General features: G+C 70.3%; 44 protein-coding genes (2 of these 44 only partly in view). 32 read left to right on the top strand and 12 right to left on the bottom strand.

What is annotated here, in order from left to right; all coding sequences use genetic code 11:
• Together FB547_RS12125 and FB547_RS12120 are read left to right on the top strand one after the other, a co-directional pair.
• Positions 1 to 477: the 3' portion of an MFS transporter gene (locus tag FB547_RS12125; RefSeq protein WP_145742510.1), read on the top strand. It extends 1,008 nt beyond the left edge of the window; 477 of the gene's 1,485 nt are visible here — the last part of the coding sequence; its start codon lies off the left edge, out of view; it ends in the stop codon at positions 475 to 477.
• Between the two features lie 88 nt (positions 478 to 565).
• Positions 566 to 1,276 (top strand): DUF3053 domain-containing protein, encoded by a 711-nt coding sequence (locus FB547_RS12120; RefSeq protein ID WP_145742508.1) that lies wholly within the window; start codon positions 566 to 568, stop codon positions 1,274 to 1,276.
• On the opposite strand, the gene thiL is transcribed toward FB547_RS12120, so the two are convergent.
• Positions 1,277 to 2,236, bottom strand: a complete 960-nt coding sequence (gene thiL, locus FB547_RS12115) for a thiamine-phosphate kinase (RefSeq protein ID WP_145742505.1) — start codon at positions 2,234 to 2,236, stop codon at positions 1,277 to 1,279.
• A gap of 25 nt (positions 2,237 to 2,261) precedes the next feature.
• Positions 2,262 to 2,891, bottom strand: a complete 630-nt coding sequence (locus tag FB547_RS12110) for an isochorismatase family protein (RefSeq protein ID WP_145742503.1) — start codon at positions 2,889 to 2,891, stop codon at positions 2,262 to 2,264.
• A gap of 102 nt (positions 2,892 to 2,993) precedes the next feature.
• On the opposite strand from FB547_RS12110, the gene FB547_RS12105 reads away from it, so the two are divergent.
• Positions 2,994 to 3,971 carry a GlxA family transcriptional regulator gene (locus FB547_RS12105; RefSeq protein ID WP_145742501.1) on the top strand — a complete coding sequence of 326 codons (978 nt, stop codon included), beginning with the start codon at positions 2,994 to 2,996 and terminating at the stop codon, positions 3,969 to 3,971.
• On the opposite strand, the gene FB547_RS12100 is transcribed toward FB547_RS12105, so the two are convergent.
• The 4 genes from FB547_RS12100 to apaG form a co-directional block, all read right to left on the bottom strand.
• Complete coding sequence (locus tag FB547_RS12100) at positions 3,968 to 5,167, bottom strand: YbdK family carboxylate-amine ligase (protein ID WP_145742499.1); 1,200 nt, start codon at positions 5,165 to 5,167, stop codon at positions 3,968 to 3,970. The genes FB547_RS12105 and FB547_RS12100 overlap by 4 nt on opposite strands.
• Positions 5,164 to 6,435: a cation:proton antiporter gene (locus tag FB547_RS12095; RefSeq protein ID WP_124958569.1), complete on the bottom strand. Its 1,272-nt coding sequence runs from the start codon at positions 6,433 to 6,435 to the stop codon at positions 5,164 to 5,166. Before FB547_RS12095 ends, FB547_RS12100 begins: the two co-directional genes overlap by 4 nt.
• A complete protein-coding gene (locus tag FB547_RS12090; RefSeq protein WP_145742497.1) occupies positions 6,432 to 8,402 on the bottom strand; it encodes a site-specific recombinase in 1,971 nt (656 codons plus the stop codon). Before FB547_RS12090 ends, FB547_RS12095 begins: the two co-directional genes overlap by 4 nt.
• Before the next feature lie 224 nt (positions 8,403 to 8,626).
• Complete coding sequence (gene apaG, locus FB547_RS12085) at positions 8,627 to 9,022, bottom strand: Co2+/Mg2+ efflux protein ApaG (protein ID WP_145742496.1); 396 nt, start codon at positions 9,020 to 9,022, stop codon at positions 8,627 to 8,629.
• Between the two features lie 71 nt (positions 9,023 to 9,093).
• Here apaG and rpe point away from each other — a divergent pair, with 71 nt between their 5' ends.
• A complete protein-coding gene (gene rpe / locus FB547_RS12080; protein ID WP_145742494.1) occupies positions 9,094 to 9,792 on the top strand; it encodes a ribulose-phosphate 3-epimerase in 699 nt (232 codons plus the stop codon).
• 9 nt (positions 9,793 to 9,801) lie between these two features.
• Here rpe and FB547_RS12075 read toward each other — a convergent pair whose 3' ends face one another.
• The gene (locus tag FB547_RS12075; RefSeq protein WP_145742492.1) at positions 9,802 to 10,074 is read right to left on the bottom strand and encodes a hypothetical protein; all 273 of its coding nucleotides are present in this window, start codon (positions 10,072 to 10,074) and stop codon (positions 9,802 to 9,804) included.
• A 198-nt stretch (positions 10,075 to 10,272) separates the two neighbouring features.
• On the opposite strand from FB547_RS12075, the gene FB547_RS12070 reads away from it, so the two are divergent.
• The 3 genes from FB547_RS12070 to ligD all read left to right on the top strand — a co-directional run bounded on the left by FB547_RS12070 (position 10,273) and on the right by ligD (position 13,401).
• Positions 10,273 to 11,268 (top strand): succinylglutamate desuccinylase/aspartoacylase family protein, encoded by a 996-nt coding sequence (locus tag FB547_RS12070; RefSeq protein ID WP_145742491.1) that lies wholly within the window; start codon positions 10,273 to 10,275, stop codon positions 11,266 to 11,268.
• A 202-nt stretch (positions 11,269 to 11,470) separates the two neighbouring features.
• Positions 11,471 to 12,496, top strand: a complete 1,026-nt coding sequence (locus FB547_RS12065) for a Ku protein (RefSeq protein WP_145742489.1) — start codon at positions 11,471 to 11,473, stop codon at positions 12,494 to 12,496.
• Entirely contained in the window at positions 12,493 to 13,401 is a 909-nt protein-coding gene (ligD, locus tag FB547_RS12060) for a non-homologous end-joining DNA ligase (protein ID WP_145742487.1), read from the top strand. Before FB547_RS12065 ends, ligD begins: the two co-directional genes overlap by 4 nt.
• A gap of 14 nt (positions 13,402 to 13,415) precedes the next feature.
• Here the strand turns inward: ligD and FB547_RS12055 are convergent, their stop codons facing one another.
• Complete coding sequence (locus FB547_RS12055) at positions 13,416 to 14,234, bottom strand: transglutaminase-like domain-containing protein (RefSeq protein ID WP_145742485.1); 819 nt, start codon at positions 14,232 to 14,234, stop codon at positions 13,416 to 13,418.
• A gap of 334 nt (positions 14,235 to 14,568) precedes the next feature.
• On the opposite strand from FB547_RS12055, the gene FB547_RS33295 reads away from it, so the two are divergent.
• The 7 genes from FB547_RS33295 (at position 14,569) to FB547_RS12025 (ending at position 28,390) form a co-directional block, all read left to right on the top strand.
• A complete protein-coding gene (locus tag FB547_RS33295) occupies positions 14,569 to 14,736 on the top strand; it encodes a hypothetical protein (RefSeq protein ID WP_021005272.1) in 168 nt (55 codons plus the stop codon).
• A complete protein-coding gene (locus FB547_RS12050; RefSeq protein WP_145742483.1) occupies positions 14,733 to 16,919 on the top strand; it encodes a catalase in 2,187 nt (728 codons plus the stop codon). The genes FB547_RS33295 and FB547_RS12050 overlap by 4 nt, the downstream gene beginning before the upstream one ends.
• 150 nt (positions 16,920 to 17,069) lie before the next feature.
• Positions 17,070 to 19,220, top strand: coding sequence for a CHAT domain-containing protein (locus FB547_RS12045; RefSeq protein ID WP_145742482.1), 2,151 nt, complete (start codon positions 17,070 to 17,072; stop codon positions 19,218 to 19,220).
• 19 nt (positions 19,221 to 19,239) lie between these two features.
• Positions 19,240 to 20,952: a ShlB/FhaC/HecB family hemolysin secretion/activation protein gene (locus FB547_RS12040; RefSeq protein WP_145742991.1), complete on the top strand. Its 1,713-nt coding sequence runs from the start codon at positions 19,240 to 19,242 to the stop codon at positions 20,950 to 20,952.
• Positions 20,953 to 20,959: 7 nt separating this feature from the next.
• Entirely contained in the window at positions 20,960 to 26,497 is a 5,538-nt protein-coding gene (locus tag FB547_RS12035; RefSeq protein ID WP_145742481.1) for a filamentous hemagglutinin N-terminal domain-containing protein, read from the top strand.
• Positions 26,498 to 26,511: 14 nt separating this feature from the next.
• Complete coding sequence (locus FB547_RS12030) at positions 26,512 to 27,609, top strand: radical SAM protein (protein ID WP_145742479.1); 1,098 nt, start codon at positions 26,512 to 26,514, stop codon at positions 27,607 to 27,609.
• A 1-nt stretch (position 27,610) separates the two neighbouring features.
• Positions 27,611 to 28,390 (top strand): glycosyltransferase family A protein, encoded by a 780-nt coding sequence (locus tag FB547_RS12025; protein WP_145742477.1) that lies wholly within the window; start codon positions 27,611 to 27,613, stop codon positions 28,388 to 28,390.
• An 18-nt stretch (positions 28,391 to 28,408) separates the two neighbouring features.
• Here FB547_RS12025 and FB547_RS12020 read toward each other — a convergent pair whose 3' ends face one another.
• The 4 genes from FB547_RS12020 to FB547_RS12005 all read right to left on the bottom strand — a co-directional run bounded on the left by FB547_RS12020 (position 28,409) and on the right by FB547_RS12005 (position 34,341).
• Positions 28,409 to 29,203 (bottom strand): hypothetical protein, encoded by a 795-nt coding sequence (locus FB547_RS12020; protein ID WP_145742475.1) that lies wholly within the window; start codon positions 29,201 to 29,203, stop codon positions 28,409 to 28,411.
• A gap of 35 nt (positions 29,204 to 29,238) precedes the next feature.
• On the bottom strand, positions 29,239 to 31,236 hold the full coding sequence (locus FB547_RS12015; protein ID WP_145742473.1) for a hybrid sensor histidine kinase/response regulator: 1,998 nt from the start codon (positions 31,234 to 31,236) through the stop codon (positions 29,239 to 29,241).
• On the bottom strand, positions 31,233 to 32,228 hold the full coding sequence (locus FB547_RS12010; RefSeq protein WP_261380268.1) for an ABC transporter substrate binding protein: 996 nt from the start codon (positions 32,226 to 32,228) through the stop codon (positions 31,233 to 31,235). The genes FB547_RS12015 and FB547_RS12010 overlap by 4 nt, the downstream gene beginning before the upstream one ends.
• Positions 32,229 to 32,451: 223 nt before the next feature.
• The gene (locus FB547_RS12005; protein ID WP_145742471.1) at positions 32,452 to 34,341 is read right to left on the bottom strand and encodes a hybrid sensor histidine kinase/response regulator; all 1,890 of its coding nucleotides are present in this window, start codon (positions 34,339 to 34,341) and stop codon (positions 32,452 to 32,454) included.
• A 255-nt stretch (positions 34,342 to 34,596) separates the two neighbouring features.
• Between FB547_RS12005 and phnD the strand changes: the two genes are divergently transcribed.
• The 18 genes from phnD to FB547_RS11915 all read left to right on the top strand — a co-directional run.
• Complete coding sequence (gene phnD / locus FB547_RS12000; RefSeq protein WP_145742988.1) at positions 34,597 to 35,607, top strand: phosphate/phosphite/phosphonate ABC transporter substrate-binding protein; 1,011 nt, start codon at positions 34,597 to 34,599, stop codon at positions 35,605 to 35,607.
• A 14-nt stretch (positions 35,608 to 35,621) separates the two neighbouring features.
• On the top strand, positions 35,622 to 36,665 hold the full coding sequence (locus tag FB547_RS11995) for a phosphate/phosphite/phosphonate ABC transporter substrate-binding protein (RefSeq protein WP_145742469.1): 1,044 nt from the start codon (positions 35,622 to 35,624) through the stop codon (positions 36,663 to 36,665).
• A gap of 217 nt (positions 36,666 to 36,882) precedes the next feature.
• Positions 36,883 to 37,191 carry a hypothetical protein gene (locus tag FB547_RS11990; protein ID WP_145742468.1) on the top strand — a complete coding sequence of 103 codons (309 nt, stop codon included), beginning with the start codon at positions 36,883 to 36,885 and terminating at the stop codon, positions 37,189 to 37,191.
• A 159-nt stretch (positions 37,192 to 37,350) separates the two neighbouring features.
• Complete coding sequence (gene tssK, locus FB547_RS11985) at positions 37,351 to 38,682, top strand: type VI secretion system baseplate subunit TssK (protein WP_145742466.1); 1,332 nt, start codon at positions 37,351 to 37,353, stop codon at positions 38,680 to 38,682.
• Positions 38,683 to 38,714: 32 nt separating this feature from the next.
• The gene (locus FB547_RS11980; RefSeq protein WP_145742464.1) at positions 38,715 to 40,049 is read left to right on the top strand and encodes a DotU family type VI secretion system protein; all 1,335 of its coding nucleotides are present in this window, start codon (positions 38,715 to 38,717) and stop codon (positions 40,047 to 40,049) included.
• Positions 40,046 to 43,645, top strand: a complete 3,600-nt coding sequence (gene tssM / locus FB547_RS11975; protein WP_145742462.1) for a type VI secretion system membrane subunit TssM — start codon at positions 40,046 to 40,048, stop codon at positions 43,643 to 43,645. Before FB547_RS11980 ends, tssM begins: the two co-directional genes overlap by 4 nt.
• Positions 43,642 to 44,253, top strand: a complete 612-nt coding sequence (tagF, locus tag FB547_RS11970) for a type VI secretion system-associated protein TagF (RefSeq protein ID WP_261380267.1) — start codon at positions 43,642 to 43,644, stop codon at positions 44,251 to 44,253. The genes tssM and tagF overlap by 4 nt, the downstream gene beginning before the upstream one ends.
• Positions 44,254 to 44,884: 631 nt before the next feature.
• The gene (locus tag FB547_RS11965; protein ID WP_145742460.1) at positions 44,885 to 46,804 is read left to right on the top strand and encodes a serine/threonine-protein kinase; all 1,920 of its coding nucleotides are present in this window, start codon (positions 44,885 to 44,887) and stop codon (positions 46,802 to 46,804) included.
• Positions 46,805 to 46,858: 54 nt separating this feature from the next.
• Positions 46,859 to 48,454 (top strand): murein transglycosylase A, encoded by a 1,596-nt coding sequence (locus tag FB547_RS11960; RefSeq protein WP_145742458.1) that lies wholly within the window; start codon positions 46,859 to 46,861, stop codon positions 48,452 to 48,454.
• 141 nt (positions 48,455 to 48,595) lie between these two features.
• The gene (locus FB547_RS11955; RefSeq protein ID WP_145742456.1) at positions 48,596 to 49,345 is read left to right on the top strand and encodes a hypothetical protein; all 750 of its coding nucleotides are present in this window, start codon (positions 48,596 to 48,598) and stop codon (positions 49,343 to 49,345) included.
• A gap of 28 nt (positions 49,346 to 49,373) precedes the next feature.
• Positions 49,374 to 50,555, top strand: a complete 1,182-nt coding sequence (locus FB547_RS11950; RefSeq protein WP_145742454.1) for a hypothetical protein — start codon at positions 49,374 to 49,376, stop codon at positions 50,553 to 50,555.
• 104 nt (positions 50,556 to 50,659) lie between these two features.
• Positions 50,660 to 52,621: a caspase family protein gene (locus FB547_RS11945; RefSeq protein ID WP_261380266.1), complete on the top strand. Its 1,962-nt coding sequence runs from the start codon at positions 50,660 to 50,662 to the stop codon at positions 52,619 to 52,621.
• Positions 52,622 to 52,655: 34 nt separating this feature from the next.
• Entirely contained in the window at positions 52,656 to 53,213 is a 558-nt protein-coding gene (locus FB547_RS11940) for a type VI secretion system tube protein Hcp (protein WP_145742452.1), read from the top strand.
• A gap of 1 nt (position 53,214) precedes the next feature.
• Positions 53,215 to 54,015: a type VI secretion system accessory protein TagJ gene (locus FB547_RS11935; protein ID WP_145742450.1), complete on the top strand. Its 801-nt coding sequence runs from the start codon at positions 53,215 to 53,217 to the stop codon at positions 54,013 to 54,015.
• A 2-nt stretch (positions 54,016 to 54,017) separates the two neighbouring features.
• Positions 54,018 to 54,533 carry a type VI secretion system baseplate subunit TssE gene (gene tssE, locus FB547_RS11930; protein ID WP_145742449.1) on the top strand — a complete coding sequence of 172 codons (516 nt, stop codon included), beginning with the start codon at positions 54,018 to 54,020 and terminating at the stop codon, positions 54,531 to 54,533.
• A gap of 7 nt (positions 54,534 to 54,540) precedes the next feature.
• Positions 54,541 to 56,433 carry a type VI secretion system baseplate subunit TssF gene (gene tssF / locus FB547_RS11925; RefSeq protein WP_145742447.1) on the top strand — a complete coding sequence of 631 codons (1,893 nt, stop codon included), beginning with the start codon at positions 54,541 to 54,543 and terminating at the stop codon, positions 56,431 to 56,433.
• A complete protein-coding gene (tssG, locus tag FB547_RS11920; protein ID WP_261380265.1) occupies positions 56,409 to 57,488 on the top strand; it encodes a type VI secretion system baseplate subunit TssG in 1,080 nt (359 codons plus the stop codon). The genes tssF and tssG overlap by 25 nt, the downstream gene beginning before the upstream one ends.
• Positions 57,485 to 57,671 carry the start of a methyltransferase domain-containing protein gene (locus FB547_RS11915; RefSeq protein ID WP_145742443.1) on the top strand. It continues 1,148 nt past the right edge of the window, so 187 of the gene's 1,335 nt are visible here — the first part of the coding sequence; it begins with the start codon at positions 57,485 to 57,487; its stop codon lies off the right edge, out of view. Before tssG ends, FB547_RS11915 begins: the two co-directional genes overlap by 4 nt.

The following is a 57,671-nucleotide window of genomic DNA, read 5'->3' as shown; positions in this document are numbered from 1 at the left end:
CTGCTGTCGTCGGGGCGCAGCGGCGCGGGCGCCGACCGCATGCTGCGCGCCGGGCCGGTGGCCTGCACGCTGGGGCTGGCCGCGCTCGCGCTGCTGCTGCCGGCGCCCGGACGCTTCGCGCCGGCGCTCGAAATGCTGCTGGCCGCCATTGCGCTGGCGGCCGTGGGGCTGGGCGTGGGCATCGGGTGGCCGCACCTGGTCACGCGCCTGATGTCGCTGGCGCCGGCCGGGCAGGAAGGGCTGGCCTCGGCCTCGATCACCACCGTGCAGCTCTACGGCATGGCCGTGGGCGCGGCGCTGGCGGGGCTGGTGGCCAACGCGGCCGGCCTGGCCGAACCGGGCGGTGCAGAGGGCGCACGCTCGGCCGCCGCCTGGCTGTTCGCGAGCTTCGCATTCGCGCCGGCGCTGGCGGCATGGCTGGTGGCGCGCTTCGTTGCGGCGCGCGGTTCCCTCGACGTGCCCAGGCCATCGCGCTAGGCCTTGCTGCATGCCGTCCGACGTATTTGCCGGAGCTATCGGCCATCGTATGCTCGGCGGCCCATCCAAGCGCGAAAGCCTCTTCATCATGAAAAGAACCCTGGTCCGTTTCAACGCGTTGTGGCTGTGCCTCGCGTTCAGCTTTCTGCTCGCGGCCTGCGGCAACAAGGAGGCCGAGCAACGCACCGCCTTCATCGCCTTCCTGCAGGCCCGGGTGCTCGACAAGCCCGGCCTGCGCGTGCCCACGCCCAATGCCGAGGAGAAGGCCTCCTTCGGCGACTATGCGCAGCACTATGCGGTGATCGCCGACTTCAACGAGGGCATGAACAAGTCGGTCAGCCAGCCGATGGGCCAGGTCATGGCCAAGGGCGCGCTGCGCTCGATCGCCGACCTGGCGTCGCGCCGCGACGACCTCAAGGCCGCCAAGGACGGCCTGCGCGGCCTGCGCACCGCACTCGACCAGGAGCTGGCCAAGGCCGATGCCGCGCATGCGAAGCTCAAGCAGCCCGACGACCTGAAGCAGGTCTACGACAAGGCCTACGAAAAAACCGTGTCGGCGCCGGCCGCCACTTTCAAGGAGGTGTTCCCGGCGCTCGACAAGGTGTTCGACGGCGCGCTCGCGTTGGGCGACTACCTCGAGCAGAACAAGTCGAAGGTCCAGGTCTCGGGCGCGTCCGTGACCGTGAGCGATCCGGCCGTGCAGGCGCAGCTCAACAAGATGCTGCAGGAACTCAATGGCCAGTCGAAGGACATCAACGCCGCCCAAGCCAGGATGCAGGCGATGGTCCGGGGGTCCTGATCAGACGAAGTGGTCGAAGGAGCCGAAGCGCTGCGATACCGGCGTGCCGCCGGCATCCACGATGCGCAGGCCGGCTTCGGCGTCGATGCGGCCGATGCGCGCCACGCGCGTGGCGCTTTCCTTGCCGGCCTGTTCGACCGCCGCGCGTGCGGCGGTCGGCGCGGTGAAGACCAGTTCGTAGTCGTCGCCGCCTGAAAGGGCGCAGGTGCGAAGGATCTCGGTGCCGAGGCCGGAGGCCGCGGCGGCGGCGATCAGGCCGGTGGCCGCGTCGGCATCGAGCGTGGCGCCCACCTTGCTCGACGCGAGGATGTGGCCCAGGTCGCCCACGAGGCCGTCGCTCACGTCCACCGCCGCGGAGGCCGTGCCGCGCAGCGCCTGGCCCAGCGCCACGCGCGGCGTGGGCTGCTCCATGCGCCTGCGCGCCTGCGCGAACACGTCGGCAGGCAGCGCGAGCGTGCCGCGGAACGCTTCGAGCGCCAGCCGCGCATCGCCGAGCGTCCCGCTGACCCAGATGTCGTCGCCGGCGTGCGCGCCCGAGCGCAGCAGCGCCGCGCCGGCCGGCACTTCGCCGAACACGGTGATGCAGATGTTGAGCGGGCCGCGCGTGGTGTCGCCGCCCACCAGCTCGCAGCCGTGTTCGTCGGCCAGTGCGAACAGGCCGCGCGAAAAAGCTTCGAGCCAGGGCTCGTCGACACCGGGCAGCGCGAGCGCGAGCGTGAAGGCCAGCGGCTTCGCGCCGCAGGCCGCCAGGTCGCTGAGGTTCACCGCCAGCGCCTTGTGGCCGAGCCGCGAGGGATCGACGGTCGAGAGAAAGTGCCGGCCCTCGACCAGCATGTCGCAGGACACGGCAAGCTGCATGCCGGGCGCGGGTGCGAGCAAGGCGCAGTCGTCGCCCACGCCGAGCGGGGAGCGCGTGGCGGGGCGCTGGAAGTAGCGTGTGATCAGGTCGAATTCACCCATGGGGTGAGCATAAGCGCTGGAACGCTCAGCCCCGCGCGCGCCGGTTCGACATCACCACGTTGTCCTTCTCGATCGGCTGGCCGGCCTGCAGCGCCGCGATCCAGGCCTCGGTCGTCGTCACGGCCGCGAAGTTGCTGTGGAACACGACGCTGAAGACGCGGTGGATCTCTTCGGCGCTCACGCGGCCGGCCGCATTCTCATAGGGCAGCGCGCCGCTCGCGTCCGACAGGAACTCCACGTTGAGCCCGCGGTGCATGGCCTCGAACACGGTGGACGCATCGCAGTTGTGGGTCATGTAGCCCGCCACGCTGAGCGTGTCGATCTGGTGGCGCGCGATCCAGTCGGCGAAGTCGGTGCCGGTGAAGACGCTCGGGAAGGCCTTGGTCACGAGGTGGTCGTGCGGCCGCCTGGCAATTTCAGGATGCAGCTGGCCGTTGTGCGCATCGGCCTGGAACACCGGCGCGCCCTTGGGTGCGTGGTGCTGCACCACGACCACCGGCGTGCCGGCCGCGCGGGCAGCGTCCATGGCCTGCGCGATCTTCGGCAGCGAGCTTTCGACCGGCGGGTACTCGATGGGCAGTCCGCCGCCTTCGAAGTATTCGTTCTGCACGTCGATCACGACAAGGGCTCGGCGCGGTGCGGGATGGTTGCTCATGGTGGTGGCTCCGTGTTGCAAGTGGTTGGGATGGCGCAATTGTTCGCGCTGGAGCCCCTGGGAGAAAGTGGCCCGAAAGCCATTCATCGATAAAATCGGGCCATGGCCAGAAAAACCGCGGAAACCATCGCCGTCGTCGCCGTCGTCGCCTTCGACGGCATCAGTCCCTTTCACCTGTCCGTGCCGTGCATGGTCTTCGGCGAGGACCGCACCGAGGCGGGCGACCTGCGTTTTCGACTGCAGGTGTGCGGCACCGAGCCGGGCCCGCTGCATACCAATGCGGGCTTCACGCTGGTGGTGCCGCACGGGCTCGAAGCCATCCGGCGCGCGCAGATCGTGATCGTGCCCTCCTGGTGCGACGACGGCCGGCCCGCACCGCCGGCGCTGATCCGCGCGCTGCAGGCGGCGCATCGGCGCGGCGCCATCGTGGTCGGGCTGTGCCTGGGCGCCTTCGTGCTGGCCGAGGCGGGCCTGCTGGACGGCCGGCCGGCCACCACGCACTGGAACCTGGCCGAAGCCTTTGCCAGGCAATATCCGAAGGTCAGGCTGCAGCCCGAGGTGCTGTATGTCGACGATGGCGACGTGCTCACCTCGGCCGGCACGGCCGCGGGCATCGACTGCTGCCTGCACCTGCTGCGCGTGCGCCATGGCGCCGAGGCGGCGAACCGTGCCGCGCGCCGCATGGTCGTGGCGCCGCACCGCCAGGGCGGGCAGGCCCAGTACATCCGCCAGCCGATGCCCGCCGCGGCCGACGGCGACCGGCTTGCGCCGCTGCTCGAATGGCTGGGCCGCCACCTCCAGAGCCCGCATGAGCTCGACAGCCTCGCGCGGCGCGCGCTCATGAGCCGGCGCACCTTCACGCGGCGCTTTCGCGAGGCCACCGGCACCACGGTCGGCCAGTGGCTGCAGAACCAGCGCCTCGCGCTCGCGCAGCGGCTGCTGGAGACCACCGACCGCCCGATCGAACGCGTGGCCGGCGACGTGGGCTTCGGCTCGGCGGTGTCGCTGCGAAAGCACTTCGCGGCGGCGTTCAAGGTGTCGCCCACGGCCTATCGCAGGCAGTTCTCCCAGGGAGCCTAGGCCCCGCCGCGAAAGCGCAGCGCCGCCTGCCGCACCACCTCGGCCAGCAGGCGCTCCTTGCCCTGCTTCTCGCGCAGCCAGCGCGCGTCGTTGCGGTTGGCTTCCACGCTGGTGCGCAGTTCGCCGAGCGCCTGCGTAGCGTTGAGCGCCTCGCTGTGCCATTCGAGCTGCGTCATGGTCATGAGGATGTGGTCGCGCAGCGGCATGTGCTGGCCGCTGGCCGGGTCCACGTACACCGCATCGAGCCCGAAGCGGCAGGCCTGGAAGCGGTTGTAGGTGTAGACGAGGTAGTCGTCCTCGGTCGGCTCGAAGGGCTGCTCCTGCAGGAACCACGCGGCGAGCGACTGCACGTAGCCCGCGAGCGCGGCCGCGCGCTCGACGGTGAGCGGCGTGTCGAACACGCGGATCTCGATGGTGCCGAACTCGGGCTTGGGCCGGATGTCCCAATAAAAGTCTTTCATGCTGCGCACGACGCCTGTGCGGGTCATGCGCTCGAAGTAGGCTTCGAACTCCTTCCAGCTCAAGGTGAAGGGTGCGCGGCCCGAGAGCGGGAACGCGAACACCGAGTTCAGGCGCGCCGAGTCGAACTGCGTGTCCTGCCCCTGCACGAACGGCGACGAGGCCGACAGCGCAATGAAGTGCGGGATGTAGCGCGACATGCGGTGCAGCATCAGCAGCGCCGCATCGGCATCGGGGCAGCCGATGTGCACGTGCTGGCCGAAGATGGTGAACTGCTTGCTCAGGTAGCCGTACAGCTCGGACAGCTCGCGAAAGCGCGGCTTGTCGTAGATGCGCCGCTCGTGCCACTGCTGGAAGGCATGCGTGCCGCCGCCCACCACCGCGATGTTGAGCTTGTCGGCGTTCCTGATGAGCGCCTCGCGGATCGGCGAGAGCTGCGTGATCACGTCCTGCGCCGAATGGCAGATGTCGGTCGAGATCTCGATCATGCTCGAGGTCATCTCGGGCACCACGCTGCCGGGCAGCGGGGTCTGCGCCATCAGCCGCAGCATGTCTTCCGCATAGGGGGCCAGGTCGTAGTCGTGCGTGTTGACGAGCTGCAGCTCGAGCTCCACGCCGAGCGACAGCGCTTCGGAGCGGTTGAAAGGCTCGAGCTTGACCACGCGGCTCGCGGGGTCCGCGGGCAGGGCGGGCGAGCGGAAGTCGTCGCTGTCGGGAAAAGCCATGGCCGCGGTCATCGCTGCGTGTCCTCCGTGGTGCTGAAGGCCTGGGGCGTCCAGGGCACCGAGCTTTCGCCCACCGCGTGGATGGCCACGGTGGCGAGCACGGCGCCCATCACTTCCATCAGGAGAATCGAGGGCAGGGCCACCTGCGTGATCATGGTGCCGAGCAACGGCGACGCGGTGGTGAAGTTCGAGGCGATGAGCAGCGCGATCGACGACAGCGGCGACATCGCGCAGCCGACCCAGAAGGCCTGGTTCCAGCTGGCGCCGCTGCCCGGGTTGGCAATGGCCACGCCGGCGATCTTGGCGAACAGGCGGATGCCGATCACCGCCAGCACCACGCTGGCCACGGGCAGGGTCCAGTCGGCCTGCGCCGCCACGATGGACACCAGCACGAACATCAGCATGGTGAGCAGCGACGAAGCCGTGCCGAGCTGCCGCTGCCAGGCCCAGGGCTTGGGATTCAGCGTCTTGAGCAGCACCCCGCCGATCAGCGCGGCCAGCGGCGCCGAACCGCCGACGTGGGCCGTGAGCGCGCTGGCGGCCGCAATCAGCGCGAGCAGCAGGATCGAGGTGTTCTCGCTCGTGGGGCTCATGAAGCGCAGCGCCGTGCGCAGCGCCAGCGCGAGGATGCCGCCGACCACGAACGACAGGCCCAGCACCACCGCCACCGGATAGAGCTTCTGCAGCAGCGTCTGCGGCGCCCGCTCGATCAGGCCGGCCTGCGCATAGCCGAGCGCCAGCGCATAGAAGGTGTTGAGCGTGGCCAATGTCATGGCGCGCTCGGTTACCGGGCCCGAGGCGCGGGTGTCGATGATCACGCGGCTCAGCACCGCGGGCGAGGCGACGATGGCCATCAGCGCGATCGGGTTGGCCACCGGATCGGGCAGGCCCAGCAGCTGCAGCATCCAGAACACGCCGAAGTAGGTGAGCGTGGCTTCGAGCAGGCTCTGCACCAGCACCATCGGGTTGTGGCGGAACCAGCGCAGCGGCAGCCGGCCGCCGGCCTCGAACAGCACCACGGCCGCGCCGAGCTCCAGCAGGAACAGGCTGATGCCGCGCAGCGGCCAGATCGCGCCCTCGAAGCCGGCCAGGCCGGCCACCGCGCCCACCATCGAATAGCCCACCACCTTGGGCAGGCCCAGGTAGCGCTGCACCAGATGGCCGGAGGCCGCGGCCGCGGCCAGCAGCAGCGACCACAGCACGGTGGGCAGGCCCGCCGAAGGGCGCAGCCACTCGGACCAGAAGCCCAGCAGATCGTTGATGAGATTCGTCAGGTTCATGCAGGTAGAAAAAAGCTGATGGGCCGGCTGCGCCAGCGCGCCCGGATGGCGCTGCGGATGCGTGCACGGTCACCCAGGCTGACGCTGTGCGCACGCAGCGCCAGCCTGAATGCGAAATAGAAACTCACGCTCACATTGAGCGCGCCGATCACCGGGATGGCCGCCACCGCCCACCACAGCGCAGGCTGCTGGAGTACCGCCGTGCCGATGGAGGCCGCGGCGGCCGCGATCTGCCCGGCCGACAGTGTCACGTGGCGCACGTCCAGCCCGAGCCCGAAGAAACCCGCGATTGCGGGCAGCAGGCCGAGCATGAGCCCGAGCGAAATGTTGGAGGCAAAGCCCGATATGTTCGTGCGCATGAAGGTGGCCCACCGGCGGGCGCGGGCGGCACCCAGGAAAGCGCCGATGCGAGGGTTGTAACGCATGGCGGAGTCCAGGCGATGCAGGACAAAGGCGTTTTCTGTCCAGCCCGCGACGATGCTCGCCGCGAACAGCAGCACGCCGGTCATGGCCGCGAAGAGCGCGGTGGGGCCCAGTAGCGAGAGTGATTGCAGCGTGGCCGCGGCGTGCGCTGCGTCCAGCAGCGGCCGGCCGAGCGCGAACTGCACCAGCAGGGCGAGCGCCAGCATCGCGGGCACCACCACCCCCACGTTGCCCAGCACGGCCGCCACCTGCGAACGCACCAGGTTGGCCACTTCGTCGACGAAATCGGCCACCGCGGCATCGGTCTTGATGTCGCGCAGCCGCGCCGCCATGGCGGGCGCCGTCATCGCGGGCTGCTTGGTGGCCAGCGTCAGGTGCAGCAGCTGGATCGCGACGAAGCTCGCGGCGTACATCAGGCCCGACCAGAGTCCGCTCCAGAAAGCCGACAGGGCGAGCGAATAGATGCCGAACTTGAGCAGCACCGTCAGCGCGGTGAGCGCGCCGCCGCCCGCCGCCTTGCGCACCATCTGCAGGTAGCTGGCGCGGTCGCGCGTGATGTAGTGCTCGCCGGTCTCGGCGCTGCGCTCGGTCACCTTGGCCGCCAGCATCGACGAGTTCGACGCGATCAGCGCGCGGATGCTGTTGCGTTCGCCGCCGGCCAGCACCAGGCGGCCCACCAGCCGTGCCACGCTGGGCGCGGGCGTGGCCGACACCAGGCAATCGAGCAGTTCGCGGATGCGCAGCACCCGCTCGCGCAGCTGGCGCAGCCGGAACACCAGGCCGACCGAGATGCCGTTGTCTTCCAGGTGCGCGTAGACCGAGGAGGCGCTGGCACGGCAGGCGTCGAGCCGGTCGCGGAAGGCCACGAACGCAGCCTGCAGCGCGTCTTCGTCGCGAGGGGCGCGGAACATCTGCTCGCGCAGCGCGTCGAGGTCGGACATCAGCGCATGGAAGGCGCGGCTCTCGCTCGCGGCGCTCATGCGCAGCCGCAATTCGGGCGAGAAGCCGGCCGCCACCACCTGGCTGCTGCAGTAGGTGACGGCGTCCATCACGGTGTGGCGCCAGCGCGGGGTGCCGTCGTCGTCGAGCGCGGCGTCGGCCAGCAGAGTGCCAATGCGCGCGAGCTGTACGTCGTCCAGCAGCGCGATCCAGCCCGCATCGAACGCGCCGGGCAGCACCATGCGGAAAAGATCCGAGGCATCGGTGGTCTCGGGCGTGCCGGGCAGGATCTTGCGGCGCAGCCGTTCGGTGAGTTCGCTCACGAAGGCGGTGCGCGGCGCAAAGCCGTAGTCCGCGAGCAGCGCGGTCAGGTCGACCGCCCGCGTGAAGGCGCGCCACCATGCGCGCAGGCGCTCGCGCAATTCGGGACGCGCCTCGACCGCGTCGAGCAGCAGCGACACGCGTCCCACCGCAGCCTGCGGCGAGGCGCGGTCGCCGCGCAGCCAGTCGAAGACGTCGATCAGCCAGATGTGGCGCTGCGCCACGTCCGCCGTCGGATCGAGCCGGGCCAGCAGCCCCTGCAGGTCAAGCGATGCAGCAGCCATTTGATAAAAGAACAAAAAATGTAATCAGACCAGGAACACCGCGGAACCGGCTTTGCCGGGCCGCTGGTGTTGCCCCCGGTAGGGGGTTGGCGAAGCGACACGAAGTGCGCGAAGACTGGGGGCGAGCCAAGTGCACCGCGGAACCGGCTTTGCCGGGCCGCTGGTGTTGCCCCCGGCGAGGGGGAGGGAGAAGCGACACGAAGTGCGCGAAGCCTGGGGGAGTACTAGTGAAGCACCCGTGAAACGGGGGTCCCGCCGATGTCGGCCTCCAGCACGAACATCGGGATCGGCACGTCGAAGCGCTCGCCGTCCTCGGTCACCATGAAGTAGCTGCCGTGCATGGTGCCGCTGGGCGCCTGCAGGCGGCAGCCGCTGGTGTAGCGGAACGATTCGCCCGGCGCCAGCAGCGGCTGCTGGCCGATCACGCCCAGGCCCTTGACCTCCTGCGCATGGCCCGAGGCGTCGTTGATGAGCCAGTGGCGGGCGATGAGCTGGGCGCTGGTCTCGCCCTCGTTGGTCACGGTGACGGTATAGGCGAAGGTGTAGATCTTGTCCTTGGGCGAGGACTGGTCTGCGAGATAGCGCGGTTCGACCTGGATGCGGATGGGGCTGTGCGGCATGCGCGCGATGGTAACTGGAGCCTTCTCTTGCACTGCTTTCCGGGTTTTCCGCCCGCTGCGACAATCGGCGCATGAGCAGCACGCCGTTCCGCATCGCCCCCTCCATTCTCTCGGCCGATTTCGCCCACCTGGGCGACGAACTGACCAAGGTCATCGCCGCCGGCGCCGACTGGATCCATTTCGACGTGATGGACAACCATTACGTGCCGAACCTGACCTTCGGCCCGATGATCTGCAAGGCCCTCAAGCCCTACGCCAAAACGGCCGACGGCGAGGCGGTGCCGATCGACGTGCACCTGATGATCCAGCCGGTCGACGCGCTGGCCGCCTCCTTCGCCGAAGCGGGCGCCGACTACATCAGCTTCCACCCCGACGCCTCGCCGCACGTGAACCGCAGCATCCAGGCCATCAAGGCCGCGGGCTGCAAGGCGGGGCTGGTGTTCAACCCGGGGCTGGGCCTGGAGGCGCTCGACTGGGCCATCGACGACATCGACCTGATCCTGATCATGTCGGTGAACCCCGGCTTCGGCGGGCAGAGCTTCATCGATTCGGCGCTGCGCAAGATCGAACTCGCGCGCAAGCGCATCGAGCAGAGCGGGCGCGACATCCGCCTGGAGGTGGACGGCGGCATCAAGGCCGACAACATCGCGCGCGTGGCTTCCGCCGGCGCCGACACCTTCGTGGCGGGCAGCGCGATCTTCAACGCCAAGGACTACGCGGCGGTGATCTCGTCCATGCGCGACCAACTTGCAGGCGTGGGCCGCAAGTAGGAACTTCGGTCAGCGCTTGACCTTGTCGTTGTAGACGCGATCCGCCACCGGCCCGCGGTCGGTGTCCACGCTGCCGCGCTCGATGTCCTCGTGGCCCTTGCGGCCGACTTCGGGCGGCTGCCCGTCCTGCGCTTCCTGGCTGTCGGAAGACTGGTCGTGCTCGTGCGGCAGGCGCGGCGCCGAATCGCCGCCCTGTTCGATCTTGGTGTTGCCGCCGCCGGCGTCCCGCAGCGGGTCGCTCGGTTCGACCGGATCCTTGGTGCGGGGCTTGCTGCTGTTCATGGCCTTCTGTTCCTTCGCGGTGTCTGTCTGTCTGTCCTGCCTGCATCTGCCGCGAGCCTGCATGGCGCCACGGCCGCGGCCGGTAGGACAGGCCAGGCACGCCCTGTAGGCACGGCACGCCGGGCCGCGCTCGACGCGCCGCTATGAAAGGAGTAGCGGCTTTGCGCGCAGGGGAAGGCCTCCGCAATAATCGCCGGGATGTCCTCCGATTCCCTTGCCGCCGCCGCAACCACCGACAACCTGCGCATCCACACCTTCGCCGCGCTGGAGCCGGGCCCGCGGCTGCTCGTGCTCGGCGGCGTGCATGGCGACGAAACCTGCGGCACCGCGGGCATCGAGCGCGTGCTGGCCGAGCTCGACGGCGGCAGCTTCGGGCTGCGGCGCGGGCAGCTCACGCTGGTACCGGTCGCCAACCCGCTGGCGCGGCGGCGCCTGCAGCGCGAAGGCGAGCGCAACCTCAACCGCCTGTTCAAGCCGAGCGAGGCGCCCGCGGACTACGAAGACCGGGTCACCAACGTGCTGTGCCCCATCATCGCGCGGCACGACGTGCTGCTCGACCTGCATTCCTTCCAGAGCGAGGGCGAGGCCTTCGCGATGATCGGCCCGCGCGACAACACCGGCACGCTCGAGCCCTTTGCGCGCGCCAGCGAGGAAGGGCTGCTGGCGCTGCACCTGGGCACGCCGATCGTGGTGGAGGGCTGGCTCGACATCTACGCCGCCGGGCTCGCGCAGCGCTCCGCCGGCATCGCGGTCGGCGACGATGCGATCGACTTCGGCCGCGGCACCAACGAGTACATCCGCAATTGCGGCGGCTACGGCGTCACGCTCGAATGCGGCCAGCACCGCGACCCGAAGGCGCCCGAGGTGGCTTGGCGCGCCATCCGCCGCGCGCTCGCGCTGCTCGGCATGGCGGCATTGCCCCGGGGCCTGGCGGGCACGCCGCCCGCGCCGCCCCGGCTGCTGCGCCTGGCGAGCGTGACCGACCGGCTGCACGAGGACGACAGCTTCGTGCGCGACTGGGCCACCTTCGATGCGGTGCAGCGCGGCGAACCCATCGGCATGCGCCACGACGGCACGCTGGTGAGCGCGCCGGACGACGGATTCATCGTCTTTCCCAACGCGCTCGCGCTGCCCGGCGCCGAATGGTTCTACTTCGCGCGACCGAGCGAGCGGGTGCTCGGCTCTGTGGCCTGAAGCATCCGCTCCTTCCCCCTCTGGGGGAAGGCTGGGATGGGGGCGGCAGAGCGCCCGGTAGACACGCCGCTTGCCCCCACCCCAACCCTCCCCCGAAAGGGGAGGGAGAAAAATGCCGGTGAGCCCTACGGCAGGCGCCGCCGCGCTCCTACATCGCGCAGCGGCGCGCGGCGCAGAGTCTCGAGGCTGAAGGAGTGTGCCCATGGCAGTCTCGAAAAAAGCCCCCGCGCCGCGCGTCCTGTGGAAGGGCGCGATCAGCTTCGGCCTCGTCCACATCCCGGTGGCGCTGTACTCGGCCACCACCGACCACGGCATCGACTTCGACTGGCTCGACAAGCGCACGATGGACCCGGTCGGCTACAAGCGCATCAACAAGAAGACCGGCAAGGAGATCGCGCGCGAGAACATCGTCAAGGGCATCGAGTACGAAGACGGCGAATACGTGGTGCTGAGCGACAAGGAAATTGCCGACGCCTACCCCAAGACCACGCAGACCATCGAGATCGAGAGCTTCGTGCCCGCCAACGGCATTCCCTTCGTCTATCTCGAGCGCCCCTACTACGTGGCGCCCATCAACCGCGGCACCAAGGTGTATGCGCTGCTGCGCGAAACGCTGCAGCGCACCCAGCGAATCGGCGTGGCGCGCGTGGTGATCCAGACCAAGCAGCACCTGGCCGCGCTCGTGCCCGTGGGCCCGGGGCTGGTGCTGAACCTGCTGCGCTGGGGCGCCGACATCCGGCCCTGGACCGAGCTCCCGCTGCCGTCGGAAGACGCGAAGAAGGCGGGGCTGCGCGAGCACGAGATCAAGATGGCCGAGCAGCTGGTCGAGGACATGAGCGCAGAGTGGGACCCGGACGACTACAAGGACGAGTTCAAGGACGAGATCCTGCGGCTGGTCGACCGCAAGGTGGCGGCGGGCCAGACCGAGACCGTGACCCAGATCGAGCCCGAGGAGGGCCAGGCGCTCGAGAGCCGCGGCGCAAAGATCATCGACCTCACCGAGCTGCTGCAGCGCAGCCTGCGCAAGGGCGGTGGCGCCGGCAAGGCGGCTGCGGCCAGCGAAGACAGCGACGATGAAGAAGAGGCGCCAGCGGCCACCAGGGCCAAGCCCAGGCCCAAGGCCAAGCCCCGGGCTCATGGCAAGACCGCCGCAAAAGGCAGCAGCGGCAGCGCCGCACGCAAGCGCAGCGCGGCCAAGAGCGCCACCACCCGGCGCCGCGCGGCATGAGCGGGCGCATGGCCACGGCGCAGAAGGCGCCGCGCATCACCCACGCGGAGCGCGTGATCGACGCCGCCAGCGGCCTCACCAAGGGCGATCTCGCGGCCTACTACGCGCGTGTTGCGCCGCTGATGCTGCCGCACCTCGAGGGGCGCCCGGTGGCGCTGGTGCGCGCCCCCGACGGCGTGGGCGGCGAGCTGTTCTTCCAGAAGCATGCGCAGCACAGCGACATCGCGGGCATCAGGCTGCTCGATCCTGCGCTCGACCCGGGCCACGACCCGCTGCTGCAGATCGACACCGCCGAGGCGCTGGTCGGCGCGGCGCAGTTCAACACCGTCGAACTCCACACCTGGAACGCCACCTCGCGCGCCATCGGCAAGCCCGACCGCATGACCTTCGACCTCGACCCCGGCGAAGGCATCGACTGGCAGCAGATGCAGGAAGCCGCGCTGCTGGTGCGCGTGCTGCTCGACGAGCTCGGCCTGCCGTCGTTCCTCAAGACCAGCGGCGGCAAGGGGCTGCACGTGGTGGTGCCGCTGCGGCGCCAGTTCGGCTGGGACGAGGTGCGGGGTTTCTCGCGCGCCGTCGTCGAGCACCTGGCGCGCACGGTGCCCGAGCGCTTCGTGGCCAAGAGCGGGCCGCGCAACCGCGTGGGCCGGATCTTCGCGGACTATCTTCGCAACGGCTTCGGCGCCACCACCGTCAGCGCGTGGTCGGCGCGCGCGCGGCCGGGCATGGGCGTGTCGGTGCCGCTGGCGTGGGAGGAGCTGCCCGACCTGGACAGCGCCGCCCACTGGACGGTGGCGAACATCGGCCCGCGCCTGGCCACCGGCAACACGCCCTGGGACGCGATGGAGCGCAGCCGCACCGGCCTTCGCGCTGCCATGGAGATGCTTGGCTTCCTGCCCGCCTGAGCGAAGCCGCGGACCTACTGCGGCACTTCTTCGGTCGTCACTTCGAAGCGCTTGAGCGAGTTGGCGCCGAACACCATGGTGATCGGCACGTCGGCCGCGTCGCGTCCGCGCGCAATCACGATGCGGCCGATGCGCGGCACGTTGTGGCGCGCATCGAAGGTGTACCAGCGCTCGCCCAGGTACACCTCGAACCAGGCGCTGAAGTCCATCGGGGAGGGCACGGGCGGCACGCCGATGTCGCCCAGGTAGCCGGTGGCATAGCGCGCGGGAATGTTCATGCAGCGGCACAGCGTGATCGCCAGGTGGGCGAAGTCGCGGCACACGCCCGTGCGCTCGCGGAACCCCTCGAGCGCGGTGCGCGTGGAGCGCGCGCTCTGGTAGTCGAAGCGCAGGTGCTCGTGCACGAAGTCGCAGATGGACTGCACGCGGTGCCAGCCCGGTGCCACGCTGGAAAAGTTGCTCCAGGCGAACGCGAGCAGTTCGCTGTCGACCTCGCAGTAGCGGCTCGGCAGCAGGAAGGGCAGCGTGGAGACCGGCAGGTCCGCTGCCGTGTGCTCGACGGCGCTGAAATCCACCGGGTCGGCCCAGCCCGGATCGAACACCACCGCATGGTTGCGCAGCCGCACGCTTTGCACGCCCGCGGGAATCCGCACGCGCGCGCAATGGTTGTCGAAGCCGTCCATGTAGTAGTCGGTATGCAGCGGCGGCGTGAGGGTGACGTGCTCGCCGTCCTGCAGGTCCGCCGCGCGCGAGGGGTGGACATGCAGCATGTAGACCAGTGCGGTGGGGGCCGTGACGGCGAGTTCGATGTCGTAACCGATCTTGATCTGCATGTTCTTTCTTTCTTCCCTGAGTGAATGGCTTCGGTCCACGGATGCCCAAGCAGGCTTCGTGCCGCCTGCGTTCGATGGTACGGCTGCGCTTGCGGCGCGGATGCGGGCCGACACGCCGGCCCGCGTAGGCGGCAGCCAGCCGCTGTCGGTGCGCTCCTACCGCGTAGACGCCGCCTCTCCCACAAGCGCGGGCGAGGCGCCACTACGGGTAACAGTGTGAGAAAAACATAACCTTTGGATTCGCTCGCAACTGCCCCCGCGAACCCGCTTTCGTGGCTTCATGGAGGCCGCAGCGCAAGCATCGAGTGTTCAATCTGATCTGCTGGAGCGAATCATGGATCTGTCGTCGCTGTTCGATTCACTCACCGGTGCTTGGGGGGATGAAATCCTGTTCTGGGTGGTGGCCGCCGTGGCGGGCTTCATCTGCCTGATTGCGCTGGTGAACGTGCTGGACCTTTTTATCGACAACGAAGCTGACCCTCCCATGAAAGACCCTCGATGACGCCTCAGAACAAGGCCGCCGCCGGACGCCGCTCGAAGGCCACCGACGGCAGCAATGCCAAGCAGCAGCAGCTCGATGGATTCGCAACCGATCATGCGCCCAATCTGACGACCAACCAGGGTCTTCAGATCCCTGACAACCACAATTCGCTCAAGGCCGGGGTGCGCGGGCCCACGCTGCTCGAAGACTTCATCCTGCGCGAGAAGATCACGCACTTCGACCACGAGCGCATTCCCGAGCGCGCGGTGCATGCGCGCGGCTCGGCGGCGCATGGCTATTTCCAGGTCTACAAGTCGATGTCGCAGTTCACCTGCGCCGACTTCCTGCAGGACCCGGACGCGAAGACGCCCGTTTTCGTGCGCTTTTCCACCGTGGCCGGCTCGCGCGGCTCGGCCGACACGGTGCGCGACGTGCGCGGCTTTGCCGTCAAGTTCTACACCCGCGAGGGCAACTACGACCTCGTGGGCAACAACATCCCGGTGTTCTTCATCCAGGATGCGATGAAGTTCCCCGACCTGATCCACGCCGTGAAGCCCGAGCCGCACCACGAGATGCCGCAGGCCGCCAGCGCGCACGACACCTTCTGGGACTTCGTCTCGCTCATGCCCGAGAGCACCCACATGCTGATGTGGGCGATGAGCGACCGTGCCATTCCGCGCAGCCTGCGCATGATGGAAGGCTTCGGCGTGCACACCTTCCGCTTCGTGAACCTGCGCGGCGAGAGCCACTTCGTGAAGTTCCACTGGAAGCCCAAGCTCGGCATCCACGGCCTCGCATGGGACGAGGCACAGAAGGTCGCGGGCAAGGACCCGGACTTCCACCGCCGCGACCTGTGGGAGGCGATCGAGCAGGGCGACTTTCCCGAGTGGGAGCTCGGCGTGCAGCTGGTGCCGCCCGACAAGGCCGATTCGCTCGGCTTCGACCTGCTCGATCCCACCAAGCTGATCCCCGAGGAGATGGTGCCGGTGCAGCGCATCGGCCGGCTGGTGCTCAACCGCAATCCCGAGAACTTCTTTGCCGAGACCGAGCAGGTGGCCTTCCATCCGGGGCACGTGGTGCCAGGCATCGACTTCAGCAACGATCCGCTGCTGCAGGGGCGCCTGTTCTCCTATACCGACACGCAGATCTCGCGCCTGGGCGGTGCCAATTTCCACGAGCTGCCCATCAACAAGAGCGTGTGCCCGTTCCACAACTTCCAGCGCGACGGCATGCACCGCCAGGCCATCGCGCGCGGCCAGGTGGCCTACGAGCCCAACTCGCTGGGCGACGGCAAGGAGTTCAGGGTCGACGGCGGCAGCGTCGGCTTCCAGCCGCATCCCGACGAACTCGAGTCGCCCAAGGTACGGCGGCGCAGCCCGAGCTTCGACGACCACTTCACGCAGGCGCGGCTGTTCTTCAACAGCCAGAGCGCGGCCGAGAAGGAGCACATCGTTGCGGCCTTCCGCTTCGAGCTCTCCAAGGTCGACGTGCCGGCCATCCGCCAGCGCATGGTCGACAACCTGGCGCACGTCGACGAGAAGCTTGCGCGCCGCGTGGCCGAGCCGCTGGGCATCGGCGCGCCGGACGCCAAGGCGGCCGCGGGCCGCGCGGGCTACCGCGAGCACCGCATGATCCTGCCCATCGAGGAGTCGCCCGCGCTCAGCATGGCCGACAGCGGCGACGGCTCGATCCGCACGCGAAAGATCGCGATCCTCGCGGCCGACGGCATCGACTCCGCCTCGCTCAAGCCGATCCGCGATGCGCTCGAGCAGGCCGGCGGCAAGTGCAAGGTGGTGGGCGCGCGCCTGGGCACCATCGCCAGCGCGTCGAAGCGGCAGATCGACGTCGACATGACCTTTGCCAACGGGCCATCGGTCGTGTTCGATGCCGTGCTGATCCCCGGCGGCGCCCAGGGCGTCGCGTCGCTGGCGGGCATGGGCGATGCGGTGCACTTCGTGCTCGAGGCATACAAGCACTGCAAGGCGATCTGCACCGTGGGCGACGGCGTGCAGCTGCTCTCCACGCTCGGCATCGGTGCCAACGCGCAGCAGGGCGATGCACCGGCGGGCGTCATCGTCGCGGCCACGCCGGTCACCAACCTCGGCGACACCAGCGAGGCGACGCAGATCGCGCAGGCCTTCATTGCCGCGATTGCCAAGCACCGCCACTGGGACCGCGCCAACATCGATGCGATTCCTGCGTGAACAGGTCCTAGTCCGTTCGCGCTAGGCCTTCTTGCGAATAGGCGCGGCAGGGGGCCGCTCCTAGACTTTCCCCACGAGGCCTGAACGGCGCGCACTTCCGCGGCGTCGACCCCCGCAACCGCGGGCACACGGGCCGCGCGCGGGGGTCCAATGACGTGGTTTTCGAGAAGAACGGAACGGGAGCGCTCGGCACGTCGTGCAGGGGCCGCGGGTGCGCTGGGACTGGCAGCCATTCTTCTGCTGGGCCATGGGTCCCTGGCGTCGGCGCAGCAACAGCAGGCGCCGAATGCCGAGGCCGCGGCCGGCCGGGCGGAGCAGGCCCGGCTCGCCGACACCGACACCTTGCTCGCGTTGACCAGCGAGGGCGCGGTGCTCTATGGGCAGGATGCGGTCAAGCTGTCGGGCTACCAGTACTGCAGCCAGGCAGTGGCGCTGGCCGAGGCCGGCGAATTCCGCCAGAGCGTGCGCGCCGCCAGCAAGGCGCTGCACCTGGCCAATGCCACGCGCGATCCGAACCTGCTGGCCATGGCCAACCGCGACCTGGCCATCGTCTACAGCTATTCCGGCCAGCTCGAGAAGGCCGAGGAATTCGCGCGCGAGGCGCTCAAGCATCCGGCGCGCGACCCCAAGCTGGTGGTCGGCCCGGTGCAGAAGGTGATCGGCGATGTGCGCACGCGCCGCGGCGACTACGCGGGCGCCGTGATCAGCTATGACGAGGCGCTGGCCAACAGTTCGCCGCGCTACGCGCCGCTGGTGCAGGCCTCGCTCGTCAATGCGCTGATCGAAGCGGGCGACGCCACCAGGGCGCGCGAGGTGCTAGGGGGCATGGCGCCGCCCCGGGACGCGCCGCTCACGGCGCAGCTCGACCGCACCCGCGCGCGGCTGCTGCTGGCCGAGAACAAGCCGGCCGAGGCGCGCGACCTCTACCGCGCGCTCACCGCGCGGCAGGTCGGCACCGACACCGAGTACTACCGCCTCTGGGCCTGGGACGGCGTGGCGCGCAGCGAGCTCGCGCTCGGCCAGAAGCAGGCCGCGGCCGAGGCCGTGGCGCGCGCGCTGGGCGGCATCGACCAGGTGCGCGCCAGGTTCCGCAGCGAAGAATTCAAGATGGGCCTGTTCTCGGACCTGCAGTCGGTGTTCGAGCGCGGCGTTGCGATCTACAGCGACGCGGGCGATGCGCGGCAGGCCTTCGAGGTGAGCGAGCGCAGCCGTTCGCGCGCGCTGCTCGATGCGGTGCGCGGCCGCGCGAAGATCAACGAGCGCGCCGCGACCACCGTGGACCTGGCCGCGCTGCAGGGCATGCTGGCGCCCGACGAGCGCGTGGTGCAGTTCCATTCGCTGCCCGACCGGCTGCTGGTGTGGGTGGTCGGCCCGGCCGGCATCGAGGCCAGGACGGTGGCGGTGCGCCGCGAGGAGCTCACCGAGCTGGTCGAGGTGTTCCGCAACTCCATCGTGCGCGGCCGCCGCGCGGCCATCACCAATGCCGACAAGCTGGGCGCCGCGCTGCTCGGGCCGCTGGCCCTGGCGCCTGGGCAGCGGCTGATCGTGGTGCCGCACGGGCCGCTGCACTACCTGCCGTTCCAGGCGCTGCGGCTCGACGGACGCTACGTGATCGAGACGCATCCGGTGGCGGTGGCGCCTTCGATCAGCATCGCGGTGCAGCTCGCGCAGCGCTCGCCACGCGTGGGCGCATCGCTCACCGCCTTCGGCAATCCGCGCATCGAGGACAAGTACGACCTGCCCGGCGCCGAGGTCGAGGTGAAGCAGCTCGCGCAGCTGTTCCCGCGCAACGCGGTGTACATGGGCGCCGCGGCCACCAAGACGCAGTTCCGCGACGTGGCTGCGCGCTCGCCGCTGATGCACGTGGCGGCGCATGCCGAGGCCGATGCGGTCGATCCGCTGTACTCGCGCATCCTGCTGGCCAACGAGGGCGGCAAGCAGAATTTCCTGGAGGCGCACGAGATCCTCGGCCTGCCGATGGACGGCACCGCGCTGGTCACGCTGTCGGCCTGCGAGTCGGGGCTCGGGCGCATCGCGCAGGGCGACGAGGTGCTGGGCTTCACGCGCTCCTTTCTCTCGGCCGGCAGCTCGAGCCTGATCGCATCGCTGTGGCCGGTGTCGGACGACGCGACCGCGGTGCTCATGAGCACCCTCTATGGCGAGCTGGCCAAGGGCCGCGACATCCAGAAGGCGATGCAGGCCGGGCAGCTGGCGGTGCTGAAGGATCCCAAGATGTCCCACCCCTTCTTCTGGGCGCCGTTCAACCTGATCGGCAACTGGCGTCTCACGGTGGGGAGCTGACATGAAAAGAACAACCGGGATGCGCGCCATCCAACGCTCCACGCCGGTCGCCCTTGCCGCCACCGCCCTGGTGAGCGCCACGCTGCTTGTTGCCGTCCAGCGCGCACATGCAGCAGAACCCGATGCCAACGCGCTGCTGCCAACCAAGGACCCCTGCGGCAGCTGCGACCGCCCGCTCGCGCAGGCCACCGGCACCGTGGCACCGCAAAGCCTGCCCGCGCCGCCGCAAGCTCCCGCCGCCAAGTTCAAGCTCAACGACCTGCGGCTCAACGGTGTCAAGGCACTGAGCAACGAGGAACTGCAGAGCATCACCGCGCCCTACATCGGGCGCGACGTCACGCTCGGCGATCTCGAAAGCCTGGCGCAGGCCATCACCGCGCGCTACAAGGAGCGCGGCTACTTCCTCGCGCAGGCCGTGGTGCCCGTGCAGACCGTGCGCGACGGCATCGTCGAGATCAGCGTCATCGAAGGCCGGCTCGGCAAGGTCGAGGTGATCGTTGCACCCGATGCGCCCGTCGGCGAGGCGCGCGTGCGCGGATTCCTTGCGCCATTGCAGCCCGGGGAGGCCGTGAACGCGCCGGCCTACGAGCGCTCGATGCTGCTGCTGTCGGACCAGCCCGGCATCAAGGTCTCGTCCGCGCTGCAGGAAGGCACGCAACCGGGCACCACCGACCTGTCGGTGGAAGTGGCGGCGGCGCCGCGCTGGGCCTTCGCGGCCGAGGCCGACAACCACGGCACCAAGGAATCCGGCCGCTACCGCCTCGGCGGCACGATGCGCTGGGCGAGCCCCTTCGGCATCGGCGACAACCTGGACGTGCGCGCCATGGTCTCCAACGGCAATGCGCTGCAGTTCGGCCGCGTCGCCTACGAGGCGCCGATCGGCAGCAGCGGCCTGCGCGCCGGCGTCGGGCTGGCACGCGTCAACTACGAGCTGGGCGGCGAGTTTTCGGAGCTGGGCGCCCAGGGCAAGGCCGACGTGTTCGACGTCTCGCTGAGCTATCCGCTGATCCGCCAGCGCCAGCACAACCTCTTCCTGCGGCTGTCGGCCGACAGCAAGAAGCTCACCGACGAGTACACGGCGGTCGACTTCTCGGCGCGCAAGCGGGTGCGCGGCTTCGGCCTGGGCTGGACCTGGGAGCGCCGCGACGACTGGCTGGGCGGCGGCTACTGGGCGAGCACCGGCAATCTCTATCACGGCCGGCTCTCGATCCGCGATGCCGACAGCCTGCAGACCGACCAGGGCCCGGGCGGCCACCGCACCGAAGGCGGCTTCACCAAGGCCACCTTCCAGCTCTCGCGCCTGCAGGCGGTGCTGCCCCGGCACTCGCTGTACCTGGCGCTGGGCGGGCAGTGGGCCAGCAAGAACCTCGACGCCTCGGAAAAGCTCTCGCTGGGCGGCGCGCGTGCCGTGCGCGCCTACCCCTCGGGCGAACTGCTGGTGGACCAGGGCGTGATCGGCACCGTGGAATGGCGCTGGTCGTTCGACGCCGAGTTCACGCCCTTCGTGTTCTACGACGCGGCGCGCGGCCGCCCGACGAAGAACCCGACGATCTTCGATGCCGGCTCCCATTCGCGCAGCTTGCGCGGCGCGGGCATCGGCCTGAGCTGGACGCGGCCCGGCAACTTCACCATCAACGCCACGCTGGCCTGGCGCGCCGGCACCGACCCGGCGCGCACCGACGGCGGCGGGCGCAACCCGCGGCTGTACGTGCAGGCGCAAAAGACCTTCTGAGGGCAGCATGAGAAACCATGATCTTTCCGCGAAAGCCCTGCCGCGGCACTGGCGCGTGCGGCCGCTCGTGCTGTCGCTGGCCTGCATGGGCATGGTGCCGGCCTGGGCGCAGCTCAACCTGCCGACGGGCTTTCCGCAGAGCGGCAATGTGGTGTTCGGCAATGTGAGCGTCGCGCCCAATGGCACGGCGGCCATGCAGAGGCTCAACCAGAGCACGATGAACGCCATCGTCAACTGGAATGCGTTTTCGCTGGCCGGCGGCAAGACGCTGGACATCAACCAGCAGATGGGCGCCGCGAGCGTGATGCTCAACCGCGTGGTGGGCACCGGCGGAGTGATCGAGCAGTCGGTCATCAACGGCACGCTGTCGGCCAACGGGCACGTGTTCGTGGTCAATCCCTCGGGCGTTCTCTTCGGCAGCACCGCCCAGGTGAACGTCGGCGGGCTGGTGGCGTCCACGCTGGACATCAGCGACAGCCAGATCGCCAAGGAGGGCAGCGTGGTGGGCAAGGGCAGCCAACTGCTGTTCGGCGGCGGCCTCAACGATGCCAACAGCATTGCCCGCGTGACGGTCCAGCCCGGTGCGGTCATCAGCGTGGGCGAGGGCGGCACGCTCGGGCTGATCGGCGCGCTGGTGCGCAACGAAGGCGAGATCAACGTGGCGCGCGGTTCGGCGGGCCTCGTGTCGGGCGCCCGGGTGACGCTGGACTTCGAGGGCGACGGGCTGACGAAGTTCACGGTGCCGGTCGAAGGCGGGCTCATGAACACGTCGGTGGCCAGCGTTCAGGCGACCGATCCCACCACCAAGGCGCTGGTGATGAACACCGGCACCATCACGGCCGACGGCGGGCGCGTGGTGCTGGTGGGCGCCTCCGGGCTGGTGCAGCAGGTGGTCAACCAGAGCGGCACGGTGCGCGCGCGTTCGCTGGTCGAGCGCGGCGGCGAGATCGTGCTCGAGGCCATCGGCGCGCAGGTCGACAGCGGTGCGGGCCTCGAGGTGAGCGGCACGCTGGATGCGCGCGGCACTGCGGCCGGCGTGGCCGGCGGCAGCATCCGCACCACGGCCGGCAACCTGAGCGTGCTGGCGGGCGCGCAGATCGCCGCCGGCGGCAATGCAGGCGGCGGCAACGGCAGCTGGACGGCCGAGGCGGGACGCAATCTCTCGATCGTGGCCGATGCCGACGCCGGCAACATCGCGGCCAGCGTCATCGGCAAGGCGCTGAGCCAGGGCACCGACGTGACGCTGACCACGCGTTCGTCCAGCAAGGTGGCGCAGATCAACGACGCCGTCGTGTTCCAGCCCGGCGCCCAGGTGATCAAGGACGGCGGCGGCACGGCCACGCTGCGCGTGAATTCGGTGGGCAACATCGACATGCGCTGGGCGGCCGAGGGCCAAGGTGCAACGATCGCTTCCACCAGCGGCGCGCTGAACGTCGAGTTCAATGCCGACGCGCAGGGCCTGGCCGCCGCCGAGGCCGGCCAGGCCAACGGCATTGCGGCGGCCATCCGGCTGGACCGCGCGCGCATCGATGCCAACGGCGGGAACATCCGCTTCTTCGGGCAGGGCGACAGCGACAACGGGCGAGCGATCGGCGGGCAGGTCAAGGGCCCGGACGCCGATGGCGCCGGCGATATTCGCAGCGGCGTCTGGCTGGGCGGCAGCACCTTGAGCACGCTCGGGGCGGGGCGCATTTCGCTGCGCGGCGAAGGCGGCACCGCCGAGGTGGGCAGCGGCTTCCTGAGCGCCACCGATGGTGTGCGCATCGACGGCGACAGCACGCTCCGCACGCAGGCCGGCGGCATCACCCTGGCCGGCCGCGGCGCCGCGGGAGGCTCGGGCGTGCGGCTGAACGGCGACGACTATTCGGTCGCACTGTCTTCGGCGAGCGGCGACATCGCCCTGACCGGGACGGTGCGCGACTGGACCGGCGGCGGCCCGGTCGGCGAGCCCCCGGACGGCGCCGGCGTACGGATCACCGGCGCGAAGCTGGCCACCGGCGGCGATGTGCGCATCACGGGCCAGGGCGGCGACCTGTCGGGCATGGCCGCCGGCCTGCGCACGCAAGCTGTCGAATTCGGTTCCAGCTACACCGTGGGCGCTTCGAATGGCGTGATGATCGATGACACGCGGGTCGAGGCCGGCGCAGGCCGCAGCATCGCGATCACCGGCACGGCCGGCAGCGCGGGCTTCGGCTATGACGGCAACGGCGCGGCGCTGGGCTTCGCGCCGCTGGACGCGACGGTCACCCCCTTTGGTGTGCGGCTTTCGTCGTCCCAGCAGACCGACGGGCTGCATGCCGCGGGCGGCAGCATCCGGGTCGCGGCCGGCACGGGCGATGTGAGCCTGACAGCCGGCGCCTTCGAGGGCACGCTGCTCGATGCCGCCAGCGCCACCGGCATGGGCGGCAGCATCGGCGTGACGGGGCGCAACATCCTCGCGCAATCGACGGCGGACGCCAGCGGCCTCGCGGACGCCAGCGGTACGGGCGGCGGCGGCAGCATCGAGATCCGCGGCAGCACCGCGGCCGGCGCCGGCAACGAGAACACGGGCGTGGTTTCGGTGGGCCCGAACCTCACGCTGCTGGCCAACGCCCTGGGCAGCGGCAACGGCGGCAGCATCACCGTCGTGGGCGAGCGTTCGGTGCGCGCCTTTGGCGACCTGCAGGCCCGGGGCGGCAGCGCCGGCGGCAACGGCGGCATGATCGAAACCTCGGGCGGCTCGTTCGACGTGAGCGGCATCCGCGTCGACGCCTCGGCGCCGGCCGGCCTGGCGGGGCGGTGGATCGTCGATCCCTATGACGTCACCATCGTCCACGGCGCGGCAGGCGGCGGCAGCCTGCCGACCAACCCCTTCGACCCGGTGGCCACCTCGACCATCCAGGACGGCGACATCAACAGCGCGCTGAACACCGGCACGAGCGTGACCATCACCACGGGCACTGCGGGAACGGATGCGGGCGACATCCGCTTCGGCAGCGGCATGCTGATCGAGCGCACGGCGGGCAGCGCGCCGCTGGTGTTCGAACTGAATGCGGCGCATTCGATCGGCGACCGCGTGTTTTCCAGCTCGTATCTGGCGCCGATCATCCGTTCGACCACGGGGCCGATGGACGTGATCTTCAATGCCGGCTCGGGCGGTGCGCTCGACGGCTATGTCCATTACTTCGGCAATACGGGGGCCGACCAGGCCGTCATCTCCACCAACGGGGGCCGCGTGCTGGCGCACGCCACGGGCACGGGCTATGCCGAAGTGGTTTTCAATTCCGCCAGTATCGATACCGGCGGCGGCGAGCTGCGCCTGCAGACGGACGGGCCGAGCACCACCCAGTTCGTCGCGCTCAGTGGCGACGTGCACACGCGCGGCGGCAGCGTGACGCTGGACTCCGGCTTCGTCGGCGGCAGCCCCGCATTCAGCGACATCAACATCGACGTGGACGGCACCATCGACACGGGCGGCGGCGCGGTGTCCATCCATGCGCATGGCGTCGGCGGCATCTACGATTCGGTGACCAGCAGGTTCAACAACCAGATCATCACCAACGGCGGGGCGGTGTCGATCCTGAATGGGCAGACCGGCGCGCCCTCGGGTTTCGTGCTGCTCCAGGGCACCCGGATCGACACGCGCGTCGGCCAGTCCGATGTGGGCGCCGGCGGCGACGTGAGCATCGCCGGCGGCGGCGTGAGCCTCAACGGAGCGCGCATCGACAGCGCCACCGGCGACGTGGCCATCACCGGGACCGGCGGCACGGGCCAGAGCGGCAGCGCGGTGCAGCTGGATTCGCTGTTCCTGCGGGCCGTGGGGGTCCCGGTTCCCACCGCCATCTCGACCACCAGCGGCAACGTGCTGGTGCGGGGCGTGCAGGACTTCGACCGCGGCTCGAGCGCATTCAACGCGACGCACGGCGTGCTGGTGACCGGCGGCAGCAGCATCACCACGGGCAGCGGCAGCATCGCGCTGCAGGGCCTGTTTGCCAGCGCGGTGGTCGATGGCACCGACAGCGGCGTGCGGCTGGAAAACGGCGCGCGCCTGGCCACCACCGGCGGCGGCAGCATCGAGCTGACCGGCAGTTCCCTGCAGGGCACCCCCGGCGTGTCGATCCAGCCCGGCCTCTTGTCCACCGGCGCTCCGGGCGCGGCGCCGCAGGTGCAAAGCAGCGGCAACCTGGTGCTGCGCGCCAGCAACGACGGCAGCGCGCCGGCCCTGGCCATCGACGTGCCGGTGAGCGCCGCCGGCACCATCAACCTGCGGCCGGGCGGCATGGACGCGTCGCTCAATGCCTTCGACGCCACGGCCGCCGCCATCACCGTGGGCGGTGCGGCGGGGGGCGGGTTCACGCTGTCGGATGCGCTGATGTCGCGCCTGAATGCGCCCAGCGTGGTGGTGGGCAGCAACACGCACGCAGGCACCATCACCGTGGCCGGCGCGCTGGCGACCGGCGGCGCACTCACGCTGCAGAACGAAGGCGTGGGCGGCGGCGCCGGCGGCATCGTGCTGAACGGCGCCGTCACGGCGGACCGACTGGGCCTGCTCTCGGCCGGCGACATCACGCAGACGGTGAAAGCACCGATCACCGCCCAGCACCTGCTGGCGCGCTCCAGCCGCGGCAGCGTGCTGCTGGACCAGGCGGCCAACAACGTGAGCGAGAACACGCTGGGCGGCGGCGCCGCCGGCGCCTTCCGCTACCAGGACGTCGATGGCGTGCGCATCGGCGCGCTGTCGGTCACCGGCTTCGACGCCGGCACCAACCAGCCGCAGGTGGTGTCGGCCACCTCGATGGCGGCCGACACGGTGTTCGTGCGCACGCTCTCGGGCGACCTCACGCTGGACACCGCCGTCACCAGCACCTCGGGCACCGACCTGGTGGCCGCGGCCCGCTTCCAGAATGCGGGCGGCGGCAGCCTGGGCGGCGCGCCCTGGCGCATCTGGGCCGACACCTGGGTGGGCGAGTCGCGCGGCGGCCTCGCCGGCTCGGGCGCCACCCCCAACCTGTTCCACTGCGCCTACCTGGGGCTGTGCACCGTGAGCATCACGCCGGGCGACAACCATTTCATCTATGCCCAGCAGCCGCGGGCCACGGTGGTCATCGGCGACGCCAGCCGGCCCTTCGGCATGGCCAACCCGCCCTTCGGCTTCACCATCGGCGGGCTGATCCTGGGCGACGGCACGGCCGGCTTCATGGGCACGCCCACGAGCCTGGCCGGCATCTTCAGCCCCGCGGGACGCTATGCGATCAACGGCAGCTTCACCTCGGCGGCCGGCTATGCGGTGGACGTGGTGCCCGGGACGCTGACCGTGACGGCCAACCTGCGCCGGCCGGACTTCCCGGGCTCGGACCTGGTGCGCGAGCTGCCCAACACCAACACCTACACCTTCGACCGCAACCTCGGCGCGCCGCCGATCTGCTTTGCCACCGGGCCGCTGGAGGGTGAACGTGCGCAGCAGGACGGCGACCTGCTGGCGCGCGAATGGTCGCGCGTGCGTTCGCGGCCCAACCTCACGAGCTGCGTGGCCACGGACCGCAAGAACGGCTGCGCGGATTTCTGAGAGCGGACCTGGCCGTGGAACTGCCGCCGCCCCTGTTCCTGTTCCTCCAGACCAACAAGCGCTGCAACCTGCGTTGCGAGCACTGCGACTTCTGGAAGCTCGACGACGCCGACCGCGCGCGCTACCTCGGCCCGGCGCGCCGGCGCGAGCTGCTGGCGGAGTTCGCCGGGATGAATCCCCGGGGCAGCGTGGTGATCTGCGGCGGCGAGAGCATGCTCGACCTGGAAGACTACTTCCACATCTCGCGCGGCTGCCGCGAACTGGGCCTGACCTGCCTGTCGGTCGTCAACGGCACCCGCGTGCGCGACGAGGCCATGGCCGAGCGCATGATCCGCGAGGGCCCGCATGGCATCTCGGTGTCGCTCAACAGCCATCGGCCGGCCCTGCACGACCGCACGCGCGGCGTGAAGGGCGCCTTCGGCAAGGCGGCCGATGCGCTGCGCCTGCTGCTGGCGGCGCGCTCGCGCGCGCCGGGCAGCGATACGAAGATCAACGTGATGGGCCTCATCTTCGACGAGAACTACCTCGAGCTGGAGGACTTCTACGCCTTCGTGCTGGACGAGCTGGGCGCCGACAAGCTGAAGCTGAACTTCCTGCAGCCCAGCTTCGGCCAGATGGCGCTGGTCGATCCGTTCTTCGCCGCCCACCGCGACGTCGATCCGGACCGGCTGGTCGAGGTGATCCGCCGCTGCGACCAGCGCTTCCGCCTGGGGCTGAACCCGCTCTGGCTGCATCAGGTCCACATGTACTTCTCCACGCTGCGCGCCTGCCCGGACGCGGCGCGCGGCTGGGGCTCGCACACGCGCACGCCGGAACACATCTGCAACACCTACGAGCGCAACATCATGGTGGACCACTATGGCGTGGCGCGCCTGTGCTTCTCGGGCAGCTTTCCGGGCATGCGGCTGGACAAGCCCGGCGACTTACGCCTGTTCTGGCGCGAGGCGGAGTTCGTCCGCACGGCGATGCGCGGGTGCAACCAGTTCTGCGGCATCAGCCACAGCGTGCGACGGGAGACCAGCACCTGCGCCTCGCGCCGCCCGGCCGCGCTCTTTCCCGCGGCGCGGCCCGCGGCCCGCACCATCCCCGTACTGGCGGACCGCGGAAGCTGAGGTGAACGACGCGCCGCTCAGGGTGGCTGTGGTCACCCCCTATCACCGCGAGCCGCCAGCCGTGCTGCGCCGCTGCATGCAGAGCGTGCGCGCGCAGGGCCATCCGCAGGTGGTGCACTACATGGTGGCGGACGGTCTTCCGCAGCCCGGGCTGCTGGCCGAATGGCCGCAGGTGAGGCACATCCCGCTGCCGCACGGCAACGCCAACTTCGGCTGCACGCCGCGCGGCATCGGCGCGCTGTGCGCGCTGGCCGACGGCGCCGACATGGTGTGCTTCCTGGACGCGGACAACCTGTTCCTGCCCGGCCACGTCGCCTCGGTGGTGCAGGCCTATGCCGAGGCCCGGGAGCGGGGCCGGCCCGTCGATGCGGTGTTCTCTTCCCGGTACATGTTCCTGCCGGGCCACGAGCACCTGCGCATCGTTCCGCCGGACGAGGCGCCGGGCTCGGATTTCGTGGACACCAACTGCATCAGCCTGGCCCGCTCGGCCGGGTTTCTCTGGGGCGCCTGGTCGCAGCTGCCGCGTTCGCTGACCCCCGTGTGCGACCGGGCGATGTGCTGGCTCATGCAGCACCACGGGCTGCGCGTGCGCTGGACCCGGCAGAGCACCGTGCTGTACGAATCGCACTGGCGGGCCACCTATCTGCAGGCCGGCCTGCCGCCGCCCGAGGGGCTGCACGACGAGCTGCTGCGCTCGGCCGGAGTTGGCCTGACACCGGAGGAACTCTGGGGCCTGCTGCGGGTGCGGTGGACCTTCGATCCGCCGGCCCGGCGGGCATGACGGACCCGGCGCGCCGGCTCATCCCGGGAGGCCGTGGTCGCCCAGTGCGCCCAGCGCGCGCGGCAGGTCGCCGTGCCAGGTCTTCAGGCCCTGGTGCGACAGGCGCGACTGCAGGTCGACGAACACCTGGCCGCCCAGCTGCTGCCAGCGCCGGCAGAAGGCGAAGTCCTCGCTCAGGTAGCGGCCGGTGGCGGGCTCGAACTGGGTGTCGAAGAAGCGCCAGTGCGGCAGGTGCGCATTGGCGTGGTCGCCGGCCTCGGGGGTGTAGCGCAGCTCGGGCATGGCCGCGGCCATGCGTTCGAACACGCCGCGGGCGATCAGCATGAAGCCGGTGGGTGCGTCCAGCACCTCGACGAAGCCGTCGGCGTCGGCCTGCGTCGGCGTGTGGCGCAGGTTCAGCGGATAGCGCGCATGCAGTGCGTCGAAGTCGGCCTGCGTGGCGCCCGCCGGCAGCGGCCGCGCCAGGCCCTGGGCCGGCCAGCCATCGTGCTTGTGCGGGTAGACGCCGGCCACCACCTCGCGGCCGGACAGCAGCAGGCGCAGCGCCGCATCGGGCGCGAAGCCGACGTCGGCGTCGATCCAGAACAGGTGCGTCCACTGCGCATCGGCCATGAACTCGGCCACCAGCCGGTTGCGCGCGCGCGTGAGCAGGCTGTCGCCGTCGAGGAAGCGCGTCTGCATCGCGAAACCATGCGTCCACGCCGCATTGACCAGGCCCAGCAGGCTGCGCACGTAGAGGCTGGTCATGGCGCCGCTGTAGCTGGGCGTGGCGACGAAGGGGCGGATGTCCTTGAGGGCGGCGGTGTCGAGCATGGCGTCGTCGAAGGTGATGGAGGAGGGCGTGCCATTCAGGCCGCGTGCGCATGGCGCCGCGTGGTGAGCAGCGCGCGCAGCTTGGCCGGCGCGACCGGCTTGGTCAGCAGCATCACGCCGCCATGGCGCAGCCGCTGCAGCACCTCGGGCCCGGTGGCGCCCGAGACCAGCACCGCGAGCGCATCGGGCTGCAGGCGCCTGGCGGCGTCGATCACGTCCATGCCGTCGCCGTCGCCGGCCAGCTGGAGGTCGCACAGCACCGCGTCGAAATGCACATCGCCCGTGCCCAGCCGCGCGATGGCCTCGGCGCCCGTGGCCACGCATTCGACCTGGCAGCCCCACTGCTCCAGCAGCGCGCGGCTGCCGTCGAGGATGGCGGGGTCGTCGTCCACCACCATGCAGTGCAGGCCGGCCAGCGGCGTCAGCGCGAGCGGCACGGGCTCGGGCGCGATGGCGTCGGCCGCATGGGCCGCGGGCAAGGTGAGTGCGAAGGTGCTGCCTGCCTGCAGCGCCGAGCGCAGCGTGATGCGGGTGCCCAGCAGCGCCGCGATGCGCGCGCAGATCGCCAGGCCCAGGCCGAAGCCGCGGCGCCGGTCGCGCTCGGTGTTGGCCACCTGGTAGAACTCCTCGAAGATGCGGCCCTGGTGGATGGGCGCGATGCCGATGCCGTTGTCGCGCACCTCGATGCGCACGCTGTCGCCGTTCTTTCCGCGGGCGCGGCGCGCGGCCACCAGCACGGTGCCGCCGGCCGGCGCATGGCGCAGCGCATTGGCCACCAGGTTGCCGACGATGCGCTGCAGCAGCGCGGCGTCGCTGCGCACCGCCAGGCCGCGGTCGCTCCAGCGCAGGCGCACATGCGTTTCGACCGCGGTGGCGGCATGCTGCGCATCGAGCTGGTCGAACAGCGCCGCGAGCGGCACCTTGGTGATCGCCGGCGTCAGCACCTGGGCATCGAGCCGCGAGATCTCCAGCAGGTCGTCGAGCAGCACGCCCATGAACTCGGTGCTCTCCTGCAGCCGCAGCATGGCGGGGCGCTGCGCGGGGCTGGCGCCCGGCAGCAGGCCGTCGATGAACAGGCCCATGGCATGCAGCGGCTGGCGCAGGTCGTGGCTGGCCGCGGCCAGGAAGCGGGCGCGCGAGAGCGCCGCCTGCTCGGCCTCGGCCATGCGCTGCAGCGCCACCGCGGTGGCCTCGCGCACGCGCTCCTCGCTGATCTGCCGGTTGCGCTGCAGGCGTTCGGCCAGGCGGTCGATGTCGTGCGCGAGCACCGTGAGCTCGTGCGCGCGGCCCCTGCCGGAATTGCCGGTGGACGCGCGGCTGTCGCCCTCGGCCACATCGCAGCGCGCCTCGAAGTGCCCGGCCTCGAGCGCGGCCACGGTGCGCGAGATGCGCCGCAGCGGCCGTGCCACCGTGCGCGCCATGTGGCGCACCGAGGCCCAGGCTGCGAGCAGCGCCACCAGCGCAATGCCGATGCTCGCGATCAGCGAGCGGCTGCGTTCGCGCGCATAGGCCGTGGTGTCGCGGAAGGTCTGCACCAGGCCGATGGGCGTGTCGCCGGCGGCGGTGGAGCCGGCCGGCGCGAAGGCGCTGGCACGCGAGGCTTCGCGCAGCGTGACCGGCGAGGTGAACATGCGCAGCTGCGCGAGCGACGAGGCCTTGGGACCGGCCGTCACGTAGACGCCGGCGCTGTTGCTGATTTCCACGCGCATCACCTGGCCGCCGCGCAGCGCGGCATTGGCCACGTTCTGCAGCGCGGGCAGGTCGCCGGCATAAAGGCTCAGGTCGGACATGGCCGCCACCTGGCGCGCCACCGCCTGGCCCTCGGCGTCGAAGGCGGCCTCGAGCGTCTGCAGCCGGCTGTGGGTGAACCAGCCCGTGAGCGCGAGCGCCACCGCGGCGCACGGCACCACGCCGAGCCGGAACAGGTCGCGCTGCAGGTTGCCGCGCACCAGCAGCGTGGGCGTCGGCGCGGTGGGGTGAAGCGGCGCCGATGCATCGGCGCGCCCGCCCGGGGAGGGCAGCGTCTCGCTCATCGGACGACCGTGAGCCGCTCGGTCAGTTCCCGTTCCTCGGGCAGGCGCAGGCCGAGTCCGCGCGCCACGGTGACGTTGACCCGCACGGTCGCGGGCGCAGCCGATTCGACCAGCGGGTTGGTGCTGCCGCCGGCGCCGCTCGCAAGCTTCTGCCCGAGCTGGCGCGCCTGCTGGGCCAGCTGCGCCGGCGTGGAGACGGCGGCGGCCAGGCCGCCCGAGCGCACCAGCCCTTCGCTGGCACCGAACACCGGCAGGCCCGCGCCGGCGCCGGCGCGCAGCACCGAGAGCGTGGCGGCCTGGTTGTCGCCGATCAGGTCGGGCAGCACCAGCAGGGCATCGCTGCGCGGCAGCACCGAGTGCAGCGCGCCGGCCAGCGACCTGTTGTCGGGTGCGTACTCCACCTGGATGTCCCAGGGCGGATTGCCGTTCTGCGCGGCGCGCTGCAGCTCGCGCACCAGCGGTTCGGATTCGAGCGTGGCGACCACGCCGATGCGGTGCTTCTGCGGCAGCACCGCGCCGATCAGCGCGAGCTGGTCCGCCATGGCCGGATCTCGCAGCAGCACGCCCACACGCCGGTCGCCGCGCTTGAGCGCCGGGCTGCTGGCGCGAAGGCTCTCGTAGTCGAGCCGGCTCAGCATCGCGAGCACCAGCGGCTGCTGGCCCGGGCGCTCCAGCGCGGCGCGTGCAGCGGGCGCGCCCACCGCGAGGGTGAGCGCGGCGTTCGCGGGCGCGGTGCGCAGGCTGCGCGTGCGCACGCCGGCATTGGCGCCGCGTTCGGACTCGGGTTCGGCGCGGGCCGTTTCCACCGGCTGCGCGGCTTCGGCGCCGCCCGGGGCCAGCCGCACCAGTTCGAAGCGGCTGCCGGGCTCCTGGCTCGCGCGCAGGTGCTGCACGAACTCGGCATGCGCCGGGAGCTCGTCGCCCACCAGCACCGTGAGCTCGGCCGCCGCGGCACTGGCCGCGGGCTGCGCCATGCACACCAGGGCCAGCACGGCGCAGGCGCCTTGGCGTCGCCGTTTCCGGAGGAGCGAGATGAGAGGGTTCACGGCAACAAACTTGGGCTGCGGCTGCAGCAGGTGCAGCACCCAATGTACGGAAGCCGCCTGCTTCGCGCGATAAGGCAGAGGGCTTATGTCGGTGTCCGCAGCCCCGCGCCGCTGTGATGAAGATCACAGCGCGGCAGCCGCTTGGCCTATGTCCGACGCACTACCCTCGTCAGGCGTCGGCGTTCGACAGCACCGCCGCGCGCTGCGTCTGGATCGCCTGGCGCAGCACGCGCGGCGACACCGGCTTGTAGAGCACTGCGATGCCGGCGCTCGCCACTTCGCGCAGGCGGTCCGGCTTGGTCTCGCCCGTGACCAGCAGCCGTGCCGTGCCCGGCCCGATGCCGCGCGGGTGGCGCTCGAGCGCGGCGATCACGTCCAGGCCGTTGTCGCCGCCCTGCAGCAGCAGGTCGCTCACCACCACGTCCGGCGGCTGCTCCCAGGCGTCGGCCAGCGCCAGCGCTTCGGCGCGCGTCTGCGCGGCCAGCACTTCGGCGCCCCAGTTGGCGAGCACCACCGTCAGGCCCTCGAGGATGGTGCGCTCGTCGTCGATCACCAGGATGCGCAGGTTCTCCAGGCTCGCTTCTTCTTCGGCGGCGCCGGGGGCGGGCGCGGCGGCCGGTTGCGGCAGCGCGGCCGGCGCCGAGCGCACGAGCACGCGCACGCAGGTGCCCTTGTGCGGCCTGGACGTGAGGTCGACGCGCGTGTTGAGCAGCTCCGCCAGGCGCTGCACCGTGGCCAGCCCGAGGCCCATGCCGCGTGCGCCGCGCGGTGCCTGGCGGCCCGCGGTCTCCACCTGGTAGAACTCCTCGAACACGCGCGCCTGGTGCTGCGGCGCGATGCCCACGCCCGTGTCGACCACGTCGATGCGAACCCCCTTGCCGCGCCGCCGCGCACCGATCAGCACGCCGCCCTCGAGGGTATGGCGCAGCGAGTTCGACACCAGGTTGTTGAGGATGCGCGAGAGCATCACGTAGTCGCAGCGCACCCAGAGTTCGGTCTTGCGCGCCACCAGGCGCAGCCCCTGCTGCTCGGCCACCGGCCGGAAGTTGCGGCTGATCTCGTCGAACAGCCGGTCCAGCGGAAAGTCGGCCCACTGCGGCTGCAGCACGCCGGCGTCGAGTTGCGAGAGATTGAGCAGCTCGGAGAACAACCGGTCGAGCGAGTCGACACACTCGCGGATGTGGCCGATGCGCTGCAGGCGCGCCGGATCGGTCTCGCCGTTGGCCAGCCCGTCCGAAAAGAGCGTGAGCGCATGCAGCGGCTGGCGCAGGTCGTGGCTGGCCGCGGCCAGCAGGCGCGTCTTGGCCTGGCTTGCCACTTCGAGCTGCTGGTTCTTGCGCGCGAGTTCGGCGGTGGCCTCGCTGATGCGGCTTTGCAGCAGGCGATGGCTCTCGGCCAGGGCGCGCGCCGCCTGGTTGAAGCCGTGCTGCAGGTGCCGGATCTCGGAGGTGCCTTCGATGGTCACGCTCGCGTCCTCGCCCGCGCCCAGCCGGTCCACGGCCTTGCCGAGCGCGCGGATCGGCTCGCTGATGCGCCGCGCCGCCCACCAGCCGGCGAGCCCCACGCCCACCAGGCTGATCGCCAGCACCAGCACCACGTTGAGCCAGACCGAGCGCCGCGCGTCCTGCACCGCGTCCAGGCTCATCTCCACCATCACCTTGCCGCTCTGGCGGCCCTCGTCGCTGACGATCGGCACCACCACCTGCAGGCCCTCGCCGCGCGCGCGGTCGACGGTCTCGGAATTGGCGACGATCTCGCCGTCCTCCGACCAGATCTGCACCTGCTGCACGTGCGGCTGGTAGGTGCCCGACTGGGCGGTGCGCTGCAGCATGCGGCGGTCCATGCGCAGCAGCGGCGTCTGCGCCGCGGTGGCCACCTGCATGGCCACCGTCTGCGCGTTGGCGCGCATCAGCTCGGTCAGGTTGCCCAGGTGCTGGCGCGTCAGCACGGCAATGGCCGCCAGCGTGGCCGCGGTGGCCGGCACCAGGGCGAGCAGGATCAGCTGCTGGGCGAAGGTGAGGCGCGCAAGCCCCCGGAGGACGTGGAAGTTCCAGTTCATGGGGGAATTGGGCGCATGAAGGTCGAGCTTAGAGGGACGGCCGTACGAGCGAAAGGTGGGAAAAACATCACGAAAATCACTTGTATTTGGTATCTAATTGCGACGCGTTGCCCATGTTAGACCCGCTGGTCCGCAGCGGCCCCATGTCTTCGTGTTCCAAAAATGCTGGCCTCCCCATGCCGCGTCCGGAAGGCTTCCGGCGCTTCCGATGCCTCCCGCCGTCCGAAGTCCGGGCGCGCCGCCGCCATGGTACGCATGGTGTGCCGCGGTGCTGCAACCGCCGCGCTGGCGCTGCTTGCCGGCCTGCCGCTGGCGGCCTCTGCCCAGCCCGCGCCGCAGCCCGATGCGCCGGTGCGCTTCGGCATCCTGCCGCTGGGCGGCGCCTTCGAGTCGCGCAGCGACTGGGATCCGCTGCTGGCCGAACTCAGCCGCGCCATCTCCAGGCCCGTGAGCGTGCTGTCGGTCAACTCGTACGAAGCGCTCGAGCAGGCCATCCAGCGCGGCGAAGTCGACATGGCCTTCCTGTCCGGCAAGATGGCGCTCGACGCCGTCACGCAGCGCCGCATGAAGGTGGTGGCCCAGGTGGTGCGGCACGACGGGCTGCCCGGCTACCGGGCGTTGCTGCTGACGCGCAAGGCGCCTCCTTTCAACAGCATGAAGAGCCTGCTCGCGGAGCCGGAGCGCTGGCGCCTTGCGCGCGGCGAGCGGCAGTCGGTGTCGGGCTTCATCGTGCCGCAGCTGCAGCTGTTCCTGCCCAACCACATCGCGATGGAAACGCGCTTCCTGAGCGAGGTCGTCGGCACCCACCAGACCAACGCGCTGGCCGTGGCCAACAACGAGGCCGACGTGGCCACCAACAACACCGCCGATTTCGAGCGCTTCAAGCAGCGCTTTCCGGCCGAGGCCGAGCGGCTGCAGGTGCTGTGGGAGTCGGAGCTCATTCCGCATGCGCAGATCGTGGTGCGGCGCGAATATCCGCCCGAGCTGCGCAGCCGCGTGCAGGCCTTCCTGGTCGGCTACGGCCGCGCGAAGGGGCCCAAGGGCGACGCCGAGCGCGTGGTGCTCAAGTCGCTGCACGACCTGGCCGGCTTCGTGGCGGCGGACAACAGCTCGCTGCAGCCCGCCGCCAAGCTGGCCTACCAGCTGGCCCGGCAGAACGCCATGAGCGCGCAGTGGGTCAACGATGCCGCGCGGCAGGCGCGGCTCTCGCGCATCGAAAGCGGGTACGCGGAACAGACCGCCGTGCTGCGCGACCTGTCTCCCTGACGCGGGCCCCGTCCATGCTGCGTCTCCTGCGTTCGGTTGCCGCGGCGCTCGCGCTCCTGGCCGTTGCCGCCGCCTGCCTCGCACAGGGCCGCGCCGGCACGGCGGACAAGGCAGGTGCCGCGCCGGTCAAGTCGATCCGCTTCGGCGTGCTGCCGCTGGGCGGCGCCGTCGAATCGCGCGCCCTGTGGACGCCGCTTCTGGCCGACCTGAGCCAGGCCATGGGCGTGCCCGTGAGCGCCTACTCGGTGGCGTCGTACGAGGAGCTCGACCGCGCTATCAAGCGCGACGAGATCGACATGGCCTTTCTCTCGGCCAAGATGGCGCTCGATGCCGTGATGCAGCGGCGCATGAAGGTGGTGGCGCAGATCGCGCGCCGGCCCGGCATGCCGACGCACCGCGCCGTGCTGCTGACGCGCAAGACCGGCCTGCCCAGCACGCTGGAGGCCGTGCTCGCCGAGCCCGAGCGCTGGCGGCTGGCGCGCGGCGACAGCCGCTCCGTGACCGGCTTCCTCGTTCCGCAGAGCCAGCTTTTCCTGCCGCGCGGGATTGCGATGGAAACGCGCTTTCGCGGCGAGATCGTCGGCACCCACCAGGCCACCGCGCTCGCCGTGGCCAACGGCGATGCCGACGTGGCCACCAACAACACCACCGACTTCGAGCGCTTCAGGGAGCAGTTCCCCGTGGAGGCCGCGCGGCTGCACATCGTCTGGGAGTCCGAGCCGCCGCCCGGTGCGCAGATGGTGGTGCGGCGCAGCTATCCGCCCGAGTTCCAGGCGCGGCTGCAGGCCTTCCTGGTGGGCTACGGGCAGGGCAAGGGCCCGCGCGCGGATACCGAGCGCGAGGTGCTGAAGACCCTGCGCGCGGCCTACGGCTATGCCACCGCCGACGACAGCGCGCTGCTGGCCGAGGCCATGCTCGAATACCAGCTCGGCAAGCAGAGCGCCATGGCCGCCGCCTGGGTCAACGACGCGGCGCGCGAGAAGCGTCTGCAGCGCCTCGAGAAGAACTACCGTGAGCAGGTCGAGGCCTTGCGCGCCGGCGCTGGCACCGCACGCTGACCAATTGCGGCCAAGGCGCCAAGCCGGCCGAGCACTGAAGGGGACGGCCCCTGTCGAAGCGGTAGCGCATATCCGAGTCGATATCATGTGCCGGGCCCGCCAGGGCAGCGGGTCATCCAAGGGAGAACATGCCACGTCGACGAACGCGAATTCGGTTGCGCATGACGGATTGGGAGAGCCCCATGCCGGCGCATTACTACAAGGGCGAGGCGATCCGATGAAAACGCGGTGGTGGTGGCTGCCGCTGAACATGCTGGCCTGGACCTTGGCAATGCCCTTGCTCAGTGTCGGCCTGCGCTTCCTGGACCAGCACCGGATCCTGGCGATGTCGGGGAGCGTCGTGGCGGCCGGAGCGCTTGCGCTTGTGCTGTGGGCCGTCTTGATCTACGCGAGATGCGTTCCGGCAGCGCCCGGACTCTCGCGCCGCATCGGGTACTTCGTGGCGTTCGTCGCCGCGATGCTTGCGCTGGGCGCAGGAGCCCTTTGGCTGACCTTCTGGGCGATCGTCGCGATCTACGGGCTGTAGCACCCGCCCGGAGGTGCCCGCTCCTTTTGCGGTGCATCTACTCCCTTCGCCGTAGCTCCAAAACCCCGCATCTAGGCCGTTAGGCGGATTTGCCCGCCGCGGCGCGCGCCGGAAACTTCGTGTTTCTTTCAGGCAGCCCTTGCCGTTGACGGAGTGCGGATGAGTTGGCGAACAAAAGTGGTCTGGAGCGAGGGGATGCTGCTGCAGCCCCAGCACCTGCAGCAAAGCGAGCGTCATGCCGACCATGCGAGGCATGTGCTGTTGCGTTCCACCACGCCCTATGCCTGGGGATTCGCGGAGATCGAGATCGATCAGGCCGCGCTCACGCTGGGCAAGCTCGCACTGGTGCGCGCGGTGGGCCTCTTCGGCGACGGCACGGTGTTCGACATGCCGGCGGTCGATCCGCTGCCCGAGCCCATCGACATTCCGCCCGCCATGCGCGACGAGGCCGTGGTGCTGGCGCTGCCGCTGCGCCGCGCCGGCGCCCGCGAGGCCGACGCCGAAGACTATGAAGAGCTGGTGCGCCATCGCGTGCTGGAATCCGAGGTGCCCGACTCCAACACCGCGGGCGAGCGCACCGCGGTGCTGCAGCTGGGCCAGCTCCATACGCGCCTGATGCGCGCCAGCGAAGCCACCGACGCCTGGACCACGCTGGGCGTGGCGCGCGTGCTGGAGCGCCGCGTCGACAACCAGGTGCAGCTCGACCGCGCGATGCTGCCGCCGCTCCTGGACGTGGCGGGCCATGCGGTGATCCGTTCCTGGCTCGACGAGCTGCTGGGCCTCCTGCGCCAGCGTGGCGAGGCGCTGGCCGGCCGCATGACGCAGGGCGGCACCGGTGGCGTGGCCGAGATCGCCGACTTCATGCTGCTGCAGACCGTCAACCGCAACGAGGCGGTCTTTGCGCACCTGGCCCGAAGCGCCATGCTGCACCCGCAGCATTTCTTCGAGCATGCGCTCGGGCTGGCCGGCGACCTCGCGAGCTTTCGCGATTCGCGCCGCGTCACGCGCTTCGGCCCCTACATCCACGACGACCTGGCGCTGAGCTTCCGCCCGCTGATGGACGACCTGCGGCGCAGCCTGTCGATGGTGCTGGAGCAGTCGGCCATCCGCATCGACCTGCACGACCGCAAGCACGGCGTGCGCGTGGCGGTGGTGACCGACGTGGAGCTGCAGCGCAAGGCGACCTTCGTGCTCGCGGTGAATGCCAACATGCCGAGCGAGGCGCTGCGCGCGCGCTTTCCCACGCAGGTCAAGATCGGCCCGGTCGAGCGCATCCGCGACCTCGTCAACCTGGCGCTGCCGGGCGTCACGCTCACGCCGATGCCGGTGGCACCGCGGCAGATTCCCTTTCACACCGGCGCCAACTACTTCGAGCTCGAAACGCGCAACAGCGACCTGTGGCGCCAGCTGGAGCAATCCGGCGGCATCGCGATGCACATCGCGGGCGACTTCCCCGGCCTCGACCTCGCGTTCTGGGCCATCCGTTCCTAGCCGCACCGGGCTGACGAAAACGGAACACCATCATGAGCACACCTCCGGATCCCTTCGCCGCCTTCGAGTCGGAGCGCACGGTCATCAAGCCGAAGCCGCGCACGCCGGCCGGCACGCCGCCGCCTGCCGCCGCGCCGGCGCCCTTCTTCGGCGGCGTTGATCCGACACCCGCCGCCGAGGTCGGCGAGATCGGCCTGCTCAATCCGCTGGTCTCGGCCGCGGGCAAGCTGCTGGTGCTGATCGGAAAGCTGCGCAACCTGGTGCAGCCGCCCAACGTGCCGGCGCTGCGCGCCTCCACCGCCGACGCGGTGAACCAGTTCGATGCCGCCGCGCGCCGCGCCGGCGCCAGCAACGAATCGGTATTGGCCGCGCGCTACGTGCTGTGCACCGCGCTCGACGAGGCCGTGGCCAACACGCCCTGGGGCGTGCAGGCCGGCTGGAACAAGCAGAGCCTGCTGGTGCAGTTCCACAACGAGACCTGGGGCGGCGAGAAGGTGTTCCAGCTGCTCGCCAAGCTCGCGCAGGACGTGCCCACGCACCGCCAGCTGCTGGAGCTGATCTACAGCGTGCTCGCGCTCGGCTTCGAAGGGCGCTACCGCGTGGTCGACAACGGCCGCGCCCAGCTCGATTCGGTGCGCCAGCGCCTGGCCGACCTGATCGCCAAGGACCGTCCGCCGCTCGAGGCCGAGCTGTCGCCGCACTGGCGCGGGCAGGGCGCGGGCACGGTGCGGCTGCGCGAATCGCTGCCGCTGTGGGTGTTCGCGGCCGGCTTCGCGCTGCTGCTCGCGCTGGCCTGGTTCGGCCTGCGGCTCACGCTCAACTACCGCTCCGACACCACTTATGCCGCGGTGTCGAGCCTGCGCGTGCCCAACATCCAGATCGCGCCGCCCGCCGCGCCGGCCAAGTCGCCGCGGCTTGCGCGCTTTCTCGAACCCGAGATCAAGCAGGGCCTGGTCACCGTGACCGACGAGGCCGACCGCAGCGTGGTGCGGCTGCGCGGCGATTCCTTCTTCGGCTCCGGCAGCGCCGAGCCCATGGCTGCCTCGCTGCCGGTGCTGCGCCGCATCGGCCAGGCGCTGGCCGAGGTGAAGGGCGAGGTGCTGATCACCGGCCACTCCGACAACCAGCCGATCCGCTCGCTGCGCTATCCCTCCAACTGGCACCTGTCGGCCGCGCGCGCCGATGCGGTGAAGGGCGCGCTCACCACGCTGGTCGATCCGGCGCGCATGCGCTCCGACGGCAAGGCCGACGCCGAGCCCGTGGCCGCCAACGACACGCCGGCCAACCGTGCGCGCAACCGGCGCGTCGACATCGTGCTCCTGTCCGAGCCGGACCGCGTGGCTGCCGCGGCGGGAGTGACGAAATGATCAAGAAAATCTTCGGCTTCCTGTTCAGCCCGCTGCTGCTGACCCTGCTGGCGCTCGTCATCGTTGCGCTGCTGATCTGGTGGATCGGCCCGCTGGTGAAGATCGGCGCGTGGGTGCCGCTCGAAAGCGAGCTCGCACGCGCGCTGCTGATCGGCGCCATTGTGCTCATCGTGGTGCTGCGCGCGATCTACCGCAGGTGGCGCGCGCGCCGTGCGAGCCAGCACCTGACCGACGGCCTCATGAAGGCGCCCACCGTCAAGACCGATGCCCCCGTCAACGGCGAGCAGAAGATCCTCGACACGCGCTTCAGCGAAGCCGTGGCCACGCTCAAGCAGATGCGCCTGCATGCCGCGGGCAAGAAGCCCGGCTGGCGCGACTGGCTCTCCATTTCCGGCGGCAGCTACCTGTACGACCTGCCGTGGTACGTGTTCATCGGCGCGCCGGGCGCGGGCAAGACCACGGCGCTGGTCAACTCGGGCCTGTCGTTCCCGCTGGCCGAGAAGTTCGGCCCCGGCGCGATTCGCGGCGTGGGCGGCACGCGCAACTGCGACTGGTGGTTCACCGACGAGGCCGTGCTCATCGACACCGCCGGCCGCTACACCACACAGGACAGCCATCAGTCGGAAGACAAGAGCGCATGGGAAGGCTTCCTCGGACTGCTCAAGAAGGCGCGCCCGCGGCGGCCGCTCAACGGCGTGTTCCTGACCGTGAGCGTGGCCGACCTGCTGAGCCAGGGCCCCGAGCAGCGCACGCAGCTGGCCGCCTCCATCCGCGCGCGGCTGCTCGAGCTCGACGCCAAGCTCACCACGCGGCTGCCGGTGTACGTGCTCGTCACCAAGAGCGACCTGCTCTATGGCTTCACCGACTACTTCGACGATCTCGGCAAGGAGCAGCGCGCGCAGGTCTTCGGCTTCACGCTGGCGGCCGACGAGAACGTGCAGGCCGACGAGAAGGGGTTGTCCACCGCCTTCCACCGCGAGTTCGCGCTGCTGCACAACCGCGTCAACGACGGGCTCATCGCACGCATGCAGCGCGAGACCGACGGCACGCGGCGCGCGGCGATCTTCGGCTTTCCGGCGCAGTTCGGCTCCATCGGCTCGATGCTGTCCGACCTGCTCGACCAGGTCTTCACCGGCTCGCGCTTCGCGCAGCCGCCATGGGTGCGCGGCGTGTACTTCACCAGCGGCACGCAGGAAGGCAGCCCGATCGACCGCGTGATGGGCAGCCTTTCGCGCAGCTTCGGCATCGAGCGCGCGATGCTCGCGCCGCAGAAGTCGAGCGGCCGCAGCTACTTTCTCACCGCGCTGCTGCGCGAGGTGGTGTTCCCCGAGCAGCGCCTGGCCGGCGCCAACGTGAAGCTGGAGCGCAGGCGCCATGCGCTGCGCATGGCGGGCGTGGCGGCCATGACGCTAGTCACGATCGCGCTGCTCGCGGGCTGGGGCTACAGCACGCTGCAGAACCTCAACTACCTGAAGTCGGTCGAGGCGCGCGTCGAGCCCGCGCGCCAGACCCTGGCGGCGCTGCCTTCGCGGGTGCAGAACCTGGTCGAGGTGGCGCCCGTGCTGCAGGGCCTGCGCGACATCTGGAAAACGCCCGACAACCGCCAGGGCGACGAGCCGCTGTCGATGACGCTCGGCCTCTATCAGGGCGACAAGCTCGACGCCGCCGCCATGCTCACGCACCAGCGCGCGCTCAACGACGCCTTCCTGCCGCAGATCGCCAAGCGCATCGAGGACCAGCTGCGCACCGCGCAGAAGGACAACCTCGAGTACACCTACGAGGCGCTCAAGAGCTACCTCATGCTCTACCAGCCCGAGCACTTCGATGCCGAGGCGCTCAAGGCCTGGATCACGCTCGACTGGGCGCGCAGCCTGGACCGCGGCATTCCCGAGGACCAGCGCCAGGCGCTCGAGGACCAGCTCGACGTGCTCATCGCGCAGGGCCCGCCGCGCTCGCCGCTCAAGATGGACGAGAACCTGGTGCGCAGCGTGCGCGCCGTGCTCGCGAGCTACCCGCTGGAGCAGCGCGTGTTCAGCCGCCTGAAGCGCCAGCGCGCCACCAAGGACATTCCGGCCTTCAGCATCGCCACCGCCGCCGGTCCCTCGGCGCCGCTGGTGTTCGAGCGCATCAGCGGCAAGCCGCTGACCGAAGGCGTGCCGGGCATGTTCACCTACGACGGCTACCACAAGCGCTTCCAGAACGAGGTCACGGTGCTCACCGGCCTGCTCGCGCAGGAAGACCCGTGGGTGCTCGGGCAGGATCGCAGCGCCACCGACCGCATGCGCGACGTGGCGGCGCTCGGCGCGCTGACCGACCGCGTGCGCCGGCTCTACCTCGCGGAATACGTCAAGGTCTGGGAGGCCCTGCTGGCCGACGTGCGGCTGATCCGCGCCAGCGGGCTCGAGAAGAACATCGAGGCCGCGCGCATTCTCTCGGGCGTGGGTTCGCCGCTGGCGAACTTCCTGCGCGCGGTGGTGAAGGAAACCACGCTCATTCCCGCCGACCAGCCCAAGGACGTGGTGAGCAAGGCCACCGCCACGGTCGCCAACACCCGCAAGGGCCTGGAAGACCTGTTCGGCGGCGATCCCAACAAGCCCGTGGCCAGCGGCAAGCGCATCGAGAGCATCGTGGACGACCGCTTCGAGCCGCTGCGCCGCCTCGTCACCGCCGCCGGGCCGAACCAGCCCGCGCCCATCGACGACGCGCTCAAGCTCTTCAACGAGGTGTACGTGTACCTCAACGCCGTCGACACGGCCGTGAAGGGCCGCACCTCGCCGCCCCCCGGCGACGTGGCCGGCAAGCTCAAGTCCGACGCGGGCCGGCTGCCCGAGCCGGTGCGCACGATGGTCGAGAACCTGAGCCAGTCGGGCGCGGCGCAGGCCCAGGTGGCCGAGCGCGGCAACCTGAGCCAGGATCTGAAGCCCGTGACCGATTTCTGCAACCGCGCCATCGCGGGCCGCTATCCCTTCGTGGGCAGCAGCAAGCGCGACGTGCTGCCCGAGGACTTCGGCCAGATGTTCGGCGCCGGCGGCCTGATGGACGACTTCTTCCAGAAGCGGCTGGCCGCGCTGGTCGACACCAGCACCAAGCCATGGCGCTACAAGCCCGTGGCCGAACGCGGCGCCGTCACCACGCAGGCGCTGGCGCAGTTCGAGCGCGCCGCGCGCATCAAGGACATCTTCTTCCGCGGCGGCGGCCGCGGGCCGTCGATGCGGCTCGACTTCAAGCCGGTGGAGATGGATGCGGGCATCACGCAATTCATCCTCGACGTGGACGGCCAGCTCGTGAAATACGCGCACGGCCCGGTGGTGCCCATGGCCGTGCAGTGGCCCGGGCCCAAGGGCAGCAACCAGGTGCGCATACAGGTGAGCCCGCCTTCGGCCACCGGCAGTTCGGGCGCCGCGGTCGACGGGCCGTGGGCGCTGTTCCGCGCGCTCGACGACGGCCAGCTCGAAGCCGGCGATGCGCCCGAGAAGTTCTTCATCACCTTCCAGATCGGCGCCCGCAAGACGCGCTTCGAGGTCACGACGAACAGCGTGCAGCATCCGATCCGTTTGAAGGAACTGCGCGAGTTCTCCTGTCCGGAGGGGCTGTGAGCGTAGCCACTGCCTTGCCCGGATGGTTCGGCAAGCTGCCGGGCATGGGCGACTTCGCGCACCGGCGCCTGCCCGAGTCGTTCCGCTCGGTGTGGGACCCGTGGCTGCAGCGCGGGTTGGCGCGGCTGCGCGATCGGCATGCCGACTGGACGTCGCATTACCTCGAGGCGCCGGTCTGGTGCTTTGCACTGGGGCCGCAGGTGGTGGGGGATGGCGGGTGGATCGGCGTGCTGATGCCGTCGGTCGATGGGGTGGGGCGGTACTTTCCGTTCACGCTGGCGGTGGAGCTCGATGCTTCCGCGGGCGGGGCGCTGCAGGGCGAGGCGCTGCAGCAGGCGCTGCGGTGGTGGGCGCAGGGGACGCGGGCTGCGCTCGAAGGGCTCGAGGGGGATCTGGATGCGCTGCGGTTTGATGCGGTGCTGCAGAGGCTCTTTGCTGCGGATGGCCTCGCACCGCGCGAGGGGGCTGTGGAGTCGCTGGCCTTGCCGGGAGTGGGGGAGTCTTTGTGGATGGGCGATCCGGGCGCTGGTGAAGGGGCTCGGATGCTCGTTGCCGGATTGCCTTTGGATGTTCGGTTTGAAGCCTTGTTTTTGGGGGGTGGGGAATGAGTTTCCTGCTTCCTTTTGTTGTCGGAGGCCGGGTCTCGCCCCGGCGGGCGACTCACTTTCTTTTGCTTCGCCAAAAGAAAGTAAGCAAAGAAAAGGCGACCCTACTGTCTGCGTCCCTTCGCTTCGCTACGGGCAACCTGCGGTGCTCGCGTTTCGCGGGGTCTCGCAGAACTCGCTTCGCTCAAACAGCTGCGAGCCCTGATCCGCGAAACGCTGCGCTCCTCGGCGCAGCCAGAAGGGATGGGGAGAAGACAGGCCATCGCTTCGCTCGGCCCCAATGTCAACTCCAGCAGCCAATACCAACCACCGCGGCGCTGCGCGCCGCGGTGGCTTGGTGGCCGAGCGAAGCAAAGGCCCGTTTGGTTTGCCCCCCCCTCTGTATGCGCCGAGGAGCGGAGCGTTTCGCGGATCAGGGCTCGCCCTTGTTTGAGCGAAGCGAGTTTGGGCGAGACCCCGCGAAACGTGAGCACCGCAGGTTGCCCCGTAGCGCAGCGAAGGGGTCGCAGACAGTGGGGTCGCCTTTCTTTTGCCTACGTTTCTTTGGCGAAGCAAAGAAAAGTAGGTCGCCCGCCGGGGCGAGTCCCGGCCCCGGAAAGCAAACACGCCAAGCAATACAAAAAGGAGCCAGTCAATGACCGAAGCTCCAGGAACCAGCATGCCCCCCGAAGACGACCGCACCCGCGTCATGTCGAGGCCCGCCCAGTCCGCGAGCAACGAGACCGAGACCGACACCGCCGCCACCGTCATCACATCCGGCTCCACAAGCCTCTCCAATGCGCCTGCAGCCGCCGCTGCAGAAACCAGCGAGGCCGGCCTCCTCCCCGTGGGCAGCCGCCTCGCAGAATTCGAGATCACGCGCGTCGTCGGCCAGGGCGGCTTCGGCGTCGTCTACGAAGCCTGGGACCACACGCTCGAACGCGTGGTCGCCATCAAGGAATACCTGCCGACTTCGCTGTCGACAAGGCAACAGGACGGCACGGTGGTCCCGCTCTCCGAGCGCCACCGCGAAACCTTCGACCTCGGCATGCGCAGCTTCATCAACGAAGCCCGCCTGCTCGCGCAGTTCGACCATCCCTCGCTGCTGAAGGTCTACCGCTTCTGGCAGGAGCGCGGCACCACCTACATGGTGATGCCGTTCTACCGCGGCGACACGCTGCGCCAGGCGCTGGTCTCCATTCCCGCGGGCGTGGACGAGGCCTGGCTGATCCGCATCATGGACGGCGTGACGCAGGCGCTGGCGGTGATGCACGGCGCCAACTGCTACCACCGCGACATCGCGCCCGACAACATCATCCTGCTCGAAGGCTCCGGCCGGCCGGTGGTGCTCGACTTCGGCGCCGCGCGCCGCGTGATCACCGACAAGACGCAGGCGATCACCGTCATCCTCAAGCCGGGCTACGCGCCCATCGAGCAGTACGCCGAGATGCCCGACATGTCGCAGGGCGCGTGGACCGACGTCTACGCGCTCGCGGCGGTGATGCACGTGGCCGTCTGCGGACGCGCGCCGCCGCCCTCGGTGGCGCGGCTTTTGTCCGACAGCTACGTGCCGCTCGCGGGCAACGACATCCTGCGCCAGCGCTACAGCCTGCGTTTGCTGCAGGCGATCGACGCGGGCCTGGGCGTGCGGCCCGAGTCGCGGCCGCAGTCGATGGCCGAGTTCCGCGCCGCGCTCGACCTGGAGGTGGGCCACAGCATCGCGCCGCCGCCGCGCACCACGCCCGGCGGCTCCGGTGCGCGCGGCACCAGCAACGCCGACCTGCCGACGACGATCGGACGCGGCAAGGCATCACCCGCGCCGGCACCTGCTGCGGGCGTGGGCGCCGGCGGAAAGAACAACGGCAAGGCCCTGGCCGCGATCGCCACGGTGGCCGTGCTGGCCGCCGCCGGTGGCGGCTGGTGGTGGTACCAGGGCCGCACCACCGCGGGCGCGGAAGGGGACAACAACAGCGGCAAGCAGGTCGCCGTCGCACCGCCGCCACCACCCGAACCGCGCGTGGTCCAGGCGCCGCCGCCGCCACCGCCTCCTCCCCCGCCGGCGCCCCGCACGCCGCTCGAATCGCTGCAGTCGCTCGCGGCCGGCGCCGCGCCGGGCTTCGACGTGACGGCCGCGCCAAAGAAGCCCGAGGTGTCGATCGGCAAGGACAAGCTGGCCTTCGAGGTCCGCAGCAAGCGCGAGGGTTTCGTCTACGTGTTCCTGCTGTCCAGCGGCGGCGAGATGTTCCTGCTGTTCCCGAACCTGCTCGACAAGTACAACAAGATCACCGCCGGCAGCCCGCTCTCGCTGCCGCGTGCCTCCTGGCCGATGGATGCGGGCGGCCCGGCCGGCACCAACCAGTTCGCGGTGCTCGTGAGCCAGCACGAGCGCGACTTCAGCGCCTCGGGCGTGCAGAACGACGGCGTGTTTCCGCAGTTTCCGCTGCCCGTGCTGGCGGCGCTCGAAGCCAGCCGCGGCACGGGTCCTTCGCCTTTGCTGGGCAAGCCGGTCTGCGCGCCCGGCACCCCGTGCAACGACGTCTACGGCGTCGCGAATTTCAAAATCGTCGAGAAGTAATCGTCTGCAGAGCGTTGGCCCGATGGGCCGTTCTTTTCGGACAAGGAGGCTTTCATGAACACACCACAGTCGCCGGTCTTCACTACCGCCCTGCGCTGGGCCGCTGCCGCTGCCGCCGTGCTTGCCGCGGGCTGCGCCGGCACGCCGCCGGCCGCGACCTCCGGCGCCGCCGCCGCAGACATGGCGGCCGGACAGTCGACAGCCGCAACGCCGCCACCACCACGACCGGCCGCCTCGAACACCGCCGGCCAGGCGCGCACCTTCTCGACCCAGCTGGCCACCTACACATCGGTCAGCTTCGATGCCGTGCCTGGCTGGGCGCGCGACGACTTCTCCGAAAGCTGGCCGGCCTTCCTCGGCAGCTGCAAGGTGCTCACCGGCCGCGGCGCCGAGTGGAAGGAGGTGTGCGCGCGCGCCCTGCGTGTCGACAGCAAGAACAACAGCGCGATCCGCGCCTTCTTCGAGCAGGAGTTCTCGGCCTACCAGATCCGCGACGACGACCGCAAGCCCGATGGCGTGGTCACCGGCTACTTCGAGCCCGAGATCCCGGGCAGCCGGCAGTACGCGGCGCCGTTCATCTACCCGGTCTACGGGCAGCCCGAGGACATGCTGTTTGCCGACGCGCGCAAGCTGCCGGCCGGCAACGGCACGGTGGCGGCGCGGGTCGAGGGCCGCAACGTGGTAGTGCAGACCGGCCTCAGCACGCGCGACATGGGCGCGCCGGGGCTCTATGCGCTCGACCTCTCCGGCATCACGCGCGACACGCTCGACCGCAAGGTCCGCCTGCGCATCGAAGGCAAGCAGCTGTTGCCCTACTACACGCGCGAAGAGATCGAGACCAAGGGCGCGCCCAATGCGCGCGTGCTGGCCTTCGTGAGCAGCGCCACCGCGCTCTACGAGATGCAGATCCAGGGCTCGGGCCGCATCAAGCTGGCCAACGGCGACATCATCCGCGTGGCCTATGCCGAGCAGAACGGCCAGCCCTTCCGTCCCACGCTGGCGCAGGCGGCCAACGGCAAGCCGCGCAGTCCGGTCAAGGTGCGCGGCTCGTCCATCGAACTGCAGCTCGATGACGGCGACGAGGACGACGACGTCGGCGACACCTCGACCAGCACCATCCGCACGCGCGGCTTCACGCTTGCGCGGCCCACCGCCAGCGGCGCGGTGCTGGTGCCAGGGCGGCGCACGGCCGGGCCGGTGATCGGCTCGGGCATCAAGGACCCGAGCTACGTGTTCTTCAAGGAGTCGCCCTCGCCCTCGGGCGGGCCGGTGGGCGCGTTCGGCGTGCCGCTGTCGGCGGGCCGCTCGATCGCGGTGGACCCGCGCAGCACGCCGCTCGGCTACCCGGTGTTCGTCTCCACGCGTGCACCCGGCACCGGTGCACCGATGCAGCGGCTGACCATTGCGCAGGACACCGGCGGCGCGATCCGCGGCGCGGTGCGGGCCGACTACTTCTTCGGCAACGGCCAGCAGGCCGCGAACAACGCGCGCCGCATGAAGGAGCGCGGCCAGCTCTGGATCTTGCTGCCGCGCGGCCTGGCCGTGGCCACGGCGGCGGTGTCCTCGGCCATCCGCACGCGCGGCGGCCCGGCGGGCGCCGGCCTGCCGCAGTGCCTGGTGCCGACCGAAGGCGTATGCGTGGACGACTGATCGACTCGGGTCTTCAACCATGGGCGCGACAGGGCTTGTTCGGGAAACACCGCGGAACCGGCTTTGCCGGGCCGCTGGTGTTGCCCCCTGCAAGGGGGTGGGCGAAGCGACACGAAGTGCGCGGAGCCTGGGGGTGAGCCAATGAATGAAACGCTGTCGTCCGCGGAAAGCACCGAGCTCGTGCGCCTCTGGCGTCGCCGGCAGACGCTGTCCCCCGACGACATGGGCACCATGTACCGCATCGTCGGCAATGCGCTCGTGGCCTGCAACCCGCCCGAGCTCCAGGTGCTGGGCGAGGGCCGGCAGGAGCTGGTGGCGCAGTTCATCTACGTGAAGGTGCTGCGGCTCGATGCCGATCCCGACGAGGCCGACGAGCGCGCGGGCCACAGCGCACCCTCCAGCGCCTTTGCGCTGTGCGCCTACTTCCGCCGCTACCTGATCGACTGCACGCGCGCCAGCGCGTTCCGGCGCAAGCTCTCGATCGGCGAGCAGGTCAGCGAGGCGCAGCTCGAAGAAGCACTGGGCGCCGGTGAAGACCTCGAGGGCTGCCTCGCTGAGCACGGCCTGAGCGCGAGCGCGGTGCAGCTGGCCGCGCGCGCCTTCATTGCCGGACTGCCCGAGCCCGAGCGCATCCTGCTGTGCGAGGGCTTCGGCAGGGAGGCCGAGGGCGGCCTCTCGGGCATTGCCTCGCGCCACGCCATCGCCTCCTACCACTACCGCGCGGGCCGGCTGGGCCTGGTGCACAAGCGCGAAGGCCTCACCGCCGACTACGCCAGGACCCGCCTGGGCGGCTGGATCCAGCAGACCCTGGGCATTGCGATCGAGCCCGGCAACATGGCGGCGATCCTGCAGGTTTTCAAAATCCTCGGTGCTGAAGCGTCTTATGCCTGAAGACATAGCCATTCAGGAACAGACCGCCATGAACACCGACCTCTGGCCCCCGCTCAGCGTGATCCGAAGCGCGCTCCAGGCCGCGGGCGCCGCGCCTGCAATACCTGGCATGTCCGGCGCACCCGGCCAGGAAGCCGCCGTGGCGGCCGTCGCGATGCCCGGTGCCGCACCCCATGCCGTGCCGCAGGGCACCGCGGCTGCGCCGCCGCGCGCGGTGCTCGATCTTGTGCTTCCGCTCACCGAATTGGCCCGGCGCCGCGAGGCTGTCGCCCAGCGCGCCTTCAGTGCGCGCTGGGCGCCGGGCCGCCTCGTGAGCGTGGTGCATGAAGGGCGGCTGCTCGGCGTGCTGCTCGACCGCTGCATCCACGGCAACCTGTGGCAGGGCTGGATGGCCGCGGGCGAGGCCGACTGGGCCGGGCCTTTCGACGTGCTGCTCGAGCCCGACGACGAGCCCTTCGAGCCGGCTTTCGGCCTGGTGCAGGCCTGGAACATGCTCACGCTCGAACCGAGTCCGCAGCTGTGCGCGCGCGTGCTCGGCGAAGTCTCGGCGACCCGGCTCGCCGCGATCCGCGCGGTGCATGACGAATGGGCCGCGCAGGCGCCGCTGGCCATCGCGCCCGAGCCCGGCCGCATCGCGCTGCGCACCGTGGGCGGCGTGTTCTCGGTGCTGTCCGGCACGCCGCTCGGTGCGCAGGACCCGCGCGCCGACTACCAGGCGCTGTACCGCGCGGCCGGCCTGCAGCTGAGCCCGGCGCGTGTGCCGTCCCCCGGCGCGACGCCGGCCACCGCACCGGCTTTCCCGCGCGCCCGGCCGCAGGAGCGGCCCGAGGGCGGCTGGTGGGGCAGCATCCGGCACTGGTTCGGTTCCGGCGGATGGCTGCGTCCCGCATTTGCGGTACTGGCGCTGTTTGCGGTGGTGCAGAACGCCGGCCTGCTCGGCAGCCGGGATGCGGAACAGGACGATGTGCGCTTTCGTGCCGTGCCCGCAGCGCCCGCTGCAACACAGGCCAACCTGGTGGTGCGCTGGAAAGACGGCGTGCGCGTCGACGAGGCCGACCGACTCCTGCAGGCGGTGCCGGCCGAGGTGGTCGGCGGCCCGGGTGCGAACGGCGTCTGGCGGCTGCGCGCGGCCGATCCGGTCGGCGGCCTTGCGGTGCTCGCGGCATCGCCACTGGTCGAATCGGCCGGGCCCGCGACGGAACGGCCATGACGTTCACGCTGCGTCCGCTTTTCTCCCTCCCCCGCCGGGGGAGGGCAGGGGTGGGGGCAGGCGGCGCATCCATCGGGCGCTCTGCCTGCCCCCGATCGCGTTGCTTGCGGCTGCTGCCGGTGCTGGCGCTGATCGCGTTCGCCGGCAGCGCCTTCGCCACCCAGCGCGCGCTGCTCGTCGGCGTCTCCGAGCTCGTCAACCAGCCGCAGTCGCTCTGGCTGCAGGCGCCGCGCAACGACGTGATGCTGATGCGCGATGCCTTGCTGAAGCAGGGCTTTGCGGCATCCGACATCACCGTGCTCGCCGACGGCGTGGGCGGCGCGGTGCTGCCCGAATCGCAGGCCATCCACGATGCGCTCGGCCGGCTGCTCGCGCAATCGAGAAGCGGCGACTTCGTGCTGCTCTACTTCTCGGGCCACGGCACCCGCCTGCGCGACACCAGCAAGCTTTACCAGGAGCCCGACGGCCTTTCGGAAAACTTTCTCGCACGCGATGTGCGCGGCACGCTCGGCAGCGACGGCGCGCTCACGGGCGACCTGCGCGATGCCGATCTCGATGCCTGGATCCAGGCCTTCCTGGCACGCAACGTGTTCGTCGCCTCCGTCTTCGATACCTGCTCGGCAAACTCGATGACCCGCAGCAGCACGGCCGAGAGCCCGCTCGTTGCCGAAGGGCCGGCCGACGACGAGGTGCGCTGGCGCGGGCTGCGCATCGGCCAGCTGATCGGCGCATCCGGTCCGGCCGCGCGCGCCGCCGTGGCGCGGCCTGCCGCGGCCGAGCCGGTGCCGCGCGCGCGCTATGTCGCGCTCTTCGCTTCCGAGAGCCACCAGATCACGCCCGAGCTGCGCCTGCCGCGCAAGAGCCGCAATGCACGCCCGCAGGGCCTCTTGACCTGGGCCGTGGTGGAGGCGCTCTCGCGCAGGCCCGCCACCTGGCGCGACCTGTTCGATGGCGTGCTCGCGAGCTATCCGCCGGTGATCGACGAACTCGCGCAGCGCTTTCCCACGCGCGAGCTGCCATCGCCTGTGGCCGAGGGCAACCTCGATGCGCCGATCTTCGCCAACCGCGCACAGCCGGTTTCGACGCGGCCGGTCTGGCGCGCGCAGCGCTCCGGCGACACACTGGTCCTGCAGGCCGGCCAGCTCGACGGCCTGGTGGCGCAGCAGCCGCTGCGCGTGCTGGCCACGATGGAAGACGGCACGGTGCGCAGCGCCGAGGGCCTGCTCCTGCAGGCCTACACCGACAAGGCGCGCATGGCCGTGCCGCCCGCGCTGCGCGAGCTGTCCGGCGCCGCGCTCTGGAACATCACGCCGCTCGGCGAGCCGGCTTCGGTCGCGCTGCGCGTGCGCGCGGAGCAGGGCTTGCCGCCCGGGCTGAGTCTCGACTACCCCGCCTCGGTCGTCGCCGTGGCCGAGGCGGACGGCGCCGACGTGCACTGGAGCGCCACCCGGCTCGAAGTACTCTCGGCCGCGCTCGGTGCGGGCGCAAGGCCTTTGCCGACCGATTCCGCAGCCGCCCGCCGGCATCTCGAAATGCTGGCCCGGCTCAAGTGGCTCAACCAGCTCTACACCATTGCCAGGGATGCGCAGTTCGATGGCTTCGAGGCGCTGTTCGAAGTGTGGAACGGCGATCGCCTGGTGCGCAGCGGTCCGGCGCGGCAGGCCGGCGCCGGGCTGCTGCCGCTGCGCGGCGGCGAGCGCGCCGTGCTCAACGTGCGCAACACCACCGGGCGCTCGGTGGACCTTGTCGTCGTCGGCATCGATCCGCAGGGCGGCGCGCGCCAGGTCTATCCCGGCGACCCGGGCGAGACCAACCGCTTCAAGCGCGGCACGCGCGACGCGCCCGCCGTCAAGCGCTTCGAGCTGCCCTGGTTCAACGCCGAAGGCGGCCGGCTGCTGGTGCTGGCCGCGCCGGCAACGCCCTACAGCGCGCCGCGCCTGTTCGGCGCGGGCACGGCCGACGGAGTGGCCCAGGTGCGGGTGCGCGGCGCCCTGCAGCCGGACAGCGAACGGCAGAGCTTTGCCGCGATGGTGCATTGGGCGGGCGAAGCCTTGCCCGCCAGGTAACGACAGACAACCGGATTTTTTTCAGGAGATCGACATGAGCTGGACCTACGATGGAAAACTGGACCCCGACGAGGCCCTGCGCCTGCTCGACTACCTGTCGGGCGAATCGGGCAACGACTTCGCGATGATGATCGAGAGCAAGGGTTCGCCGATCGAAGGGGAGTCCAAGCGCACGTACGAGGATGGCAAGCAGCGCATGGACATCGGCGGCTATTCGTACAAGTCCGACGTCGTCGTGCCGCCCGGCTCCAGCAAGGGCAAGCTGCGCAACCATGCCTTCATCGTGATCCGCGACTGCGATGCGGCCACGGCCTCCATCGCGAGCCTGCTGAAGAGCCAGGACAGCGACCTGAAGGTGACCATCTCCGTTTTCAAGGCCGGCGGCGACAGCTCGAAAGACCTGCAGTCGCACCTCGAATTCGTGCTCGAGGGCGCGCGCGTGAACTGCCATGCCATCGTCACCGGCGGCACGCCCAAGCGGCCCTGCGACATCATCTTCTTCGACTACACGAAGCTGGAGATCCGTTCGGCGCCGCAGCAGCAGACGGGCGCGCGGGGAGCCGTGCGCACCTGCACCTTCGCGGGGAACTGACATGGCCACCTCCGCTGAACTCCTCAAGTCCGCCGACCCTGCCGCCGCGCTCAAGGCCCTGAGCGACGAGGTCCGCGCCAGGCCCGCCGACAGCAAGCACCGCGTCTTCATGGCGCAGCTGCTGTGCGTGCTGGGCCAGTGGGAACGCGCGCTCAACCAGCTCACCGTCGCGGCCGAGCTCGATGCGCTTGCCGTTCCCATGAAACAGGTGTATGGCGACGCCGTGCGCTGCGAAGGCCTGCGCGCCGAGGTGTTTGCCGGCACGCGCACGCCGATGGTCTTTGGCCAGCCCGACGAATGGCTGGCGCTGCTGATCGAATCGCTGCTGCGCCAGGGCCGTGGCGAGAACGAACTGGCCGAAGACCTTCGCCAGCGGGCCTTCGACGGCGCACCCGCCATCGCCGGCACCATCGACGGCGCGCCCTTCGAATGGCTGGCCGATGCCGACATGCGCCTGGGCCCCGTGCTCGAAGCCTTCGTCAACGGCAAGTACTACTGGATTCCCTACGCCCGGCTCGCGCACATCAAGATCGATCCGCCCGAGGACCTGCGCGACTGCGTCTGGATGCCCGCGCACCTGCAGTTCGAGAACGGCGGCGAGACGCTGGCGCTCATTCCCACCCGCTACGAAGGCACCGAGAAGAGCCAGGACGGCGAGCTGCTTCTCGCGCGCAAGACCGAGTGGCGCGAACTGCGCCCCGAGGTCTGGGCCGGCTGCGGCCAGCGCGTGCTCGGCAGCGATGCCGGCGAATACGCGCTCATGGATGTGCGCGAGATCCTCTTCGAAAGCCAGGGCGCATAGCCATGGCCGAACTCACCGCCCAGGAACGCCTGCAGCCGTCGCTGCTCGACCGCCTGGTGGACGACGCGCCCACCGAGAAGCGCGAGAGCGACGACAAGCGCACGCTCACCAAGCAGGCGCTGCGCTCGGCCGTGCTGCGCGACCTGAGCTGGCTCTTCAACGCCACCGGCTTCGGGCTGGCCATGGACGACAGGCAATACCCGAACGCGGCGCGCTCGGTCATCAACTACGGATTGCCTATGCTGTCTGGCCAGTTCACCTCGTCGGTGCAGCGTGTCAGCATGGAACAGGCTTTGAAGAACGCAATCCTGCAGTTCGAGCCGCGCATTTTGTCCCGCACTCTCGAAGTTGAACTCGTCATGGAAGGCTCGGCACTCGACTCGCACAACAGCATCGGCCTGCAGATCCGCGGCATGCTGTGGGCGCAGCCCGTGCCGCTCGAGTTCCTGATGCGAAGCCGCGTAGACCTGGAAGAAGGACGCATCGAGATCGTGGACATGGCGCAAAACCCAAGGTGAGTCCGACATGGACCCTCGGCTGCTGAACCTGTATGAACAGGAACTGCGCTATTTCCGCGAGAGCTCCTCGGAGTTCGCGCGCGCCTTTCCGAAGATCGCGCACCGCCTGGGCATCGAAGGCCAGGAGGTCGCCGATCCGTACGTCGAGCGGCTGATCGAGGCCACGGCCTTCCTGTCGGCGCGCGTCAATCTCAAGCTCGACGCCGAATACCCGCGCTTCACGGGCCACCTGCTCGACATCGTCTATCCGAATTTCCTCGCGCCCACGCCGGCGATGGCGGTCGTCTCGTTCTCGCCCGATCTCGACGACGCCAACCTCGCGACCGGTCCGAAGCTGCCGCGCGGCGCTGGGCTGCGCGCGCGCCAGGCCGTGGGCCAGAACACGCATTGCGAGTTCCGCACGGCGAGCGCATTGCGCATCTGGCCGATCGAGGTGCGGCGTGCCCAGTACTTCACCTATGCGCCCGATCTGCCGCTCGCCACGCACCCCCAGTCCCGTGCCATCCGCGGCGGCCTGCGCATCACGCTGCATGCGACGGCGGGGCTCAACTTCAGCCAGATCGCGCTCGACGAGCTGGTGCTGCACCTGGGCGGCGCCGAAGACGTGGCCTGGCAGCTGCAGGAGTGCGCGTTGGGCCAGCCCATCGGCGTGATGGTGCGGCCGCTGTCGCCCACCGGCGCCTTGCAGGGCGCCGCGCAGAGCCTGCCGGCCACGGCGATCCAGCCGGTCGGCTTCGAGGACGACGAGGCGCTGCTGCCGGTCACGGCCACCGGCTTCTCGGGCTTTCGCCTGCTGCAGGAGTACTTCGCGTTTCCACAGCGCTTCCAGTTCCTGCGCATTGCCGGGCTGCAATCGGTGCTCTCGGCGATGCCGGTCGCCGAGGTCGAGCTCGTGCTGCTGTTCTCGCGCGGCGATGCGGCGCTCGAAAAACTGGTGAGCGCCGACAACGTGCAGCTGCACTGCGTGCCGGTGGTCAACCTGTTCAACAAGCGGCTCGACCGCGTGCCGCTGACCGAAGGCGTGAGCCAGTTCCACCTGGTGCCCGACCGCACGCGGCCGCAGGACTTCGAGGTGCACACCGTCACCGAGGTGATCGGCCATGGCGCGCCCGGTGCCGATGCCACGGCGGCCGAGCAGGTGTTCCGGCCGTTCTACTCGGCCTTCCACGGCACGCGGCACAGCCACCCGGCCTACTTCACGACCACGCGCGAGCCGCGCATGCTGTCGGTGCGCCAGCGCACCGAGGGCCATCGCAGCAGCCACATCGGCTCGGAGGTCTACATGCAGATCGTCGATCCGCAGCAGGCGCCGTACGCGGCCACGCTGCGGCAGCTCGCGGTGACGGCCATGTGCACCAACCGCGACCTGCCGCTGCTGATGCCGCTGGGCCGCGACAACGACTTCGATTGCGTCGATTCCTTCCCCGTGCAGCGCGTGCGCATGGTGCGCGGCCCGTCGCGGCCAGTGTCGCCGGTGGTGAGCCAGGGGCTGGGCTGGCGGGTGGTCGATCACCTGGCGCTCAACTACCTCTCGATCTCCGACAGCACGCCGGAACAGGGCGCCGCCGCCTTGCGCGAAACACTGATGCTCTATGCCACGCACGCCGACGAGATGCGCCAGGGCCAGGTGCGCGGGCTGCTCTCGGTGAAAGCCAAGCCCGTGGCGCGCCGCCTGCCGCTCAAGGGGCCGATCGCCTTCGGGCGCGGGCTCGAGGTGACGCTCGAGGTCGACAAGGACGCATTCCACGGCCACAGCGTGTTCCTGTTCGGCGCGGTGATGGCGCGCTTTCTCGCGCGCCACGTGGAGGTCAACCATTTCGTCGAGACCGTGCTGCGCGTGGCGGGCAAGGGCGAGACCATGCGATGGAGGCCGCTGTGCGGGACCCGGCAGATTCTGTAGCCGGGAGAGTCGACACCGCGCTGCGCGGGTGGTCGGCCGAGCCGTGGTCCTTCGACTACTTCGCGGTGCTGCGCCGGCTGGAGTCGGTGGCCGCGACCACGCCGCGCTGGGGCCGCGCATTGCTGCCGAGCGCGGAGCCGGTGCGCGTGGGGCAGGAGCCGTCACTGTCGTTCGCGCCGGCCAGCTTCAGCCGCTTCGAGCCGGCAAGCACGCATTCGCCGCCGCGCCTGCGCCAGCATTTCTTCAGCTATGTCGGGCCCAACGGTCCGCTGCCGGTTCATTTGAGCGACTTCATCCGCGAGCGCAGCCTGAACCATGGCGATCCGACCTGGCTGGCCTTTCTCGACAGCTTCCTGCACCGCTTCTCGCTGCACTTCTATCGCGCATGGGCGCAGGCGCGGCCCGCGGTGGCGCTCGACCGGCCGGGCGAGGACCGCTTCCGCCTGCAGGTCGGCGCCTTCGTGGGCATTGGCACGCCGGGGCGCATCGAGCGCGACGAGGTGCACGACGATGCGCGCCTGCATTTCTCGGGCTGGCTCGCGCGCCGCGTGCACAACGCAGAGAGCGTGGAATCCGTGCTGAGCAGCTATTTCGGCGTGCCGGTGAAGCTCGAGCGCTGGGTCGGCCACTGGATGAGCCTGCCCGCCGGCGAGCTCACGCGGCTGGGGCAGGGTGAGAGTTCGCGCTCGATGGGCATGGGCGCGATGCTCGGCAAGCGCGCGTGGGACCGGCAGCACCGCGTGCGCCTGCACATCGGCCCGCTCACGCTCGCGCAGTACCGCATGTTCCTGCCGATCGGCAATGCGCAGCCGGTGCTGCAGCGCTGGATGCAGCAGCTGCTCGGCGACGAACTCGAATGGGACGCCGAGCTGGCGCTCGAGAAGGCCGAGGTACCCGCCACGCGCCTCGGCCAGGCCAAAGGCAGCGCGCCGCGCCTGGGCTGGGTCTCGTGGCTCGGCCAGCGCACGCGCGCGAAGGACGCGGCGGACGTGCGCATCGGCAGCCGCCCGATGAGCGCCCGTACCGCCCGGGCCACCGCGGGAGCCGCCGCATGACGACGACGCCCGTGCACCCGGACACGATGACGCACGCGGCCGCGCTGGCGCAAGCCGCGGCCCTGGTCAAGGCGCAGCAGCTGGACGCGGCGGACGAATTGCTCGACCGCCTCCTGGAGGCCGCGCCGGCCGACCCCGACGCCCTGCACTACCGGGGCCTGCTGCGCCATGCGCAAGGCCGCA

This window comes from Variovorax beijingensis, assembly GCF_007828835.1.
Classification (GTDB): domain Bacteria; phylum Pseudomonadota; class Gammaproteobacteria; order Burkholderiales; family Burkholderiaceae_C; genus Variovorax; species Variovorax beijingensis_A.
The sequence above is the reverse complement of the archived record's forward strand: the minus strand, read 5'-3'. Positions and strand labels throughout refer to the sequence as shown.

What these genes read in the sequence shown, in the direction of transcription:
- tssF (WP_145742447.1), top strand. Translation starts at nt 54,541, where the DNA reads ATGGACCCTCGGCTGCTGAACCTGTATGAACAGGAACTGCGCTATTTC.
- FB547_RS11965 (WP_145742460.1), top strand. Translation starts at nt 44,885, where the DNA reads ATGACCGAAGCTCCAGGAACCAGCATGCCCCCCGAAGACGACCGCACC.
- FB547_RS11935 (WP_145742450.1), top strand. Translation starts at nt 53,215, where the DNA reads ATGGCCACCTCCGCTGAACTCCTCAAGTCCGCCGACCCTGCCGCCGCG.
- FB547_RS12050 (WP_145742483.1), top strand. Translation starts at nt 14,733, where the DNA reads ATGACGCCTCAGAACAAGGCCGCCGCCGGACGCCGCTCGAAGGCCACC.
- tssE (WP_145742449.1), top strand. Translation starts at nt 54,018, where the DNA reads ATGGCCGAACTCACCGCCCAGGAACGCCTGCAGCCGTCGCTGCTCGAC.
- FB547_RS11960 (WP_145742458.1), top strand. Translation starts at nt 46,859, where the DNA reads ATGAACACACCACAGTCGCCGGTCTTCACTACCGCCCTGCGCTGGGCC.
- FB547_RS12015 (WP_145742473.1), bottom strand. Translation starts at nt 31,236, where the DNA reads ATGAGCGAGACGCTGCCCTCCCCGGGCGGGCGCGCCGATGCATCGGCG.
- rpe (WP_145742494.1), top strand. Translation starts at nt 9,094, where the DNA reads ATGAGCAGCACGCCGTTCCGCATCGCCCCCTCCATTCTCTCGGCCGAT.
- thiL (WP_145742505.1), bottom strand. Translation starts at nt 2,236, where the DNA reads ATGGGTGAATTCGACCTGATCACACGCTACTTCCAGCGCCCCGCCACG.
- FB547_RS12045 (WP_145742482.1), top strand. Translation starts at nt 17,070, where the DNA reads ATGACGTGGTTTTCGAGAAGAACGGAACGGGAGCGCTCGGCACGTCGT.
- FB547_RS11955 (WP_145742456.1), top strand. Translation starts at nt 48,596, where the DNA reads ATGAATGAAACGCTGTCGTCCGCGGAAAGCACCGAGCTCGTGCGCCTC.
- FB547_RS11990 (WP_145742468.1), top strand. Translation starts at nt 36,883, where the DNA reads ATGAAAACGCGGTGGTGGTGGCTGCCGCTGAACATGCTGGCCTGGACC.
- FB547_RS33295 (WP_021005272.1), top strand. Translation starts at nt 14,569, where the DNA reads ATGGATCTGTCGTCGCTGTTCGATTCACTCACCGGTGCTTGGGGGGAT.
- ligD (WP_145742487.1), top strand. Translation starts at nt 12,493, where the DNA reads ATGAGCGGGCGCATGGCCACGGCGCAGAAGGCGCCGCGCATCACCCAC.
- FB547_RS12110 (WP_145742503.1), bottom strand. Translation starts at nt 2,891, where the DNA reads ATGAGCAACCATCCCGCACCGCGCCGAGCCCTTGTCGTGATCGACGTG.
- FB547_RS12095 (WP_124958569.1), bottom strand. Translation starts at nt 6,435, where the DNA reads ATGAACCTGACGAATCTCATCAACGATCTGCTGGGCTTCTGGTCCGAG.
- FB547_RS12055 (WP_145742485.1), bottom strand. Translation starts at nt 14,234, where the DNA reads ATGCAGATCAAGATCGGTTACGACATCGAACTCGCCGTCACGGCCCCC.
- tssK (WP_145742466.1), top strand. Translation starts at nt 37,351, where the DNA reads ATGAGTTGGCGAACAAAAGTGGTCTGGAGCGAGGGGATGCTGCTGCAG.
- FB547_RS12040 (WP_145742991.1), top strand. Translation starts at nt 19,240, where the DNA reads ATGCGCGCCATCCAACGCTCCACGCCGGTCGCCCTTGCCGCCACCGCC.
- apaG (WP_145742496.1), bottom strand. Translation starts at nt 9,022, where the DNA reads ATGCCGCACAGCCCCATCCGCATCCAGGTCGAACCGCGCTATCTCGCA.
- FB547_RS11950 (WP_145742454.1), top strand. Translation starts at nt 49,374, where the DNA reads ATGAACACCGACCTCTGGCCCCCGCTCAGCGTGATCCGAAGCGCGCTC.
- FB547_RS12105 (WP_145742501.1), top strand. Translation starts at nt 2,994, where the DNA reads ATGGCCAGAAAAACCGCGGAAACCATCGCCGTCGTCGCCGTCGTCGCC.
- FB547_RS12065 (WP_145742489.1), top strand. Translation starts at nt 11,471, where the DNA reads ATGGCAGTCTCGAAAAAAGCCCCCGCGCCGCGCGTCCTGTGGAAGGGC.
- tssM (WP_145742462.1), top strand. Translation starts at nt 40,046, where the DNA reads ATGATCAAGAAAATCTTCGGCTTCCTGTTCAGCCCGCTGCTGCTGACC.
- FB547_RS11980 (WP_145742464.1), top strand. Translation starts at nt 38,715, where the DNA reads ATGAGCACACCTCCGGATCCCTTCGCCGCCTTCGAGTCGGAGCGCACG.
- FB547_RS12120 (WP_145742508.1), top strand. Translation starts at nt 566, where the DNA reads ATGAAAAGAACCCTGGTCCGTTTCAACGCGTTGTGGCTGTGCCTCGCG.
- FB547_RS12020 (WP_145742475.1), bottom strand. Translation starts at nt 29,203, where the DNA reads ATGCTCGACACCGCCGCCCTCAAGGACATCCGCCCCTTCGTCGCCACG.
- FB547_RS12075 (WP_145742492.1), bottom strand. Translation starts at nt 10,074, where the DNA reads ATGAACAGCAGCAAGCCCCGCACCAAGGATCCGGTCGAACCGAGCGAC.
- FB547_RS11995 (WP_145742469.1), top strand. Translation starts at nt 35,622, where the DNA reads ATGCTGCGTCTCCTGCGTTCGGTTGCCGCGGCGCTCGCGCTCCTGGCC.
- FB547_RS11940 (WP_145742452.1), top strand. Translation starts at nt 52,656, where the DNA reads ATGAGCTGGACCTACGATGGAAAACTGGACCCCGACGAGGCCCTGCGC.
- FB547_RS12100 (WP_145742499.1), bottom strand. Translation starts at nt 5,167, where the DNA reads ATGACCGCGGCCATGGCTTTTCCCGACAGCGACGACTTCCGCTCGCCC.
- phnD (WP_145742988.1), top strand. Translation starts at nt 34,597, where the DNA reads ATGGTGTGCCGCGGTGCTGCAACCGCCGCGCTGGCGCTGCTTGCCGGC.
- FB547_RS12005 (WP_145742471.1), bottom strand. Translation starts at nt 34,341, where the DNA reads ATGAACTGGAACTTCCACGTCCTCCGGGGGCTTGCGCGCCTCACCTTC.
- FB547_RS12090 (WP_145742497.1), bottom strand. Translation starts at nt 8,402, where the DNA reads ATGGCTGCTGCATCGCTTGACCTGCAGGGGCTGCTGGCCCGGCTCGAT.
- FB547_RS12070 (WP_145742491.1), top strand. Translation starts at nt 10,273, where the DNA reads ATGTCCTCCGATTCCCTTGCCGCCGCCGCAACCACCGACAACCTGCGC.
- FB547_RS12035 (WP_145742481.1), top strand. Translation starts at nt 20,960, where the DNA reads ATGAGAAACCATGATCTTTCCGCGAAAGCCCTGCCGCGGCACTGGCGC.